48 protein-coding genes and 5 tRNA genes (1 of these 53 running past the window's edge) are annotated in these 56,174 nt (G+C 72.7%); 22 read left to right on the top strand and 31 right to left on the bottom strand.

Going from position 1 to position 56,174, the window contains the following annotated elements; translation table 11 throughout:
• Positions 1-38 carry the start of a DUF485 domain-containing protein gene (locus ABD234_RS04595; protein WP_084148435.1) on the bottom strand. Its footprint begins 319 nt before the window's first position, so 38 of the gene's 357 nt are visible here — the first part of the coding sequence; its start codon is at positions 36-38; its stop codon lies beyond the left edge, outside the window.
• A gap of 170 nt (positions 39-208) precedes the next feature.
• Between ABD234_RS04595 and ABD234_RS04590 the strand changes: the two genes are divergently transcribed.
• The 3 genes from ABD234_RS04590 (at position 209) to ABD234_RS04580 (ending at position 3,061) form a co-directional block, all read left to right on the top strand.
• On the top strand, positions 209-574 hold the full coding sequence (locus ABD234_RS04590) for a PadR family transcriptional regulator (RefSeq protein WP_051486802.1): 366 nt from the start codon (positions 209-211) through the stop codon (positions 572-574).
• The gene (locus ABD234_RS04585; protein ID WP_344354313.1) at positions 571-1,569 is read left to right on the top strand and encodes a permease prefix domain 1-containing protein; all 999 of its coding nucleotides are present in this window, start codon (positions 571-573) and stop codon (positions 1,567-1,569) included. Before ABD234_RS04590 ends, ABD234_RS04585 begins: the two co-directional genes overlap by 4 nt.
• 148 nt (positions 1,570-1,717) lie before the next feature.
• The gene (locus ABD234_RS04580; RefSeq protein ID WP_344354312.1) at positions 1,718-3,061 is read left to right on the top strand and encodes a DUF418 domain-containing protein; all 1,344 of its coding nucleotides are present in this window, start codon (positions 1,718-1,720) and stop codon (positions 3,059-3,061) included.
• A 99-nt stretch (positions 3,062-3,160) separates the two neighbouring features.
• Here ABD234_RS04580 and nrdE read toward each other — a convergent pair whose 3' ends face one another.
• From nrdE to ABD234_RS04560, 4 genes are all read right to left on the bottom strand, one after another.
• The gene (nrdE, locus tag ABD234_RS04575; protein ID WP_344354310.1) at positions 3,161-5,293 is read right to left on the bottom strand and encodes a class 1b ribonucleoside-diphosphate reductase subunit alpha; all 2,133 of its coding nucleotides are present in this window, start codon (positions 5,291-5,293) and stop codon (positions 3,161-3,163) included.
• Positions 5,294-5,298: 5 nt separating this feature from the next.
• On the bottom strand, positions 5,299-5,697 hold the full coding sequence (nrdI, locus tag ABD234_RS04570) for a class Ib ribonucleoside-diphosphate reductase assembly flavoprotein NrdI (RefSeq protein WP_038372313.1): 399 nt from the start codon (positions 5,695-5,697) through the stop codon (positions 5,299-5,301).
• Positions 5,698-5,814: 117 nt separating this feature from the next.
• A complete protein-coding gene (gene nrdH, locus ABD234_RS04565; RefSeq protein ID WP_038372312.1) occupies positions 5,815-6,078 on the bottom strand; it encodes a glutaredoxin-like protein NrdH in 264 nt (87 codons plus the stop codon).
• A 612-nt stretch (positions 6,079-6,690) separates the two neighbouring features.
• Entirely contained in the window at positions 6,691-8,604 is a 1,914-nt protein-coding gene (locus ABD234_RS04560) for a Gfo/Idh/MocA family oxidoreductase (RefSeq protein ID WP_344354308.1), read from the bottom strand.
• A gap of 166 nt (positions 8,605-8,770) precedes the next feature.
• Between ABD234_RS04560 and ABD234_RS04555 the strand changes: the two genes are divergently transcribed.
• Together ABD234_RS04555 and ABD234_RS04550 are read left to right on the top strand one after the other, a co-directional pair.
• A complete protein-coding gene (locus ABD234_RS04555; protein WP_038372311.1) occupies positions 8,771-9,451 on the top strand; it encodes a lysophospholipid acyltransferase family protein in 681 nt (226 codons plus the stop codon).
• Positions 9,452-9,548: 97 nt separating this feature from the next.
• On the top strand, positions 9,549-9,932 hold the full coding sequence (locus ABD234_RS04550) for a universal stress protein (protein ID WP_038372309.1): 384 nt from the start codon (positions 9,549-9,551) through the stop codon (positions 9,930-9,932).
• Between the two features lie 72 nt (positions 9,933-10,004).
• On the opposite strand, the gene ABD234_RS04545 is transcribed toward ABD234_RS04550, so the two are convergent.
• From ABD234_RS04545 to ABD234_RS04535, 3 genes are all read right to left on the bottom strand, one after another.
• Positions 10,005-11,462, bottom strand: coding sequence for a catalase (locus ABD234_RS04545; RefSeq protein WP_038372308.1), 1,458 nt, complete (start codon positions 11,460-11,462; stop codon positions 10,005-10,007).
• Positions 11,463-11,583: 121 nt separating this feature from the next.
• Positions 11,584-12,042 carry a Fur family transcriptional regulator gene (locus ABD234_RS04540; RefSeq protein ID WP_344354305.1) on the bottom strand — a complete coding sequence of 153 codons (459 nt, stop codon included), beginning with the start codon at positions 12,040-12,042 and terminating at the stop codon, positions 11,584-11,586.
• Positions 12,043-12,157: 115 nt separating this feature from the next.
• On the bottom strand, positions 12,158-12,376 hold the full coding sequence (locus ABD234_RS04535; protein WP_038372305.1) for a hypothetical protein: 219 nt from the start codon (positions 12,374-12,376) through the stop codon (positions 12,158-12,160).
• A 73-nt stretch (positions 12,377-12,449) separates the two neighbouring features.
• Here ABD234_RS04535 and ABD234_RS04530 point away from each other — a divergent pair, with 73 nt between their 5' ends.
• Both ABD234_RS04530 and ABD234_RS04525 read left to right on the top strand, forming a co-directional pair.
• Positions 12,450-13,631, top strand: coding sequence for a sensor histidine kinase (locus ABD234_RS04530; protein ID WP_344354304.1), 1,182 nt, complete (start codon positions 12,450-12,452; stop codon positions 13,629-13,631).
• The gene (locus tag ABD234_RS04525) at positions 13,613-14,431 is read left to right on the top strand and encodes a response regulator (RefSeq protein WP_344354302.1); all 819 of its coding nucleotides are present in this window, start codon (positions 13,613-13,615) and stop codon (positions 14,429-14,431) included. The genes ABD234_RS04530 and ABD234_RS04525 overlap by 19 nt, the downstream gene beginning before the upstream one ends.
• Positions 14,432-15,629: 1,198 nt before the next feature.
• On the opposite strand, the gene ABD234_RS04520 is transcribed toward ABD234_RS04525, so the two are convergent.
• Positions 15,630-15,705, bottom strand: a tRNA-Thr gene (locus tag ABD234_RS04520).
• A 134-nt stretch (positions 15,706-15,839) separates the two neighbouring features.
• On the bottom strand, positions 15,840-17,507 hold the full coding sequence (locus ABD234_RS04515; RefSeq protein ID WP_344354301.1) for an alpha/beta hydrolase: 1,668 nt from the start codon (positions 17,505-17,507) through the stop codon (positions 15,840-15,842).
• A 219-nt stretch (positions 17,508-17,726) separates the two neighbouring features.
• Between ABD234_RS04515 and ABD234_RS04510 the strand changes: the two genes are divergently transcribed.
• Positions 17,727-18,842 (top strand): histidine kinase, encoded by a 1,116-nt coding sequence (locus tag ABD234_RS04510; RefSeq protein WP_038372538.1) that lies wholly within the window; start codon positions 17,727-17,729, stop codon positions 18,840-18,842.
• Positions 18,821-19,507, top strand: coding sequence for a response regulator (locus ABD234_RS04505; protein WP_084148432.1), 687 nt, complete (start codon positions 18,821-18,823; stop codon positions 19,505-19,507). Before ABD234_RS04510 ends, ABD234_RS04505 begins: the two co-directional genes overlap by 22 nt.
• 166 nt (positions 19,508-19,673) lie before the next feature.
• Here ABD234_RS04505 and ABD234_RS04500 read toward each other — a convergent pair.
• Positions 19,674-19,747: transfer RNA gene (locus tag ABD234_RS04500), tRNA-Asp, on the bottom strand.
• Between the two features lie 532 nt (positions 19,748-20,279).
• On the opposite strand from ABD234_RS04500, the gene ABD234_RS04495 reads away from it, so the two are divergent.
• From ABD234_RS04495 to ABD234_RS04485, 3 genes are all read left to right on the top strand, one after another.
• A tRNA-Glu gene (locus ABD234_RS04495) sits at positions 20,280-20,352 on the top strand.
• Between the two features lie 250 nt (positions 20,353-20,602).
• Positions 20,603-20,965, top strand: a complete 363-nt coding sequence (locus ABD234_RS04490; RefSeq protein ID WP_038372299.1) for a metallopeptidase family protein — start codon at positions 20,603-20,605, stop codon at positions 20,963-20,965.
• Between the two features lie 120 nt (positions 20,966-21,085).
• A tRNA-Phe gene (locus ABD234_RS04485) sits at positions 21,086-21,161 on the top strand.
• Positions 21,162-21,819: 658 nt separating this feature from the next.
• Here ABD234_RS04485 and ABD234_RS04480 read toward each other — a convergent pair.
• The 5 genes from ABD234_RS04480 to ABD234_RS04460 all read right to left on the bottom strand — a co-directional run bounded on the left by ABD234_RS04480 (position 21,820) and on the right by ABD234_RS04460 (position 26,499).
• Entirely contained in the window at positions 21,820-22,131 is a 312-nt protein-coding gene (locus ABD234_RS04480) for a hypothetical protein (RefSeq protein WP_156954115.1), read from the bottom strand.
• A gap of 76 nt (positions 22,132-22,207) precedes the next feature.
• Entirely contained in the window at positions 22,208-22,471 is a 264-nt protein-coding gene (locus tag ABD234_RS04475) for a hypothetical protein (RefSeq protein WP_156954114.1), read from the bottom strand.
• 719 nt (positions 22,472-23,190) lie between these two features.
• Positions 23,191-24,066 carry a LysR family transcriptional regulator gene (locus ABD234_RS04470; RefSeq protein ID WP_038372296.1) on the bottom strand — a complete coding sequence of 292 codons (876 nt, stop codon included), beginning with the start codon at positions 24,064-24,066 and terminating at the stop codon, positions 23,191-23,193.
• A 106-nt stretch (positions 24,067-24,172) separates the two neighbouring features.
• Positions 24,173-25,507, bottom strand: a complete 1,335-nt coding sequence (locus tag ABD234_RS04465) for an enolase C-terminal domain-like protein (protein WP_344354295.1) — start codon at positions 25,505-25,507, stop codon at positions 24,173-24,175.
• A complete protein-coding gene (locus tag ABD234_RS04460) occupies positions 25,504-26,499 on the bottom strand; it encodes a 5-dehydro-4-deoxyglucarate dehydratase (protein WP_051486801.1) in 996 nt (331 codons plus the stop codon). The genes ABD234_RS04465 and ABD234_RS04460 overlap by 4 nt, the downstream gene beginning before the upstream one ends.
• Before the next feature lie 209 nt (positions 26,500-26,708).
• On the opposite strand from ABD234_RS04460, the gene ABD234_RS04455 reads away from it, so the two are divergent.
• From ABD234_RS04455 to ABD234_RS04440, 4 genes are all read left to right on the top strand, one after another.
• Positions 26,709-27,839, top strand: a complete 1,131-nt coding sequence (locus ABD234_RS04455; RefSeq protein WP_038372294.1) for an L-talarate/galactarate dehydratase — start codon at positions 26,709-26,711, stop codon at positions 27,837-27,839.
• A 58-nt stretch (positions 27,840-27,897) separates the two neighbouring features.
• Positions 27,898-28,593, top strand: a complete 696-nt coding sequence (locus ABD234_RS04450; protein WP_038372293.1) for a FadR/GntR family transcriptional regulator — start codon at positions 27,898-27,900, stop codon at positions 28,591-28,593.
• Between the two features lie 19 nt (positions 28,594-28,612).
• Positions 28,613-29,257, top strand: coding sequence for a hypothetical protein (locus ABD234_RS04445; RefSeq protein WP_038372292.1), 645 nt, complete (start codon positions 28,613-28,615; stop codon positions 29,255-29,257).
• Between the two features lie 143 nt (positions 29,258-29,400).
• Positions 29,401-31,077: a formate--tetrahydrofolate ligase gene (locus ABD234_RS04440; RefSeq protein ID WP_038372291.1), complete on the top strand. Its 1,677-nt coding sequence runs from the start codon at positions 29,401-29,403 to the stop codon at positions 31,075-31,077.
• A 72-nt stretch (positions 31,078-31,149) separates the two neighbouring features.
• Here the strand turns inward: ABD234_RS04440 and mnhG are convergent, their stop codons facing one another.
• From mnhG to ABD234_RS04410, 6 genes are read right to left on the bottom strand one after another with little or no spacing between them, the layout of a single operon-like run.
• Positions 31,150-31,740: a monovalent cation/H(+) antiporter subunit G gene (gene mnhG / locus ABD234_RS04435; RefSeq protein WP_038372290.1), complete on the bottom strand. Its 591-nt coding sequence runs from the start codon at positions 31,738-31,740 to the stop codon at positions 31,150-31,152.
• Positions 31,737-32,372, bottom strand: coding sequence for an MrpF/PhaF family protein (locus tag ABD234_RS04430; RefSeq protein WP_051486800.1), 636 nt, complete (start codon positions 32,370-32,372; stop codon positions 31,737-31,739). Before ABD234_RS04430 ends, mnhG begins: the two co-directional genes overlap by 4 nt.
• Positions 32,369-32,905, bottom strand: coding sequence for a Na+/H+ antiporter subunit E (locus ABD234_RS04425; RefSeq protein WP_051486799.1), 537 nt, complete (start codon positions 32,903-32,905; stop codon positions 32,369-32,371). The genes ABD234_RS04430 and ABD234_RS04425 overlap by 4 nt, the downstream gene beginning before the upstream one ends.
• Complete coding sequence (locus ABD234_RS04420) at positions 32,902-34,482, bottom strand: Na+/H+ antiporter subunit D (protein WP_038372289.1); 1,581 nt, start codon at positions 34,480-34,482, stop codon at positions 32,902-32,904. Before ABD234_RS04420 ends, ABD234_RS04425 begins: the two co-directional genes overlap by 4 nt.
• A complete protein-coding gene (locus ABD234_RS04415) occupies positions 34,479-35,057 on the bottom strand; it encodes a Na(+)/H(+) antiporter subunit C (RefSeq protein ID WP_051486798.1) in 579 nt (192 codons plus the stop codon). The genes ABD234_RS04420 and ABD234_RS04415 overlap by 4 nt, the downstream gene beginning before the upstream one ends.
• Entirely contained in the window at positions 35,047-37,977 is a 2,931-nt protein-coding gene (locus tag ABD234_RS04410; protein WP_038372287.1) for a Na+/H+ antiporter subunit A, read from the bottom strand. The genes ABD234_RS04415 and ABD234_RS04410 overlap by 11 nt, the downstream gene beginning before the upstream one ends.
• A 590-nt stretch (positions 37,978-38,567) precedes the next feature.
• Between ABD234_RS04410 and ABD234_RS04405 the strand changes: the two genes are divergently transcribed.
• On the top strand, positions 38,568-39,926 hold the full coding sequence (locus ABD234_RS04405; protein ID WP_051486796.1) for an MFS transporter: 1,359 nt from the start codon (positions 38,568-38,570) through the stop codon (positions 39,924-39,926).
• Positions 39,927-39,931: 5 nt separating this feature from the next.
• Here the strand turns inward: ABD234_RS04405 and ABD234_RS04400 are convergent, their stop codons facing one another.
• Both ABD234_RS04400 and dcd read right to left on the bottom strand, forming a co-directional pair.
• The gene (locus tag ABD234_RS04400; RefSeq protein WP_232226302.1) at positions 39,932-40,768 is read right to left on the bottom strand and encodes a hypothetical protein; all 837 of its coding nucleotides are present in this window, start codon (positions 40,766-40,768) and stop codon (positions 39,932-39,934) included.
• A gap of 1 nt (position 40,769) precedes the next feature.
• Positions 40,770-41,363, bottom strand: a complete 594-nt coding sequence (dcd, locus tag ABD234_RS04395; protein WP_038372285.1) for a dCTP deaminase — start codon at positions 41,361-41,363, stop codon at positions 40,770-40,772.
• Positions 41,364-41,464: 101 nt separating this feature from the next.
• Here dcd and ABD234_RS04390 point away from each other — a divergent pair.
• Both ABD234_RS04390 and ABD234_RS04385 read left to right on the top strand, forming a co-directional pair.
• A tRNA-Gly gene (locus ABD234_RS04390) sits at positions 41,465-41,538 on the top strand.
• Between the two features lie 99 nt (positions 41,539-41,637).
• The gene (locus tag ABD234_RS04385; protein ID WP_038372284.1) at positions 41,638-42,276 is read left to right on the top strand and encodes a 2'-5' RNA ligase family protein; all 639 of its coding nucleotides are present in this window, start codon (positions 41,638-41,640) and stop codon (positions 42,274-42,276) included.
• Positions 42,277-42,429: 153 nt separating this feature from the next.
• Here the strand turns inward: ABD234_RS04385 and ABD234_RS04380 are convergent, their stop codons facing one another.
• Entirely contained in the window at positions 42,430-44,796 is a 2,367-nt protein-coding gene (locus ABD234_RS04380) for a hypothetical protein (RefSeq protein ID WP_038372283.1), read from the bottom strand.
• Between the two features lie 153 nt (positions 44,797-44,949).
• On the opposite strand from ABD234_RS04380, the gene ABD234_RS04375 reads away from it, so the two are divergent.
• On the top strand, positions 44,950-45,567 hold the full coding sequence (locus ABD234_RS04375) for a TetR/AcrR family transcriptional regulator (RefSeq protein WP_038372525.1): 618 nt from the start codon (positions 44,950-44,952) through the stop codon (positions 45,565-45,567).
• Positions 45,568-45,679: 112 nt separating this feature from the next.
• Here the strand turns inward: ABD234_RS04375 and ABD234_RS04370 are convergent, their stop codons facing one another.
• The 6 genes from ABD234_RS04370 to ABD234_RS04345 all read right to left on the bottom strand — a co-directional run bounded on the left by ABD234_RS04370 (position 45,680) and on the right by ABD234_RS04345 (position 54,742).
• Positions 45,680-48,238: a pyrophosphatase gene (locus ABD234_RS04370; RefSeq protein WP_344354286.1), complete on the bottom strand. Its 2,559-nt coding sequence runs from the start codon at positions 48,236-48,238 to the stop codon at positions 45,680-45,682.
• A gap of 10 nt (positions 48,239-48,248) precedes the next feature.
• Positions 48,249-50,171 carry a thioredoxin-like domain-containing protein gene (locus ABD234_RS04365; protein WP_038372521.1) on the bottom strand — a complete coding sequence of 641 codons (1,923 nt, stop codon included), beginning with the start codon at positions 50,169-50,171 and terminating at the stop codon, positions 48,249-48,251.
• Positions 50,172-50,268: 97 nt separating this feature from the next.
• The gene (locus ABD234_RS04360; protein WP_038372282.1) at positions 50,269-50,961 is read right to left on the bottom strand and encodes an HAD family hydrolase; all 693 of its coding nucleotides are present in this window, start codon (positions 50,959-50,961) and stop codon (positions 50,269-50,271) included.
• On the bottom strand, positions 50,958-51,659 hold the full coding sequence (locus tag ABD234_RS04355) for an HAD family hydrolase (RefSeq protein ID WP_038372281.1): 702 nt from the start codon (positions 51,657-51,659) through the stop codon (positions 50,958-50,960). The genes ABD234_RS04360 and ABD234_RS04355 overlap by 4 nt, the downstream gene beginning before the upstream one ends.
• Before the next feature lie 43 nt (positions 51,660-51,702).
• Positions 51,703-52,989 carry an O-acetylhomoserine aminocarboxypropyltransferase/cysteine synthase family protein gene (locus tag ABD234_RS04350; protein WP_344354283.1) on the bottom strand — a complete coding sequence of 429 codons (1,287 nt, stop codon included), beginning with the start codon at positions 52,987-52,989 and terminating at the stop codon, positions 51,703-51,705.
• 139 nt (positions 52,990-53,128) lie between these two features.
• Positions 53,129-54,742, bottom strand: a complete 1,614-nt coding sequence (locus ABD234_RS04345; RefSeq protein WP_344354282.1) for an ABC-F family ATP-binding cassette domain-containing protein — start codon at positions 54,740-54,742, stop codon at positions 53,129-53,131.
• A gap of 175 nt (positions 54,743-54,917) precedes the next feature.
• On the opposite strand from ABD234_RS04345, the gene ABD234_RS04340 reads away from it, so the two are divergent.
• Positions 54,918-55,907 (top strand): L-lactate dehydrogenase, encoded by a 990-nt coding sequence (locus tag ABD234_RS04340; RefSeq protein WP_344354280.1) that lies wholly within the window; start codon positions 54,918-54,920, stop codon positions 55,905-55,907.
• A partial coding sequence (locus ABD234_RS04335; RefSeq protein WP_344354278.1) for a hypothetical protein occupies positions 55,904-56,174 on the top strand: 271 nt, incomplete at its 3' end. The genes ABD234_RS04340 and ABD234_RS04335, both read left to right, overlap by 4 nt.

The raw sequence follows: 56,174 nt of genomic DNA, 5'->3' as shown, positions 1-56,174 counted from the left end.
GCGACGCTGCGCGCGCCCACGGTTCCGGGGTCGGTCAAGGCTGGCTCCTTTGCCGGGATTCGAGGAGGGGCCGAGCGGGCATCTCGGCGTCGGCCACTGTAGCGCAGGTCACAGCGCGAGCGGGGTCGCCCGGCGTACTGCCCTTGTCGTACTACGCCAGCCGTAGTACGGTGTGCGGAGCATGATCGGCCCGGCGAGAGGAGGACCCATGATCGGTGCCGATGCGATCCGCGGGCACATCGACCTGATCCTGCTCGCGATCCTCGAGACCCGCCCCTCCTACGCGTACGAGCTCTCCCAGACCATCACGGACCGCTCCGGCGGCGAGTACGTCGTCAAGCAGACCACCCTCTACACCGCGGTCAAGCGCCTGGAGTCCCAGGGGCTCCTGGACAGCTTCGAGGACCTCTCCCCCACCGGGAAGCCGCGCACCTACTACCGCATCACCGCGAGCGGCACCGCCCAGCTCGAGCAGAAGCGGGCGGAGTGGATCAGCACGCGCGCCCTCGTCGACCACTTCGCCCTCCCCGACCCCGAGATCCCCTTCGGAAGGACAGGACAGTCCCAGCCATGAACGTCATCGACTCCTACCTCGACACCCTGTTCGATCCCTACCCGCGCAGCACCCGCATGCGAGAGGCCCGCGCCGAGCTGCGCGCCATGATGGAGGACAAGCAGCAGGCCCTGCTCGGCCAGGGGCTCTCCGAGTCCCAGGCCGTGGGGCGCGTGATCGCCGAGTTCGGCAGCCTCGAAGAGGTTGCGCCGGAGCTCGGCATCGGCCCCGAGGTCTCCGGGGCCGCACCGCAGGGCCCGCCGCTGCTGTCCCGGTCGCGGGCCGAGGACTACGTCTCCGCTGTCCGGGCGACCCGCCACCTCCAGGCCCTCGGCGTCAGCCTGTTCGTGCTGTGCCCGGTCCCGCTGCTGGGGCTGCTGGCCCTGGCCAGCAGCTCCACGACCGACCCCTCCCACCTCGCCGTGCTCGTCGGCCTCATCGCGCTGCTGGTGATGGTCACCGCCGGGGTGCTCGTGCTCGTGCTGCGCGGGTCCCGGCTGGGCGACTTCGAGGACATCGAGGAGGGCCGCTTCACCCCGACGCAGGAGATCCGCGATTTCGCCGCAGAGCTGCGCCGCGAGCACCGCTCCCGTGCCGCCGTCGCGCAGGGGATCGCGATCTCGCTGTGGATCCTGTGCGCCGTGCCGATCCTGGTCACCGCGCTCCTGTCCACCGGGGAGGACGACACGATGCCGCTGTACGGCGTCTGCCTGACCCTGATCATGGTCGCGGCGGGCCTGTGGGTGATGATCCGCGGCGCCTGGGGCCCGTCCACGGCGGAGACCCTCGAGAACGAGTGCGACGAGATGCCCGAGTCCAGCAGCAACCCGGTGATCCGCACGATCGCCGCCGTCTACTGGCCGGTGTGCACCGCGATCTACCTCGCCTGGAGCTTCATCTCCGGGGACTGGGGCTCGACCTGGATCGTCTGGCCCGTGGCCGGCGTCCTGTACGGCGCGCTCTGGGCCGTCAACAGCGCCCTGCACGGCTCGCAGCCTCGCAGCCAGGCCCGCTGAGCACTCCGCACCGCCCCCGCATGCCCCGACCACCGGGTCGAGCTCGTAGACCATCGTCGCTCGTCCCGGTGCGCGGCGGCTCCCTAGGCTGAGCGGGCCAGACCGCCTCGACACCCCCTCGACCCCCTCCGTCACGCCGGGAGCCGACATGGAACCGCAGCCCTCGCCCACCCCCGCCTCCGGCCCCTCCGCGGCCCCCGGTCCGGACCCGGCCCCGCCGCCGGGCGCAGGCCCCGACCCAGCCGCAGGCTCCGGCCCGGACGCAGGCCCGGGACCGGGCGCCCGACGTGCCGCCGGGTCACGGTCCCTCGCCCCCGACCTCGCCCGGGGCCTCATGCTCCTGCTGATCGCCCTGGCCAACGTGTCCTGGCATCTGTGGGGCCGCGAGACCGGCATCACCCACGCCCATCTGGTCGAGGGCAGCGCCCTGGACAAGGTCCTGCAGGCGCTGATGATGATCGTCGTGGACGGGCGCAGCTACCCGCTGTTCGCCTTCCTCTTCGGCTACGGGATGGTGCAGTTCTTCCGCTCCCGCACCGACCGGGGCCTGCCCGAGCGGACGGTGCGGCGCATGCTGCGCCGCCGGCACTGGGCGATGATCCTGTTCGGGCTCGTCCACGCCGCGCTGCTGTTCATGGGCGACGTGCTGGGCGCCTACGGCCTGGCCGGCCTGCTGCTGGTGTGGATCTTCTTCCGACGCCGGGACCGCACGCTGCTGGTGTGGGCCGGGGTGATGTGGGCCGTGCTGGCGCTGGTCGCCGCACTCGCCCTGTTCGGCGGCATCATGACGATCCTCTTCCCGGAGGAGAGCGCCTCCGCCCAGTTCGCCGGGCCGTCGGGCATGCAGGACCTCACCTCGGGTGCGCCCGGCTTCCTCGCCTCGGTCCTTCCCCGGCTCGGGATCTGGGCCGTCCTCACCGTCGCCCAGGTCGCGGGCCTGGCGATCCCGATCGCGATCCTGCTGGGCTGGGTCGCGGCGCGCCGCCGCCTGCTGGACGACCCGGGCAGCCATCGCGCGGCCCTGCGCCGCATCGCGGTGATCGGGATCCCGATCGGCTGGGCGGGCGGCCTCCCCTCGGCGCTGTACACCCTGGGGATCCTCGACATCCCGCAGCAGGCGAGCTGGATGTTCTCGGCTCTCTCGTCGACCACCGGCATCGCGGCCGGGATCGGCTACGCCGCCGTGTTCGCATTGATCGCCGCCCGCCTGCAGCAGTCCCGTCCCCCGCTGGTGCGGGCGATCGCCGCCGTGGGCGAGCGCTCCCTGACCTTCTACCTCTGGCAGTCCGTGGTCTTCGCGATCGTCCTGTCGAACTGGGGCTTCGGGGTCGGCGGCTGGGCCGGCACCTCTCTCGCCCTGCTCATCGCCGCGCTCACCTGGGCGGCGTCGATCCCGATGGCGGCGCTGCTCGCCTCCCGCGGCGCCCGCGGACCGGCCGAGCGGGTGCTGCGCCGCCTGACCTACGGACGGGACGACCGCGCCGCCCGGTAGCGTCCGGGTCCCGCACGGGCGCCGGCATCGCCCGGAACGACGCACGGCCCGTCCCGAGGAATCCCTCGGGACGGGCCGTGCGCCGTGCCGGCGGACCGGTCAGAGCATGCAGCTCACGCAGCCCTCGACCTCGGTGCCCTCGATCGCCATCTGCCGCAGGCGGATGTAGTAGAGGGTCTTGATGCCCTTGCGCCAGGCGTAGATCTGCGCCTTGTTGACGTCGCGGGTGGTCGCGGTGTCCGGGAAGAACAGCGTCAGCGACAGGCCCTGGTCCACGTGCTGGGTGGCCTCGGCGTAGGTGTCGATGATCTTCTCGTAGCCGATCTCGTACGCGTCCTGGTAGTACTCCAGGTTGTCGTTGTCCATGAACGGCGCCGGGTAGTAGACGCGGCCGATCTTCCCCTCCTTGCGGATCTCGATCTTGGAGACGATCGGGTGGATCGAGGAGGTGGAGTTGTTGATGTAGCTGATCGAGCCGGTCGGCGGCACCGCCTGGAGGTACGCGTTGTACATGCCGTACGTCTTGACGTCCTCGCGCAGCTGCGCCCAGTCCTGCTGGGTCGGGACGTGCACGGAGGACTTCGCGAACAGCTCGCGGACCTTCTCGGTGCGCGGCTCCCAGACGCGGTCGGTGTACTTGTCGAAGAACTCGCCGGTGCCGTACTTGGAGTTCTCGAAGTCGTAGAAGGACTCGCCGCGCTCCCGGGCGATGTGCATCGACGCCTTGATGGCGTGGTACGTCACCGCATAGAAGTAGATGTTCGTGAAGTCCAGGCCCTCGTCGGAGCCGTAGTGGACCCGCTCGCGGGCGAGGTAGCCGTGCAGGTTCATCTGCCCCAGGCCGATGGCGTGGGACTTGCGGTTGCCCTCGGCGATGGTGGGCACCGAGGAGATGTCCGAGGTGTCCGAGACGGCCGTCAGCGCACGGATCGAGGTCTCGATGGTCTGCGCGAAGTCCGGCGAGTCCATGGCCAGGGCGATGTTCAGCGAGCCCAGGTTGCAGGAGATGTCACGGCCCAGCGTGTCGTAGCTGAGGTCCGCGTTCATCGTCGACGGGGTCGCGACCTGCAGGATCTCGGAGCACAGGTTCGAGTGGGTGACCTTGCCGGGGATGTTGTTGGCCCGGTTCACCGTGTCCTCGAACATGATGTACGGGTAGCCGGACTCGAACTGGATCTCGGCGAGGGTCTGGAAGAACTCGCGCGCCTTGATCTTCTTCTTGGCGATGCGCGGGTTGTCGACCATCTCCCGGTAGACCTCGGAGACGTTCACGTCCGCGAAGGGCTTGCCGTACTCGCGCTCGACGTCGTACGGGGAGAACAGGTACATCGGCTCGTTGTTCTTGGCGAGCTCGAAGGTGATGTCCGGGATCACGACGCCGAGCGAGAGGGTCTTGATGCGGATCTTCTCGTCCGCGTTCTCGCGCTTGGTGTCCAGGAACCGCAGGATGTCGGGGTGGTGCGCGTTGAGGTACACCGCGCCGGCGCCCTGGCGCGCGCCCAGCTGGTTGGCGTAGGAGAAGGAGTCCTCGAGCAGCTTCATCACGGGGATGACGCCGCTGGACTGGTTCTCGATCTGCTTGATCGGCGCGCCGTACTCGCGCAGGTTGCTCAGCAGCAGGGCGACGCCGCCGCCGCGCTTGGACAGCTGCAGGGCCGAGTTGATGCCGCGGCCGATCGACTCCATGTCGTCCTCGATGCGCAGCAGGAAGCACGAGACGAGCTCGCCGCGCTGGGCCTTGCCGGCGTTGAGGAAGGTGGGGGTGGCGGGCTGGAAGCGGCCGTCGAGGATCTCGTCCACGAGGTTGCGGGCGAGGGTCTCGTCCCCGCGGGCCAGGGTCAGGGCGACCATCACGACGCGGTCCTCGAAGCGCTCGAGATAGCGCTTGCCGTCGAACGTCTTGAGCGTGTACGAGGTGTAGTACTTGAAGGCGCCCAGGAAGGTCGGGAAGCGGAACTTCTTGGCGAAGGCCTGCTCCGACAGCGACTTCACGAACTCGAAGTCGTACTGCTCCAGGACCTCGGCCTCGTAGTACTCGTTCTCGACGAGGTAGTCGAGCTTCTCCCGCAGGGAGTGGAAGAAGACGGTGTTGGGGTTCACGTGCTGCAGGAAGTACTCCCGCGCGGCGAGGCGATCCTTCTCGAACTGGATCTTCCCGTCCGTCCCGTACAGGTTCAGCATCGCGTTGAGCGCGTGGTAGTCCTGGGCCTTGTGGTGCTCCACGGAAGGCATCTCCGTCAGTGTCGCCAAAACTCTTCCAATCCTCTGGTGACCTGCTGGACGTCGCGTCGCGTGCCCAGCAGCTCGAATCTGTACATGTGTGGGACGTGGCACTTCGCGGCGACGATGTCCCCGGCGATGCAGTAGGAGTCGCCGAAGTTCGTGTTCCCGCCGCTGATCACGCCCCGGATCAGGCGACGGTTGCGTTCGTCGTTGAGGAACTTGATGACCTGCTTGGGGACCGCGCCGCGCCCGTCTCCCCCGCCGTAGGTGGGGGTCATGAGGATGAACTCCTCGTCCATGACGAGGGGCTCCTCCGTGGGCCGGAGCGGGATCCGATGCGCCGGGACACCCAGCTTCTCGACGAAGCGCTTGGTGTTCTCGGACACGGAGGAGAAGTAGACCAGAGTGCCCATGGCCACCCTTCCTGCGTGCTGCGTCCGTACGGCGGCGTCATGCCGGGCCGTCGTGCGGGTCCCTGCCTGGTGCGGTGCGCCGGGCCGGACGGTCTCCCGCACGGCCCGGCACGGTGGTCAGATCGCGGCGGCGCTGCGGCCCGCGGAGGCCGTGGCGGAGGTCGCCAGCGCCTTGATCTTGTCCGGGCGGAACCCGGACCAGTGGTCGGTGCCGGTGATGACGACGGGCGCCTGGACGTAGCCCAGCGACTTCACGCGGGCCAGGGCCTCGGCGTCCTCGGTGATGTCCACGACGTCGTACGCGATCCCGGCCTTGTTCAGGGCGCGCTTGGTGGCATCGCACTGGACGCACAGGGGCTTCGAGTACACGGTGATATCCATCGGGGACCTCTCTCGGAAGTGCTGCTCTCGGGGAGCGGGACGAACGGTGATGCGGGACGTTCTGGGGGCTCTGTCGTGGTGGGCGATCGCTGCGTCTCCCCTGGTCCGTGGCCGTGCCACCGGTGCTCCGGCGGGCGTGGGGCCTGGGGCGGATCCAGGATCTCGGTGCGATCACCGCGACGTCTCCAACACTACACCTAGGGGTCGACGGGTGGGGGCACCACAAGATGTACTGAACTACACGAATGTTATCCACAGTCGGGCTGGGGACGGCTGTGGAGAACTCGGCCCCGTTGGGGACAGTCGCGCCCCGTCCGCGCGAACGCGGTGGACAGCGGTGTGCACAGCGTCCGCGAGGGGCGGGCCGATGGTGGACGGGCGGGCGCGGGACGCCGTCCGGAAGCGTCGGACACGGCACAGAAAATCTCGGATTCGCCGCGTGTCGTCGGCGTGTCGCCGCCGCGGGACAGGAGCCGGGGCACGGGGGCCGAGGCGGGCCGCCGCCGACAGGGGGCCGGGGCGGGCCGCCGCCGGCACGCGAAGGACCCCGCTCCCCGGTGAGGGGGGCGGGGGCCGGTCGGTCTCGGCGAGAGCGCCGCCGCAGCGGCGGGGTCAGGCTCGCCCGGGGTCGCTCTCCTGCGGGCGGGCGTGCTCCTGCTCGGCGGCCTGATCCTGCTCGGTGCGTCCGTCCGGCGCACCCTCCTGCGCGGACCGGGACGATCCCGCGGGCGGCTCGGTCGGCTCGACGGGGCCGGCGGGATCGGAGGGGTCGACAGGATCGGGGGCAGGGCCGCCGTCCTGGCGCCCGCCGTTCCAGGCGTCCACGTCGTCGACGGCCCGTGCGGGATCCACGGGGTCGGGCCCGGAGGATGCCGGTTCGGACGGCTGCGGATCGGCGGCGGCGATCCAGCGGCCGGCCGGCGGCGCGGCCGTCGGCAGCGACGCGGTCGGCGTGCTCGACTCCCGCAGGTCCGGGAGGACCTCGGTGACCTGATCGCGCACCGGCGGCTCGGCGACCGGGTTCTCGACCGTGTCGGCGTCGGGCTCCTGCTCCCCCGCCGCCCCCGCGACGGGGGCGGCATCGGCCGCGACATCAGCATCAGCATCAGCAGAGGATCCGCCGACGCCGGACGGCTCGGCGGTCTCGGCACCGCGCGGTCCGCCCTCGGCGGCCGCGGGCACGGCCGCCGCGGGTCCGTCGCGCTCGCTCTCGGCGGGCTCGATGCCCGCAGCGGCGGGCTGCTCCGCCCCGGCCCCGTCGGACGCAGCGGCCGCGGGCGCAGCATCGTCGGACGTCGCGTCCTCGGACGCCGCCTCCCCGGCCTCGTTCTCGTCGGCCTCGTTCTCGTCGGCCTCGTTCTCGTCGGCCTCGTTCTCCTCGGCCTCGACCTCCTCGGGCTCGAGGGATCGCCCATCGGCCGTGACGATCCGGTCGAGGATCTCGTGCATCAGCGCGAGCTCCGCGAGAGCCTCGGGGATGCCGGACCCGGGGTCCTCACCCTTGGTGACGAAGGCGTAGAAGTCCTCCCACATCGCCTCGGCCGAGCCGAGGTCGGAGACCACGGTCGTCGCGGTGACGCTCCCGGCGTTCTTCTCCCGCAGGGTCACGGTGGAGCGGCGGTCCGCGAAGGAGGGCGGGGCGAGGTCGACCTCGACGCGGCGCCGCGCCGAGAGCAGCCGCACCCGCTCGGAGTACTCCGGCGCGAAGGGCAGGTAGTGCCAGACCAGGCGGACCGGGGCGCCGGACTCGAGCTCGCCGAGGATCTCGATCGAGCCGGGGATCACGCCGCGGGGCCAGTGGCGCACCGCGAGGATCTCGGTCATCGGCCCGTAGGCCTTCTGGAGGACGGCCATCTGGTGGGCCACGCCCGTGAGCAGACCCTTGACGTACAGATCGCGGTCGCGCTGGGTGGCGCCCTCGCCGGTGCCGGCCACGACCGCCTCCTGCAGCGCGGTGCGACGCTGGGCGCGCACCTCGCTGGGCAGGTCGTAGGCGGAGGTCGTCACGTGGGCATGGGAATAGAGCGGCTGGCTCGCCGGCATCAGCACTTCGTAGTCGATCATCCGCAGGTCCTTGCGGGCGATGTGCCCGGACATCGCGGCGACCGCGTCGTCATGCTGCTGCGGGTAGGCCAGCACCACCAGGCGGCGGCCGGTCATCCGCTCGAAGTCGGCCAGGGTGCGCAGCTCCGCCTCGGAGAACGCCACCGGCGGCTCGACGAGGACGGGGATGCCGCGGCGCACGATCGTGAGCACGTCCTCGACGTGCAGGCCGTCCGTGGCCAGGACGACCATGTCGATCCCGACCGTCTTGGCGCGCACGGCGGCGATCAGATCGCCCACGCTCTCGTAGCGCGCCTCCTCGGGGATGCCCCAGGCCTCGGACGCCTCGCGACGGCGTCGCGGGGAATGGTCCACGAGCGCCTCGACCGAGAACCGGTCCCAGCGGCGGCGCAGCACGGGCAGGTGCACCGCCTGAGCCATCGTCCCGGCACCGATCACGGCGACGCGGAGGACCTTGGGCATGTGTCCACTCCTTCGGCAGAACGGGGTGCGGCCGGCCGATCCTGGCTGCGGCGCTGTTCTACCATACGGCCCTGGCACGACCCGGCGCGGACCGTCCCGCCGCGGTATCCTCGACCGTCCGTCCATCCGTCCCGCGACGCTCAGCGCCCGTCCTCGGAGGTTCTCCTTGGCCACGTCCTTCTACCACCTGGTGCGGGGCTTCGTCGCCCCGGCGACCAAGCTCTACCTGCGACCTCGGGTCACCGGGCTGGAGAACGTCCCGGAGGACGGCGCCTTCCTCATCGCCTCGAACCACCTGGCGCTGCTGGACAGCTTCATCATCCCGGTGGTGTGCCCGCGCGGCATGCGCTTCATCGCCAAGGACGAGTACTGGCATCGCAGGGGCCCCATCGGCTGGATCCAGAAGAGCTTCTTCCAGGCGATCGGCACGGTCCCGGTGGACCGCGACACCCTCGTCTCCAAGCAGGGCGCGCTCAAGGCGGCGCTGGAGATCCTGCAGGGGGGCGACGGCTTCGCCATCTATCCCGAGGGCACGAGGTCGCGGGACGGCCGCCTGTACAAGGGGCGCCAGGGGGCGGCATGGCTGGCGATGGAGGCGGACTGCCCCGTCATCCCCGTGGGGCTCAAGGGCACCGACACCGTCATGCAGAAGGGCCGCCTGCTGCCCGCCCGCCGCACCCTCACGCTGCGCTTCGGCACGCCGATCCGCCCGGCGGACATCGACCCCTCGCTGCCCGGAGGCGTGCGCCGGCGCATGCTCAACGACCGGATCATGGACGAGATCGCCGAGCTCAGCGGCCAGGAACGGGCCGATGAGCTGAACAAGCACTCCTCCCGCGACATCTAGGGCGCGGGCTCGCCCTCCCGCCCCGTGCCCGGGTGGACGAGCATCCCCGCGCAGACCGTAGGATCGGGGCACAGCAGCGCATCAGGAGGAGGTCGCCATGGCCGTCGTGGTCGGATTCATCCCCACCCCCGTGGGCTTCGCGGCCCTGGAGGCCGCCCAGCGGGAGGCGGAGCGCCGCGGCGGACCGCTCATCATCGTCAACGTCGTGCGCGACGGCATGCAGGGGGACCCCCGCCACGCGGACCAGGGCCAGCTCGAACGCGCCCAGGACATGGTGCGCCGCGCCTCCGTGCGCATCGCCGTGCGCCAGGAGCACACCGACGACGACATCTCCGACGTCCTGCTCCAGGTCGTCGAGGAGGAGAAGGCGGAGCTGCTGGTGCTGGGCATCCGCCGCGAGCGGGACATGGCCAGCCACCTGCTGGGCGTCACCGTGCAGAAGCTGCTGACCTCCTCCCCCAGCGACGTCCTCGTCGTCTGATCCCGCACGAGCCCTCACGACGCAGCGCCCCGGTCACGATCGTGACCGGGGCGCTGTCTCGTGCGCGGGGCGTCAGGCCTGCGCGCGGTACGCCTTCTCGATGTTCTCGCCGGTCTCCTGGTCGATGTTCTTCCAGTACTCGAAGACACGGGAGAGCACGGGCTCGACGACGCCGCCGAGGCTGCCGACGACCGTCTGGACGAGGCGGGCGCGCTCGTCCTCACCCATCACCTCGCGCACCAGGGTGTGCGCCTGGCCGAAGTCGTCGTCCTCGGCGTGGAGGGTGTAGGCCGCGCGGACCAGCGCGCCATCGGCCTCCCAGCCGTTGTCGACCGGGCCCTGGGTGTCCTGGTAGGCGCGACCGAAGGAGTTCGGGGCGTACACCGGAGCGTCGCCGCTGTGGGAGAACTCCATCGACCCCTCCTTGCCGTAGGAGTTCGTCGCCACGACCGGACGGTTCACCGGCAGCTGGTTGAAGTTCGTGCCCAGGCGGTTGCGCTGCGCGTCCGGGTAGGAGAACACGCGGGCCAGCAGCATCTTGTCCGGGGAGACCCCGGTGCCGGGCACGGTGTTGGACGGGCTGAACGCGGCCTGCTCGATCTGCGCGAAGTGGTTCACCGGGTTCTGGTTCAGCACGAAGCGGCCCACGGGGATGCGCGGGTAGTCCTTCTTGGACCAGGTCTTCGTGAGATCGAAGGGGTTGAAGCGGTACGCCTTCGCCTCCTCGTACGGCATGACCTGGACCTCGACGCGCCAGGCCGGGAACTCGCCGCGCCGGATCGCCTCGAACAGATCGCGGCGGTGGTACTCGGCGTCGGTGCCCGCCAGCTCGGTGGCCTCCTCGTTGCTGAGGAACTCCATGCCCTGCTCGGTGAGGAAGTGGTACTTCACGAAGAACTTCTCGCCGTCCTCGTTCACCCACATGTAGGTGTGCGAGGAGTAGCCGTTCATGTGGCGCCAGGTCTTGGGCAGGCCGCGGTCGCCCATGAGGTAGGAGACCTGGTGGGCCGACTCCGGCGAGAGGGTCCAGAAGTCCCACTGCATGTTCGCGTCGCGCAGGCCCGAGTCCGGGGTCCGCTTCTGGGAGTGGATGAAGTCGGGGAACTTCATCGGGTCGCGCAGGAAGAAGATCGGCGTGTTGTTGCCGACGATGTCGAAGTTGCCGTCCTCGGTGTAGAACTTCAGCGCGAAGCCGCGCACGTCGCGCCAGGTGTCGGGCGAGCCCAGCTCGCCGGCGACGGTGGAGAAGCGCAGCAGCAGCGGGGTCTTCGCGCCCTTCTGGAACAGCTTCGCCTTGGTGTACTGCGAGACGTCCTCGGTGACCTCGAGCTCGCCGAAGGCGCCGGAGCCCTTGGCGTGCGGGCTGCGCTCCGGGATCCGCTCGCGGTCGAAGCGTGCGAGCTTCTCGACGAGGGCGACGTCATGCAGCATCAGGGGGCCGTCGGCCCCGACGCTCAGCGAATGCGCGTCGGACTCGCGCGGAGCGCCGCTCTCCGTGGTGGACGGGATCGAGGGGTCGAACGTGGTCATGCTTCCTCCTGGATGCGAACGGGGGGTGGAGAACCTGGGGGCCGCCGGCCGGCCGAGGGGACCGCCGGGCGGCAGGGTGCGGGCCGAGGGGACGGCCCGGGTCGGGGCGTACGGATGGGGGTCATGTCCCGGCGGGGACATGGGCCTGCGCCGCGCGGCACTCGGGGCACACGCCCCGGTACAGCACCTCCGCCACCTCGAGCTCGAAGCCGTGCTGCGAGTGCGGGTGGAGGCAGGGAGCCTCGCCCACCGCGCAGGGGACGTCCTCGAGCCGGCCGCAGACGCGGCAGATGAGGTGGTGGTGGTTGTCGTGGCGATGCAGCTCGTAGACGGCGCGACGGCCGTCGGCGTCCACGCGGCGCAGCAGCTCGACCTCGGTCAGAGCGCGCAGCACGTCGTAGACGGCCTGGTGGGACACGGAGCCGAGGCGCTCGCGGACGGCGGAGGCGATGACGTCCGCGTCCGCGTGCTGGTGCTCGGCGACCACCGCGAGCGTCGCGACCCGCGGGGCGGTCACGCGCAGACCCGCGTCGCGCAGCGCGGCGACGGGGTCGAGCGAGGGGTGGTCGTGGTGGCTCACGGGACTCACCCTATCGCGTGTTCTGGAGAAGTTCCAGAAAAGGATCCAGTCAAATCACGGGCGCGCTGCGCCGCCGACATCCCTCCCCGGCGGCGCAGGCGCGGTCACCGGTGGATCACCGGCGGTTGTCCACGCAGATGAAGGGCAGGCGCGGAGCGATCTGGCACCAGCCCTCGATCCGCTGGGTCTCGACGTCCCCCGAACCTCCGAGCCCGGTGTCGGCGACGGCGCCGACCGGGAGCATCGCGAGGCCGAGGACCGCGGCCGCCGCGAAGCCGCGGCCGACGACCCGCCGGAGGGACGGGGTGATGGTGCGTACTGCGGTCCGAGTCATGGCAGTCTCCTGAGAGGTGAGTGGTGGGTGTGCCCGGAGCCACAGCGTACGTCCGCACCGGTACTCTTGGCCCGTGCCCTTCCGGAAGTCGTCGCTGCTCGATCGCCTGGACACAGGAGTCCGGGAGGCGCGGCGCGCCCTTCCCGCCATATCGGTCGCCCTCCTGCTGCTGCTCCTCACCGCCCCGGGCGCCTGGCGTCACCCCGATCCGGGCTCGATGGTCCTGTGGGTGCTCATGAGCACCGCCGGCGGCCTCGCTCTGCTCCACCCCCTCCCGGCGGCCCTCGCCCTGGGCGGCGTGCTCACCCTGGCGGTGTCCGTGCCGACGGTGTACATCGGGCTGGGGGTGTTCGCCTCGATCGTGGCCTTCACCTCCTGCGTGGCCCGCTGCCGCCCGCTGACCAGCATCCTCATCGGCCTCTGGTACGCCGCGATCCTCATCGCGGCGACCGTCTCCCTGGCCCAGAGCGCCGCCGACGTCGCCGTCGGCGCGAGCATCTGGGTGATCCTCCTGCTCGCGGCCGCGACCATCGGGGTGGTGATCCGGACCCTCGGCCTGCGGCTGGGCGAATCCCGCCGCGCCCGGGTGCAGGACCTCGCCGCGCAGCGCCGCGCGCTCTCGCGCGAGCTGCACGACACCGCGATCCGGGCGACGACCGAGGTCGTCATGATCGCCGAGCAGGCCCGCCTGCGGGACCAGCCGGACCCGGCCACCGATCTCGACCTGGGACGCATCAGCGCCGCGGCCCGCGCCGCCACCGAGGACCTGCGCGCCGCCATGGAGGCTCTGCGTCGCAGCGAGGAGGGCGAGGACGCGGGCGAGGTCGCCGGCGACGTCCCCGGCGCCACGCTGCTGGAGTCCGCCCAGAAGCGCCTGACCCAGGCCGGCTTCACCGTCAACACCGACGTCGAGGGCGAGCGCGACGTCCCCGGGCCGCTGGTGCCGGTGCTGTCCCTGTGCCTGGGCGAGCTGGCGGCGAACGTGGTCCGGCACGGCGACCCGCAGCACCCGGTCGCCCTCATGCTCGAGACCTCGGCCGCCGGCGTCGACGTCGTCGTCGTGAACCGGCGCGCCACGACGGCGCCGAACGTCCCCTCGGGCGGCAGCGGGCTGATCGGGGCGCGCGAGAGGCTCGCAGGCGTCGGCGGCACGGTCGAGACCCGCACCGACGGCGGCTCCTTCATGGCGCGCATGACCGCGCCCCATCCGATCCAGTCGAGCACCCAGGGGGGCCGATGGGCATCCAGGTCCTGATCTGCGACGACGACCCGATCGTCCGCGACGCGCTGGCCGGCTACCTGCGCGCGGCCCCGGAGATGGAGGTCGATGCGCACGCCGGCACCGCCGAGGAGGCCCTCGCGGCCCTCGCCGAGCAGGTCCCCGACGTCGTGCTGATGGATCTGGCGATGCCCGGGATGGGCGGCATCGCGGGCGCCCTCGAGATCCGCGCCGCATATCCCCAGGTGGCCGTCCTCCTGCTGACCACCTTCGGGACCGATGATCAGGTGCGCGAGGCGCTCGCGGCGGGCGCCGCGGGCTTCCTGCTGAAGTCCGCCTCCGCCGCGTCGCTCGTCGCGGCCGTGCAGGCCGCCGCCGCCGGCGCCGGGGTCGTCATCACCCCGGAGGTGGCGGCGGCGCTGGCCGGAGGGCGCCGACCGGCCCCGGCCTCGAGCCTGCACACCGGCGATCGGCCGGCGAGCGGCGAGCACGGGGCCGCCGGGGATGCGGAGGACGCGCAGGAGGACCGGGCGGGGATGCCCGCCGCTCCGACGGACGCGGCACCGGCCCCCACCTCGCCGGTCGACGCCGGCTCCGGGCCGGGCGAGGCCGCGGCGCTCTCCCTGGGTCTGACCGACCGCGAGCTGGAGGTGCTGCACCTGCTGTGCCGGGCCGATACGAACACCCAGATCGCGAACCAGCTGGTGCTCTCCGAGTCCACCGTGAAGAAGCACGTCACCTCGTTGATGGCGAAGCTGGGGTGCACCTCCCGGCTGCAGATCGCGGTCCGCGCCTTCGAGCTGGGGCTCGCCGAGCCGCCGGTGCCGCGCAGCTGAGCCCGCATCTGCGCGACCCCTGCCTCCACGTCCCGGCGTCGGCGGGAGGGCGGGACGAGGGGCCCACGGCCGAGGCCTTGGCACCTCGGGAACGGGGCAGGGGTGTACCCAGGTACCAGAGATAGGCCCGAGCGGCCGCCGAGAACGGGACCTGGGGTCGTTCCGCCGATGATCCGGCGCCCGTAAGTTTGTCGTCGTAGAGCTCCCCTGCAGGCGGTCTCCGTCGAGCTGGTCTGGTCCCCAGCCGTTCTCCTCCCGCAGCAGGGGTCGAGCCTCCGGGCTCGTTCGTCTGCTGGACCTGGTGCTCGGTTCTCCCCCACCCCCCTGAACTGAGCACTGGGTCCGGCCTACGATCCTCACCGCGCCGGGCCCTCGAGGCCCGGGCGCGGCGTCGCGGGGGCGCAGCACCGATCCGAGCAAGATCCCCGAAGAACAGGCCGGGCCCGAGAGGGTCCGGCCTGTTCTTGCGTGAGCAGCCGCGCGGCCGCAGGCGCCGCGGCCTAGATGCCCAGAGCCACCTGCCCCGCGATGCCCGGCTGTGCCCCGGGACGGTCCCCCGCGCGACCGGCGCGACCGGGGGCCTCCTCCCCGCGGGCCTGCCGAGCAGGCTCGACGTCCGCCAGAGGGCCGTCGTCGAGAGCGATGGTCTCGTAGATGTCCGGGTCGCAGTCATGGCCTTCAGGGACCGACGGATCGGGGACGTACACCTGTCGGCACGTCCCGCAGCGCAAGGTTCCCCCATCCCCGGATTCCGTCATACCGGCACGCTACGGCGCCCCGAACCGACCTGCCGGTCGAAGACAGATGTCCGTGATGGAGCTGTAACACGCGGTGCGAGGTGCCCCACTGCGGGCGCGGCTCACCCCGGATATAGCGCTGCTGGCGACGCACCTGCACGGCCGCGCAACGATCGCATATCGAAGACGGGCACAGCGCCCTGCGCGGACGCCGACGGGCGGAATACTGCTGGACGGAGGTCTCGCCGGTCCTCGCGTGGCTGCGCACGTGGGGCACACCAACGCGGCGTTCACCCGGGCGAAGTACGGGGACACGAGGACGACGCCCACGGAGGCGGGCAACGTGCTCTCGGAGGTGCGCGCCGGACGCTAAGTCGCCAGGAAAGTCGCCACAACGGGAACAGGCCCCGACCTGCGCCTCGTCCCCAAGGGGGCGTAAGCACTGGTCAGGACCCGTTTTCTGGAGCCGCCTGGGGGAATCGAACCCCCGACCTATTCATTACGAGTGAATCGCTCTGCCGACTGAGCTAAGGCGGCCTGCCCGGACGCTGTGCACCGGACCGGACCACTCTACGAGACCTGCATGTCAGGCGCAAAACCGGGGCGTGAGGAGTAGGTCACCCCGCCTCCCCCGGCCCCCGGGGCGGACCCGGGGCCGGACGGGGCGCACCTCAGGAGCAGGTCAGGCCCTCCTCCGGGGCGGTGCCGCTGAGCAGGTAGGCGTCCACGGCGGCCTCCACGCAGCCGCCGGAGCGGCCGTAGGCGGTGTGCCCCTCGCCCTCGTAGGTGATGAGGGTCGAGTTCTCCAGCTGCTCGTCCAGGCCCACGGCCCAGTCATAGGGCGTCGCGGGGTCGCCCCTCGTGCCGATCACGACGATCAGGTCGCTGCCCGCGGCGGAGATCGGCGCAGGCTCGCGCACCGGCTTCGCCGGCCACAGGTCGCACATGGTCTGGCTGAAGCCGAAGCCGGGGCCCCAGGTCGGGAACTCCTCGGCGACCGCCGCGGCCTCGTCGATCTGCCACTGCTGATCGGCCACGCCCACATGGTCCAGGCAGTTCACGGCGGTGATCGCGAAGGTGCCGTTGCCGCTGTACGTGCCGTCGTCCTCGCGGTCCGCGCTGAGATCGGCGAGGAACAGCAGGGTGGAGCCGTCACCGGTCATCGCCGCGTTCAGGGCCTGCACGCCGAGCGGCCAGTTCTCGTCGTTGTACAGCACGACCAGCAGGCCGCTGCGCGCGAGGGCCCCGGTCAGGGGGCGGTTCGGATCGTCGGTCTGCAGCGGCTGGGCGTCGACGGAGTCGAAGAAGGCCCGCAGCTGCTCCTTGCCGTCCTCGACCGATCCGGTCAGCGGGCAGCCGTCGGAGCCCTGGGACAGGCAGCTCTCGACGAATGCGCTGGTCGCCTCCTCGAACCCTTCGGCCTGGCCGCGGGTGATGTCATCGGCCGTCAGGCGCGGGTCGAGCGCGCCGTCGAGCACGAAGCGCCCGGTGCGCTCGGGGTACATCTCCGCATAGGTCGCGCCGAGGTAGGTGCCGTAGGAGTAGCCCACGTAGTCGAGCTTCTCCGAGCCGACGGCGCTGCGCAGCACGTCGAGGTCGCGCGCGGCGGAGTAGGTGTCGAGGTAGGGCAGGAGGTCCCCGGAGTTCTTCTCGCAGGCGGCGCTGAGCTCGGTGAACGCGTCCTCGGCGGCCTGGAGCCCTTCCGGATCGGCCAGGTCGAAGGTCTCGGCGCGGTAGGCGTCGGTCTCGGCATCGTCCAGGCAGGTGATGCCGGCCGAGCGGGAGACGCCGCGGGGGTCGAAGCCGACGATGTCGTAGGCGCCGCGGACCTCCTCGCTGAACAGGGTCTGCGCAGATCCCGCCACGAAGTCGACGCCGGAACCGCCCGGGCCGCCCGGGTTGGTCAGCAGCGAGCCCTGCTTCTGTCCGGTCGCCGGCAGCCGGGTCACGGCGATCTGCAGGTCACCGGCGCTCGGGTCGTTCCAGACCTTCGGCACCGTGACCGTGCCGCATTCGAGAGAGGCCGGGCCGTCGACGGAGTCGTCGCACGGGGCCCAGGCGACCTGCTGGGAGTAGTAGGCCGCGTAGGCGGCGTCGCCGGCCGGGTCCTGCGGGAGCTCCGCCGCGGCGGAGGTCCCGGTCTCGGCCAGCGGAGGCGTGGCCTCGCCCTCGACATTCGTGCCGTCGCCGGCGGCGGGTGCGGTGGTCTGCTCGTCCCCTCCCCCGCCGATCCCGATCCGATCCAGCGGCCCGCAGCCGGCGACCACGAGCAGCACCGCCGCCGCCGTCGCCAGGTATCGCATCGCGCGGGGCGCCCGTCCGTGTCGCACGTCGTGCATTCCTGCCCTCTCGTCGTCCCTCGGCTCGACTCATCGTACGGGGTGGACCCCTCGCCGAGAGGACGGCAGATGCTCGCCCCAGGGAGGGGGTGCGCGCGTGCGGCCAGGTCTTAGGCTGGGCCGGTGCACGGCGAACGCGAACCCTCCTCATCCCCGGCCCGGCGTCCGCGCGCAGCCGGGGAGGGGGCGACGGCGGCCCTGGTCCCCCGCGGCGGGGTGATGCCCGCGCGCCGCTGGTGGATCGAGGCGCTGATGCTGGTGTGCGGCGCCGCGGAGGGCGTCTTCGGGCTGCTGCTCACGAGCGAGCCCTGGCGGTGGGTGGGCGCGGCCCTGGGGATGGCGCTGGTCGCGACCCTGCTGCTGCGGCATCGGCGCTGGCGCTGGCTGCTGCCGCTGCTGCTGGCCCTGAACGCCCTGGCGACCTCGTTCACCGTGATGGTGGTGGCCGTCTACGGATTCGCCACCCGCAGCTCGTCCCGCGTGCTCATCGCGCTGGTCACGCTGTTGGGCGCGGTCGCCACGGCGCTGCCGCCGCTGGTGCTCAGCCGCGAGCCGGGGACGGTCGTCTTCGTCATCCTGCTGGTGCTGATGACGCTCACCTCGGCGGTGCTGGGCATGTACACCTCGGCACGACGGGAGCTGCTGGACCAGCTGCGCGCCCGTGCCGAGCAGGCCGAGCACGGCCGCGCCGTCGCCGAGGAGCAGGCCCGCCGCGCCGAGCGCACCCGCATCGCCCGGGAGATGCACGACATCGTCGCCCACAAGATCTCGCTGATCGCCCTCCAGGCGGGCGCGCTCGAGGTCAACCAGAACCTGGACCAGGCGCAGGTCGCCGCCGCGGCAGGGCTGATGCGGCGTTCGGCGGCCGATGCCCTCACCGAGCTGCGCCAGGTCCTCGGCGTGCTGCGCGGCACGGAGGAATCCGCGCCGCTGGCGCCGCAGCCCACCTGGGAGGACGTGCGGCGCCTGGTCACCACCAGCCAGGAGGCCGGGATCCGGGTGGAGCTGTACGACTTCATCGACGCCCCCGTGCCGGATCCGCTGGCGCGCACCGCCTACCGGGTGGTGCAGGAGGGGCTGACGAACATCCACAAGCACGCCCGGCACACCAAGGCCCGCGTGGCCCTGATCGGCGAGCCCGGTGACGAGCTGATCGTCGAGGTGAGTAACCTGCTTCCCAGGGGGTTCACCACCGACCTGCCCGGGGCGCGGATGGGGCTGTCCGGGATCGAGACCCGGGTCAGCCATGCGGGAGGGACCATCACCGCAGGCCCCACCTCCGATGGTCGATTCGAAGTGAAGGCGGTTATTCCATGGCCAGCGCAGACTCCGTGACACGGATCGGCCTGATCGACGACGACTCCCTGGTCCGGGCGGGCCTGGCGATGATCCTCGGCGCCGATCCGCAGATCGAGGTCGTCGGGGAGGGATCCGACGGCAGCGATGCGGTGCCGCTGGTGCAGAAGCATCGGCCCGATGTGCTGCTGATGGACGTGCGCATGCCGACGATGGACGGCCTGACCGCCACCCAGGCCGTCACGGCCCTGCCCGGGGCCCCCAAGATCATCATGCTCACCACCTTCGACCTGGACGAGTACGTGTTCCAGGCGCTCGAGGCGGGGGCCAGCGGCTTCCTGCTCAAGGACACGCCACCCCAGGACCTGATCCGTGCGGTGCGGGTGGTGGCCGGCGGGGACGCGATGCTGTCCCCCGGGGTGACGCGCCGCATGCTCTCCCACTTCTCGCACGCGAACCCGGGCGCCCGCCCCGAGCGGCACCCGGGGCTGGAGCTGCTCACCGAGCGGGAGACGGAGGTCCTCGGCGCCGTCGGGGCGGGGCTGTCCAACGCCCAGATCGGGGCGCGGCTCTACATGAGCGAGGCGACGGTGAAGGCGCACGTCTCGAAGATCTTCGCGAAGCTGGACTGCACCAACCGGGTGCAGATCGCGATCATCGCCCATGAGGCGGGGCTCTCGGACATCGACGAGCATCCCGTCTGATCCGTCGGCGGGCGCGCGCCCGGGCAGGGCGCGCGGCGATCGTCGCGGCGGGAGATCCGGCGGGGTGGGGCGGCCTCGCGGGGCTGCGGCCTCGACGGGCCGCCGCGTCGCGCACCCGGGAACGACGAAGGCCCCGGAACGTGTGTTCCGGGGCCTTCGCACTGGGCGACCCTGACCGGGCTTGAACCGGCGACCTCCGCCGTGACAGGGCGGCACTCTAACCAACTGAGCTACAGGGCCATTCTCTTCGTCATCCGCACTTCCGTGCCGCTGACAGAGAAAACTCTACCGGACGTTCGGGGCCGCTCGTGCCACTTTTACTGTGAGCCGCCTCGCATCGCGCGAGGCCACCGCCCTGCACCCCCGGATCCGGGCATCCGACAGGCCCTCTGCCCGCCGGCGCCGTTGCCGCCCCGGCAGGACTCGGCCCATGGGGCCCGCTCCCCCGCACCGGTGGGTCCGGCGCTCCCGGGAGACGGCACGCAGACTCCCCGAGCTCGGCGCGGCGGCTCCCGGGACGCTCCGCGAGGCGACCGCCCTCCGCAGCAGCGGGCCGCCCCCTCCGGCAGGCGCAGTACGGCGCGCACGGTCCGGCGGGCATCGTGCGGCGGGCATCGTGCGGCGGGCATCGTGCGGCAGGCACGGTCCGGCGGGCATCGTGCGGCAGGCACTGCCCCGTGGGCCGGGTCGTGCCGGCACGGAATGTCGCGTGCACCTCAGGGAGCCCGGCGCTGCCGCGGGCGCTGCCCGGTGACCTGTACCATTGCCGTGCGCCCCCATCGTCTAGCGGCCTAGGACACTGGCCTTTCACGCCGGCGACACGGGTTCGAATCCCGTTGGGGGTACCGCTGACCTGCGGGGGCGCTGATCGAGGGCCGGGTCGCCCCGCCTCCGATCGGCGCCCCGCAGGTCCACCCGCGACCAGGCGCTCCGCCCCGCAGCTGCGCAGATCGCCGTCGCACCCAGCACCCCTTTCCCTCGGGACGACTCCCCCGGGCCCCCTGCGCGTGCAGGTCAGGGCCGGAGGCGCATGGTCCTCGCAGCCGCCGCGCGCCGATCCCTGCTGTTCCCTGCCGGGCCTGGTTGGCTGGACCCATGGTGGAGATCAGCCGCGCAGAGTTCGAGGAGGCCGTCGATGACGCCCTCGACTCCCTTCCCGACGAGGTCGCCCGCGCGATCGCCCAGGCCAACGTCGCCATCCTGGTCGAGGAGGAGCCGCGGCATCGCGGCGGCGGCGAGGAGCTGCTGGGTCTGTACGAGGGGATCCCGCTGGACCAGCGCAGCACCTTCGACGGGTTCCGGGAGCCGGATCGGATCTGGATCTTCCGCGGCCCGCTACAGCGCATGTCCGCCAGCCGAGAGCAGCTCGTGGAGGAGATCGCGGTGACCGTGCTGCACGAGCTCGGACACCTCTTCGGCATCGACGACGCCCGGCTGCACGAGCTCGGGTGGGGGTGAACCCCCGCGCGACCGGCGGCTCCGCGGGCGTTCGCGTGTCGTGCCTCTCATCGGCCCGCGCCGATTGGATGCCGGAGCGCAGGCCCTGCTAATCTGATCTCCGGTCACCGCGGTGACCACGGCTCTGTAGCTCAGTTGGTAGAGCGTTCGACTGAAAATCGAAAGGTCACCGGATCGACGCCGGTCGGAGCCACCAAGCGAAACCCCTGCTGACGCGGGGGTTTTTGCGTACTCGGACATGGTGCACGCCACCTGCCGGATACATGGCTTCTCTCGCCATGATCGCGAACGCCCGTCGCCCAGGTGGTGCTGCTGCCGCGGCCCTCACCTGGCCGGTACGCCGTCACGTCGTCACGCCTCTCGGACAGGCCGATGGGTCGGGCGAGGTCCGAGGCATCGAGGGCTCCCCCGCCTGGATCGATGGAGATCGGTTCGGTGCCTGCTCTTCGGTGCATCGCCCGGCTTCGTCACCTCCGCCACGAGGCGTCCATTCCTGTGGGACTGGGAGACCGGGCCACGTCGATCACCCTTTCGTTCAGGATGATGTCGAGGGGCGTGAGAGGGGCAGCTCATCCGAGATGGCGCCCGGTGCAGGCCAACGCCTGGCAGGTCGACCGGCACGGCCCATCAGGCACGTGGGCGGGGTCGACCAGGACGAGCCCGACGTCGACGCGGAGGTGCATGATCCGGTCGAGCGAGGCACGGGTGTCGGTCCTGGTGGACTCGGACCCAGCCCAGCCATTCCGCGTCAGCAGACCTCGAGACCGATGGAGAGCGGCGACGCGTTCGGAGCCGAGAGACCGGTCGAGGTCGCGCGCCCAGGAACGGTCCCTCCCCCGTCAGGTCGCTCTTCTTCAGTGGTCGCGACGCTCGGCGTAGTCGAGGTGTTCTTGCTCGGGCAGGAGGTTCCCGAGACCGGGGTTCTTCGACTGAACGGCGACGCGCCAGAGACGAAGCACCGTGACGTCGTGCAGCGCGGTGTCGAGATCGACGCGCAGGCGTTCGTTCTCGGCCTTGAGCACGTCGATACCGAGCAGACGGTGGATGAGATTCAACATTGCGAGCCTCCATGCAGAATTCGAGAAGCCGAGGTGTTCGGCATATCGACAGGGAATGATGCCGCGGGAGTCGACGACGGCGCGGCCGCCATCGTGGAGTCCGGTCAAGCCCGCCCCTGGCAGCAGAGAGGAAATCGCTCGAAGGGCGCGAGGCCGGTGGGTGGCCATGACCACCGAGCACCGGTCACCCATCCTGGTCGAGGGCGGCGTCGATTCGTTGCGCGATCCTGGCTTCGTGAACGGCGGCGAGAGACTCGTCCCGCTCCCGGATCCGCAGTTCGCCGGGCGTTTCGGCCCGCCCCTGCCACACGCCCTCGCTGCGAGCACGTGCGGCCTCACGACGGATCACTGCATCCAGCAGCTCGGCTCGGAGTCCGAGCACGTGCGCGCTCTCGCCCGCACCGATCCCCTCCCGCAGGGCAGACAGGATGTCCAGCGACTCCCGCATCAACACCAGGACTCCCCACGAACAGGCGCGGCGGGAGTGATGCTCTCGACGTGCCGGAGAAATCGCCCCCGAGCGGCGCGGTCACGGCTCCTCCACGACGCGAGGGTCAGATCCTTGAGGCCAGCCGGCCCCGCGATATCCGGAACGGCGCCTGCAGGGACCGTCGCCGAGTTCAGCCCGCACTGACCGACGGGGCCCTCATGGATCAGATCACCAGTCCGCTGAGGCGCGCCCCCAGCGGTCGCCTTCCGGGGAACTTCAGGGTCGACGCCGTCACCCTTCGCGATGCTCGGGACGACCTTGCATATGTCGGGATCGACGTTCGTTGCGAGCCTGGGTGCCATCTCCGTAAACCTTCCTTCTTTCGGCGACATCGACGCCACCGACCTTTCTCAAGATATGCCACTGCGCGACACTTGTAAAGCCCTGAGCCGACTGCATCCATTTGTTTTCCACTCGCAAGTGTGTTATTGTAGAATAGAATGCTGACGGAAATCCTTGCATCGCAGGGAACCAGAGAGAGGGCTGCGCAGACCGCAACGTGCACGCCGCCATTCCCCTCGGAACTCGCCGCAGAGTCGGCGGAGAATGTTGCGCGCCAGGCAGACACCGCGCCCGCTGCTGCGGACGTCCTGTGGTGGCTCCGATCGGCATCGATCCGGTGACCGTTCAGGATCGGACCGGGCCGCTCCGGTGCTCGGCCCGGGAGCCCCGGCGGCTCACGGCGCGATCACGGCCAGCACCCGGTGCAGCGCGGGGTGCGACGCGTCGCGACGCCACAGGGCCTGGAGCTCGACGACCTCCTCCTGGAGATCCTCGACGGGGCGGAACACCACGCCGGGCACGGCGATGGACCGTGCGGACTCCGGGACGAAGGCGATGCCGTGACCGGCCGCGACGAGGTGGATCATCGTCATGATCTGGCTCAGCGAGTGCTGGACGAGCTGGTGGTCGATGTCGAAGTGCTTGACGACGACGTCGTAGAAGTACTGCGCGGTGGTCGCCGAGTGCAGGATCAGCTTCTGCCCGGCGATGTCCGCACGGACCGGGCGGTGCTCCGGATCGGCCAGCGGGTGCGTGGACGGCAGGGCCAGCACCAGCCGCTCGCTGAGGAGGAGACGCCGGGCGATCCCCTCGGGAGCCGTCCGCGTCCGCCCCAGTCCGAGGTCGATGCGCTCCTCCTCGAGCGCCTGCAGCTGCTGGGAGGTCACCATCTCGACGAGCTCGATCGAGATCTCGGGCTCTGCGTCGCGGATCCGCGACAGCAGGGGGCCCAGCAGGGACAACCCGCTGGCCGCGGTGAAGCCGATCGTGACCGTGCCGCGGGTGCCCGCGGCCGCCTGCCGGGCCCCCTCGGGCGCGCGCTCGGCCAGGGCCAGGAGCTTGCGCGACTCCCCCAGGAACTGCTGCCCCGCCGGGGTGAGACGGACCCGCCGGTTGTCGCGGGCGAGGAGCTCGGCCCCGACCGCGCGCTCGAGCTTCTGGATCTGGCGGCTCAGCGGCGGCTGGGTCATGTTCAGCTCCGCGGCGGCGCGACCGAAGTGCAGGTGCTCGGCGACGGCGACGAAGCACCGCACCTGGTCGAGGGTGTACACGGCGGCTCCATGCAGTCGGAGTATCGATGCTGTCCGGTGAGTGCCGTGAGACTATCACCGGCTGCGGAGCGCCCCCGTGGCGGGCCGCGGCGACCCCTCGGGCCGCTCAGCGGACCATCGCGGGGCGCTTGGGGTCGAAGCTCCAGCCCTCGATGAGGTACTGCATGGCGATCGCGTCGTCGCGACGGCCCAGCCCGTGCTCGAGGTAGAGCGCATGGGCGGCGGCCAGCCGGTCCCGGTCCAGCTCGATGCCGAGGCCGGGCGCGGTCGGCACGGCGATCTCGGAGTCGACGATCTGCAGCGGCGCGGTCGTGATCCCCTGCCCGTCCTGCCAGATCCAGTGGGTGTCCAGGGCGGTGATCTCCCCCGGCGCGGCCGCGCCGACGTGGGTGAACATCGCCAGCGACACGTCGAGGTGGTTGTTGGAGTGCGAGCCCCAGGTGAGGCCGAACTCGTGGCACAGCTGGGCGACGCGGACGGAGCCGGCCATCGTCCAGAAGTGCGGATCGGCCAGCGGGATGTCGACGGAGGCCTCGCGCACCGCGTGCGCCATCTCCCGCCAGTCGGTCGCGACCATGTTGGTGGCGGTGCGCAGGCCGGTGGCGCGGCGGAACTCCGCCATCACCTCGCGCCCGGAGAAACGGCCCTCGGCCCCGCAGGGATCCTCGGCGTAGGCGATCGCTCCCGACATGGCCCGGCCGCGGCGGATCGCGTCCGCCAGCAGCCAGCCGCCGTTGGGGTCCAGGGTGATCCGGGCCTGCGGGAAGCGCCGTTTCAGCAGGATGACCGTCTCGACCTCGACCTCGCCCGGCAGCACGCCGCCCTTGAGCTTGAAGTCGCGGAAGCCGTACTGCTCCAGGGCGGCCTCGGCGAGCGCGACGACGGACTCCGGGGTCATCGCCTCCTCGCGCCGCCGCGACCACCAGCCGCCGGCCTCCCCCTCGCGCCGATAGGGCAGGTCCGTCAGGTCGGGGTTCCCGACGTAGAAGAGGTAGCCGAGCATCGGCACGCTCTCGCGCTGCTGGCCCTGCCCCAGCAGCTCCGCGACGCTGACGCCGAGGTGCTGGCCGTGCAGGTCCAGCAGGGCGGATTCGAGGGCGGTGACGGCGTGGATCGCGATCCGCTGGTCGAAGGTCTGGTCCCCGCGCCCGCCCGCATCGCGCGCGGCGAAGCGCGCGTGGACCTCCCGCAGCAGGGAGCGGAAGCGGGCGACCGGCTTCCCCAGCAGCAGGGGCGCGGCGTCCTCGAGGGTGGCCCGGATGGCCTCGCCGCCGGGCACCTCCCCGAGGCCCGTGCGGCCGTCGCTGTCGGTGAGGATCGCGATGGTGCGGGTGAAGACGGGGGCGTGGGCGCCGGAGAGGTTCAGGAGCATCGAGTCGTGCCCGGCCACGGGCACCACCTCGATCGCCGCGATCCGGGGTCCGGCGGCCGGCGCGCTCATGCGCGGCCCTCCGCCGGGCCCGGGAGCACCGATGCGGGGGCGGCCGAGGGCGAGGCATCGGCCGCGACGCCCGGGACGAGCCCGGCGGACTCGATCAGGGCGGCGAGATCGGCCTGGTCCCGGGCGCTCAGATCCTGCAGGGGCGGACGGACGGGCCCGCAGTCCCGGCCGACGGCGCGCAGCCCGGCCTTGATGATGGAGACGCCGTAGCCCTTCGCCCGGTCGCGGATGGTGATGTACGGCAGCACGAAGCGGGTGAGCTTCTCGGTCACCGCGGCGCGGTCCTGGGCGCGCACATCGGCGTAGAAGGCCAGCGCGAACTCGGGCGCGAAGTTGAACATCGCCGAGGAGTACGTGCTCATGCCCAGCTGCAGCAGCGGCAGGGCGAAGGTCTCGGCGGTGGGCAGGCCGCCCAGCAGGAACAGGCGCTCCCCCATCAGCGCGTGCACCCGGGCGAGCTGCTCGATGTCGCCGATCCCGTCCTTGAAGCCGATGAGGTTCTCGTGGGCCTCGGCGAGGCGGGCGAGGGTCTCCGGGGCGTAGACCGCGGTGCCGCGGTTGTAGACGATCACGCCGATGTCCGTCGCGGAGCAGATCGCGGAGACGTGCGCGAACAGCCCGTCCTGATCGCAGGCAGTGAGATACGGCGGCAGCACCAGCACCCCGGCGGCGCCGGCGGCCCGGGCATCGGCGGCGTTCCGGATCGCCTGCCAGGTCGCGCCGCCGGCGGAGGCGAGCACGGGCACCCCGGGCCGTGCCGATTCCACGGCCATGCGGACCACGCGGGCCGTCTCCTCGGGGGCGAGGGAGAAGCCCTCCCCCGTCCCGCCGGCGGCGAACAGGCCGGCCACGTCGTAGCTCGACTGCCAGGCGATGTGCTCGCGGCAGGCGTCCTCGTCCACCGAGAGATCGGGCCGGAAGGCGGTGACGGGGAAGGAGAGCAGGCCCTGCGCGAGGTGCGCGGCGAGGTCCCGGGGCGCGAGCTGGTTCATGGGGAGGCTGCTCCTGTGCGGTCAGGGGGAGGCGCCGGGCCTCCCGAGGGCGTCCCCGACCCTAGGAACGGCCGCTGATGCCTGTCCAAGCCCCTTTCGGACTCACGCGATACCCGCCCGGCATTGGACAGACGGCCCCGCAGAGCTGTCAGACTGCTTCCGAGAGTTGTCCGACACAGCCTGCCGCCCCGCGGCCGAGAGGCGCCGACATGACCCGCGCAGCCGATGCGATCACCGCGATCACCCTGTCCTCCGTGACCCTGCCGCTGGCGGTCCCGATCTCCGATGCGAAGGTCTTCACCGGCCGGCAGAGGCCGATGACCGAGGTCGTCCTGCTGTTCGCGGAGATCACCACCGCGCAGGGCTTCGAGGGAATCGGCTTCAGCTACTCCAAGCGGGCCGGCGGCCCCGCCCAGTACGCCCACGCGAAGGAGGTCGCCGGCCTCGCCCTCGGCGAGGATCCCAGCGACATCGGCAAGCTGATCACGAAGCTGCTGTGGGCGGGGGCGTCGGTCGGCCGCTCCGGCCTCGCGCCGCAGGCGCTCGCGGCGATCGACGTGGCGCTGTACGACCTCAAGGCCCGCCGCGCCGGCCTGCCCCTGGCGAAGCTGCTGGGCTCCCACCGCGACGCCGTGCGCACCTACAACACCTCCGGCGGGTTCCTGAACGCCGACATCGGGGCGGTCACCGAGGCCGCGCAGCGCTCCCTCGCCGCGGGCATCGGCGGGATCAAGATCAAGGTGGGCCTGCCCGACGACCGGGAGGACATCCGCCGCGCGAGCGCGGTGCGCGAGCACATCGGCGATGCGCCGCTGATGGTCGACGCCAACCAGCAATGGGACCGGTCCACGGCGCTGCGCATGGGCCGCATCCTGTCCGAGCTGGACCTGGTGTGGATCGAGGAGCCGCTGGACGCTTACGACCACGCCGGCCACGCGCGGCTGACCTCCGCCCTGGACACCCCCATCGCCACCGGCGAGATGCTGGCCTCCGTCGCCGAGCACACGGAGCTGATCCGCCACCGGGCCTGCGACATCATCCAGCCCGATGCCCCGCGCATCGGCGGGATCACCGCCTTCCTGCGCCTGATGGCCCTGGCCGACGAGGCGGGGCTGGACCTCGCCCCGCACTTCGCGATGGAGATCCACCTGCACCTGGCCGCCTGCTACCCGCGAGAGACCTGGGTCGAGCACTTCGACTGGCTGGACCCGCTGTTCGAGGAGCGCCTGGAGACCCGCGACGGCCGCATGATCGTGCCCGACCGTCCCGGCCTGGGCATCACCCTCAGCGAGCAGGCCCGTGCCTGGACCACCGACACCGTGACGATCGGGACCCGATGACCGCGGACGGACGTCGCCGGACCCCGGTCCGGCGGGACCGGCGGACCGGGCGGCGATCATGACCGCGCTGTCCGCTCGGGTGGCCGATGCGCTGCGCGGCAGGATCCTCACCGGGGAGCTCGCGCCCGGGTCCCGGTTGCCGAGCGAGGCGCATCTGATCCGCGAGCACGCGGTGAGCCGGGCGGTGGTCCGCGAGGCCCTCGAGCGGCTGCGGGCCGAAGGGCTGGTGCGCTCGGTGCGCGGCAGCGGCAGCTACGTGCTCACGGCGCCCCGGGACCCGGGCGCATCGGCCGCATCGGTCAGGTCCGGGCAGTCCGCCCCGGCGGACCAGGCGGCGCTGCTGGAGTTCCGCGGCGCGCTCGAGGCGGAGACGGCGGCCCTCGCCGCCCGGCGCCGCACCGCGGAGGATCTCGAGGAGCTCGAGGCCGCCCGCGCGCTCGTCGGCGCCGCGGGCACCACGGCCGCCGACTCCCTGCAGGCCGACGTCGCCTTCCACGGTCTCATCGCCCGCGCCTCCCGCAACCCCTACCTGTATGCGGCGCTGCGGGACCTGGGTCCGACCATGGTGCCCATGCCCCCGGCCCGCATCGCCGGCGGCCGGGAGCACGCCGCACGGGTGGACGCCGAGCACGCCGCGATCCTCGCCGCGATCCGCGAGGAGGACCCCGTCGCGGCGGCGGCCGCGATGCGCGCGCACCTGAGCGCCTCGCGGCGCCGGCTGCCCGGGCCCGATGCCTCCGGCCGGCACGGCTGAGGGACCGTATTCTTCGACCATGAGCACCTGGCAGATCGACCTGCTCGAGCACCTCAGGGCCCGGCTCCCCGATGCCGAGGTCACCGCGTACGGGTCGGCCACGGATCCGAAGCTTCTGGATCGATGGAGCGATCTCGATGTCGCGATGTCGCTCCACGACTCCATCGAGCTCGAGGCTCTGATCGATACGCCTCTCTGGGCTTTCCAGGAGACGTCAGAGGGAGCGACGCAGATCGTGCGGGCGGTGCTCGCCGATGGTCGGCGCGTCGACCTCACGGTCCAGGGAGCATCAGCGGAACTCCCCCGAGCACCGATCGACAACGCCATCAGGTTCGACGCCGCGCTCGCGGCCGTACGTTTCGGGCGCGGCAACGACCTCATCGGGCTGCACCTGACACTTGGGATCCTGCGGGAAGCTCTCGTGCAAAGCATGATCAGTGCAGATCGAGAACACGGTCGCAGCCATCATCGCTACGCGACGATCTTCGACCCCCGCGCAGAGGAGGCTCTCGCTGTTCTGAGACCGCCCTCGGGTCCGCGCACAGCGTTGTCGGCATATGCGGTGTACGCACGGTGGAGGCAGGAGCTCGAACCCGATTACGAGCCGGCACCGGAAGGGCTCGAAGCACTCATCGAATCAGGCGAAGGCAGGCGTCTGCTCTGACCGCACCCCTGCGACGTCGCCCTCCCCTGCGGTTCACGCAGCGCTGTGCGCGAACGCTCGTCGGGCACCAGGTCGGTCCCCTATCCTGTCCGGACCGCGCGGGCACCGTCGCCCGCTGCTCGCAGTCGAAGGAGACACCCCCGATGACCGCAGAGAACCCGGATCTCCGGATCGCCCAGGCAGCGACCCTGCAGCCGATCACCGAGATCGCCCGCCGCGCCGGGATCCCCGAGGCGGCGCTCATCCCCTACGGCACCGACAAGGCCAAGATCGACATCGCCGCCGTCCCGCCCGGCGACGGGCCCGGCCGACTGGTGCTGGTGACCGCCATGTCCCCCACCCCCGCCGGAGAGGGGAAGTCCACCACGACCGTCGGCCTCGCCGATGCCTTCCGCCTGCTGGGGCACCGGACGATGGTCGCCCTGCGCGAGCCGTCGCTGGGCCCGATCATGGGCATCAAGGGCGGCGCCACCGGCGGCGGCCACGCCCAGGTGGTGCCGATGGAGGACATCAACCTCCACTTCACCGGCGACTTCCACGCCATCCAGATCGCGAACAACACCCTCGCCGCCCTGGTCGACAACCACATCCAGCAGGGCAACGCCCTGGACATCGACCCGCGCCGCATCCAATGGAAGCGGGTGCTGGACGTCAACGACCGCGCGCTGCGGGAGGTGGTGATCGGCCTGGGCGGGCCCGGCCAGGGCGTCCCCCGCGAGGACGGCTTCGACATCGTCGTCGCCTCCGAGGTGATGGCCATCCTGTGCCTGGCCACGGACCTCGCCGACCTCCAGCGGCGCATCGGCGACGTGGTCGTGGGCCTGACCCGCTCCCGCGAACCGGTCACCGTGCGGGACCTGCAGGTCGACGGCGCCATCACGATGCTGCTCAAGGACGCGATCCGTCCGAACCTGGTCCAGACCCTCGGCGGGACGCCGGCCCTCGTCCACGGCGGGCCGTTCGCGAACATCGCCCACGGCTGCAACTCCCTCGTCGCCACCCGGCTGGCGACCTCCCTCGCCGAGGTCACGGTCACCGAGGCGGGGTTCGGATCCGACCTCGGGGCCGAGAAGTTCCTGGACATCAAGGCCCGCACCGGGGGCCTGCGCCCCGACGCCGTGGTGCTCGTCGCGACCGTCCGGGCGCTGAAGATGCACGGCGGCGTCGCCCAGGGCGATCTCGCCGCCGAGGACGTCGAGGCCGCCCTGCGCGGCGCCGAGAACCTGGCTCGCCATGCCGAGAACATCCGCCGCTTCGGCCTCGAGCCGGTGATCGCCCTGAACCGCTTCCCCACAGACACCGAGGCCGAGCTCGACGCGATGCTCGGCTGGGCCCGCGAGCAGGGGCTGCGCGCCGCGCTCAGCGAGGTCTGGGCCGAGGGCGGCAGCGGCGGCGTCGCCGTCGCCGAGCAGGTCCTCGAGGTCATCGCCGCCGGGGGCGGCCGCGACTTCCATCCGCTGTACGACCCGGCCGAGGGCATCGAGGCGTCCCTGCGCACCATCGCCACCGAGATCTACGGCGCCGCCGAGGTGCAGTACGTCGATGCCGCCCCGGCGGCCCTGCGGCGGCTCCAGCGCAACGGCTGGGACACCCTGCCGGTCTGCGTCGCCAAGACCCAGTACTCCTTCTCCGACGATGCGTCCCGGCTCGGCGCTCCGCGCGGGCACACCCTGCACGTGCGGGACCTCGTGCCGAAGATCGGCGCGGGCTTCGTGGTGGCGCTGACCGGGTCGATCATGACCATGCCCGGGCTGCCGCGGGAGCCGGCCGCCCTGCGGATGGGCGTGGACGCGCAGGGTCGGGCCGTCGGCCTGTTCTGAGCGCAGGTCCCGACAGGCCGCGGGCAGGTCCCGGCAGGCCGCGGCCAGGTCCCGACAGGCCGCGGGCCGGGCTCAGCGGTCCTGCTCGGCGAGCTGCTCGGCCTCGAGCTCCGTCTCGTCGTCGATGTCGACGTCCAGGGCGTCCTCGCCGGCGGCGAGCTCCTCGGGCTCGGGCTCCGCCCAGTTGCGGATCGTGGTGAGGTCCGCGGCGGACGTCTCGGAGGCGACGACGTTCTCCGGGAAGCGGTCCTGATCGGCGGCGGAGCCCTCCTCGACGGCGGGCACGTACTCGTCCAGGAAGCCGTCCTCGTCGTCGTCCACGTCATCGGCCGTGGCCAGGCGCGGGGTCAGCTCGTCGATCGCGTACTGCCCGCCGCGCACGAACCCGCGGCGGAAGGCCGCGCGGCCGACCATGGTGCTCGCCACGGGGACGGTCACCATCTGGGCGAGCAGGACCAGCAGCATCATGCCGGCCCCGGCCCAGGACCGGCCCATCAGCGCGGCCCCGGCGAGGACCAGCATGAGCCCGAGGGTCTGCGGCTTCGAGGTCGCGTGCATCCGCGTGAGCGGATCGTCGAAGCGGTGCAGGCCGATCGCGGCGATCACCGCGAGCACCACGCCCAGGCCGATCAGCACGAGCGCCACCAGATCCCCGGCGGTCATCGGCGATCACCGCCCTGCTGCTCGTCCGAGGCGGCGTCGGGACCATCCGCTCCGGAGGAGCCGCCGCCGGCGCCGTCCCTGTCGAGGGCATCGGCCAGCGCATCCGCCGACGGGGACTCGTCCTCCGCGTCGATCCCGGCCGGGTGGGCGCGCGCAGCGGACCAGTCCGCGTGGTCCTGGTCCCACAGGGTCGTGTCCCGGCCGTCGCCGGGAGAGCCCGGCTCCTCCGGATCGGCGGGCGCCGAGCCCTCGCGTCCCTCCGCCGTCTCCGCGATCTCCGCGATCTCCGGATGGATCGCATCGTGCTGCGCGGTCATCGTCCCGCCCCGCCCCGCGGGATGCAGGGCGCGGGCGCGGGCGCCGCGCGGCTCCTCGCGGGCGACGAACCGGGCGACCGCGACCGTGGCGACGAAGGCGAAGGCGGTCAGGGCGAGCATCGAGGTCACCGCCCAGGTCGTGCCGGTCGCCGCGGAGTACAGGGCCAGGCCCAGCACCACGAGCACCACTAGCATGTCTGTGGCGACGGTGCGGTCCAGGATGGTGGGGCCGACGATCATGCGATGCACGGTCGGCAGGGCGGCGAGCACCAGCAGCGCCGCCAGGACGGTCAGGGTCAGGTCCACGGCGCTCATGCCAGTCCCGCCTCCTCGAGGATGTCGCGGCGAGCCAGGGCCCGCAGCAGTCGGCGCTCCTGGGCGAGCACGCGCCGGCGCGCCCGCTCCGCGTCCTCGGCGGTGCGGGCCCCGATCACGTGCAGGAACAGGGTGCCGGTGGAGCGCTGCGCCTCGACGATCACGGACCCGGGGATCAGGGTGGCGAGCATGGCCGTCCCGGTGAGGAACAGGTCCGAGCGCGAGGCCAGCGGGACGGCGATCACCGCGCTGGGCGGCTGCGGCCCCGGGCGCACCGCGTACCAGGCCACCTGCACCGAGGAGACCACGATGTCCGCCAGGAACCGGCCGAGGCAGATGATCAGCGCGAGCGGGCGCACCGTGATCTCGCGGCCGGTCGGCGGCATCGGGAACAGGACGAACACGAGCAGGGCGACCGCCAGCCCGCCGAGGACGTTCTTGGCATCCACCCCGCCCCAGAGCAGGCACCAGAACCCGATCGAGGCGGTCAGGCCCAGCCAGTTCAGCGGGAGGTCCCGCAGGCGCCGGTTCACCGCTGCACCTCCTCGTCGCCGTCGCCGATCTTCTCGCCCTCGTCGCCGATGCGGTAGACGAGCTCGGCGGCGGCCTCGTCCCCGAGCACCGCGCTCACGTACGGGGTGCGCTCGAGGACCGCGCGGCCGGCGTCGTCGGCGAAGTCGATGAGGGGGCCGGCGAACACGGTCAGCAGCAGCGAGGCGCCGACCAGGGCGGCGGTCGCCCCCGTCATCACCCGCGGCACCGGGGCGAGGCCCTGGACGAAGTCCTCCTCGGGCTCCTGCCAGAAGGCGCGGTTCCAGATCTTCGCGATCGCGTACAGCGTGAGCAGGCTCGTGATCGCGCTGATCGCGACCAGGGTCCAGGAGGCGGGGGTGTCCACGCGGATGCCCGCCTCGATCAGGCCGACCTTGCCGATGAACCCCGACAGCGGAGGGATCCCGGAGAGGTTCATGGCCGGGATGAAGAACAGCACCGCGATGACGGGGGCGAGCTTCGCCAGGCCTCCCAGGCGCCCCAGGTTGGTGGTGCCGCCGCGCTGCTCGATCAGCCCCGCGGCGAGGAACAGGGTGGACTGCACGGTGATGTGGTGGGCGACGTAGTAGATGGTCGTGCCCATCGACAGGCGGGTGCTCATGCCGATGCCGAAGAGCATGAACCCCATGTGCGAGACCAGGGTGAAGGACAGCACGCGCTTGAGGTCCGTCTGCGCGACCGCGCCGAGGATCCCCACCACGAGGCTCAGGCCCGCCGCCACCAGCAGCAGCGTCGAGGTCTGGGAGGCGGGGAACAGCAGCGTCTCCAGGCGGATGATCGCGTAGATGCCGACCTTCGTGAGCAGTCCCGCGAAGACGGCGGTGACCGGGGCGGGCGCGGTCGGGTAGGAGTCCGGCAGCCAGGCGCTCAGCGGGAAGATCGCCGCCTTGATCGCGAAGGCCACCAGCAGCACCAGCTCGAGCGTCATGCGGGTGCCGGGGGCCAGGCCGTCCAGCCGCACGGCGAGCTCGGCGAGGTTCACGGTGCCCACGGCGGCGTACACCGCGGCGATGCCGGCCAGGAAGATCACCGAGCTGAGCAGGGAGACGATCACGTAGGTCGTCGCCGCGCGGATCCGCGAGGCGGAGCCGCCCAGGGTCAGCAGCACATAGCTCGAGGCCAGCAGCACCTCGAAGCCGACGTACAGGTTGAACAGGTCCCCGGCCAGGAAGGCGTTGCAGACCCCGGCCACCAGCACCAGGTAGGTCGGGTGGTAGATGGCCACCGGCGTCTTCTCCGCGGATTCGGAGACCGTCTGCGCGCTGGAGTAGACCAGCACCGCCAGGGTGACGACGCTGGAGACCACCAGCATGATCACCGTCAGCCGGTCCGCGACCAGCACGATGCCCAGCTGCGGCGTCCAGCGGCCGATCTGCAGCACGAGGATCCCCACCTCGAGCACGCTGCGCGCCATCACCAGCGCCGAGGCGAGGATCGCGACCAGGGTGAGGATGGAGACCCACATCTGCAGTCGCGCATGGTGGCGCAGCAGGAGCGCCATCGCGGCGCCCATCAGGGGCAGCATGACGGGCAGGGCCAGGAGCATGTCCGCGCTCATCGGCCACCTGCTTCCGTCTCGCGGCCGCGGCGCACGTCCTCGCGCTCGTCGGCCTCGGTGTAGTCCTGGGGGGCGTCCTCGGCGCCGGAGAGGTCGGTGCCGAGGGGGTCGCGGCGGGCCCGGTGGCCCTGGGAGTGCAGCAGGGCTCCGCGCCGGCTCTCCTCCGACAGGCCCTGCGAGCCGGGATCCTCGGGGTCCTCGTCCATGCCGCTGCGGCGCTGGCTGCGGCGCAGCACCCGGCGGTCCTCGACGTCGTCGGGGACCTCGTCGTGGCCGAACAGCTGCCAGGCCCGGTAGGACAGGGCGACCCCGAAGGCGGTGATCCCCAGCGTGATGACGATGGCCGTGAGCACCATGGCGAAGGGCAGCGGGTCGGTCATGTCCTCGGCCGGGGCCGTGCCCTCGAAGGGCGGCTTCCCGGGGCGGCCGGCCGCGACGATGAACAGCAGGTTCACGCCGTTGCCGGCGAGCACGATGCCGAGGATGATCCGCGTGAGCGTGCGCTCGAGGATCAGGTACACCCCGCAGGCGATGAGCACGCCGGCGGTCAGCAGGAGCATGAGGCTAACGGGCATCGGACTCGGCCTCCTGCTGGCGGTCGATCTGCGAGCCGAGGCTGCGCAGGATGTCGAGGACGACCCCGAGCACGACGAGGTACACGCCGATGTCGAAGATGAGGGCGCTGGGGAAGTGCAGCTCCCCCAGCACGGGCACGTGGACCACCGGGGTGGCGGTGGCGAAGAAGGTGCCGCCCAGCAGCAGCGGCAGGACCCCGGCCCCGACCGCGACCGCCATCCCGACCCCCAGCACCAGGCCGGCCTGGACGGGCACCGCCTCCGACAGCTCGTAGCGGCCGCCGGCGAGATAGCGCATCGTGATCGCGAGGCCCGCGACGAGACCGCCGGCGAAACCGCCGCCGGGCAGGTTGTGCCCGGCCATCAGCAGGTACACGGAGAACATCATCATCAGCGGAAAGCTGATGCGGGTGATCACCTCGACGACCACCAGGCGTCGCTCCGGGGCGAGGGTGCGCCCGGCCGAGAGCCACGTGCGCCACCGGTTGCCGGTCTCCTCCTGCTCCCCCGCGTAGAAGCGCAGCACGTTGCGCGGCAGGTCGGAGTCGCTGCGCCGCCGCCAGATGGTCAGGTGCTCGTCCTCCTCGCGGATGCGCGTGATGCGCTGCTCGCGCCGGGTGATGAAGATGAGCGAGGCGACGCCGGTGGCGACCACCAGGAGCACCGAGATCTCCCCCATCGTGTCCCAGACGCGGGCGTCGACGAGGGTCACGTTGACGACGTTGTGCCCGCCGCCGATGGTGTACGCCGTCTCGATGAGGCCCGGCCCCAGCGGGTCGAGGTAGCGAGCATCGGCCGCGTACAGGGTGACGCCGCACAGCACGACGGCGGTGCCGATGGCGATGCCCCATCGGCCCCACTGGTCCAGGCGCAGCGGGCGGCGCGAGAAGTGGATCGGCAGGCGGCGCAGCACCAGCACGAGCACCACCGTCATGATCGTCTCGACCAGGATCTGGGTGGTGGCCACGTCCGGGGCGCCGGCGAGCAGGAAGTACACGGCCGCGACGTACCCGGTGACCGAGATGAGGAAGACGGCCCGCAGGCGACGGCGGGCGCGGGCCGCGCCGATGGCCGCGACCACGGCGAGCACCAGCAGGCCGACCTCGATCGGGTGGTGGAACACCACCAGGTTGTCCGGCAGCGGGGCGCGCAGCATCGCGACCGGCGCGGCGACGGCGATGAGCACGAGCAGCATGGTGCCCAGCGTCATCGGCAGGGAGCCTCGCTGGAACAGCGGGGTCACGGCGACGGCCAGGGCGTCCACCCCGCGCATCAGCCGCCGGAAGCCGCGCTCGGCATCGACGAGATCGGCGGCCCGGCCCGTCCCCCAGCGCTGCGGCGAGATCGCGTGCTGGAGGTTCTCGACCGGGCGGGCGAGCCCGGCCAGCAGGGCTCCGGCGCCCAGGGTCACGGCGCTGGCCAGCAGCGGGACGCCCAGGTGCGGCACGACGGCGAGGTGGACGGCGGCCCCGGCCTCCGGCAGGGCGTCCGAGAATCCGCGCAGGATCCCCTCGAGCGGATGGGCCAGGACGGTCAGGCCGATGCTGAGCACGGCGATCACGGCCGGCGGGAGCCAGAACAGCACGGGGACGGCAGGGCGGGCGACCGGGGGCGCCCCGGGGGCACGGCCGAAGGCGCCCTGCACGAAGCGCCAGGAGTACGCGACGGTGAGGATCGAGCCGGCGACCAGGGCCAGCAGCAGCATGCGCGGACCGGTGCCGCCCTCCCACAGCGCCGTGTACAGGGCCTCCTTGGCGACGAACCCGAACAGCGGCGGGACGGCGGCCATCGACGCGGCCGAGACGGTGCCGATCACCGCGACGACGGGGGCCGCCCTCCCGACCCCGGACAGGACCCGCAGGTCCCGGGTGCCGCACTTCTTGTCGATGATGCCCACGACCATGAACAGGGGCGCCTTGAACACGGCGTGGGCGACCATCATGGCCAGCGCCGCCAGCACCGCCTCACGGGTCGCCAGCGCCGCGACGGCGCAGAGGAAGCCCAGCTGGGAGACGGTCCCGTAGGCGAGCAGCAGCTTGATGTCGTGCTGGCGCAGGGCGCGCCAGCCGCCGACGACCATGGTGATCGCGCCGAGCGCCGCGACGAGCGCGCCGACCGCCTCGACCTGGCCGAGCGCCGGGGCCAGGCGCAGGATCAGGTACACCCCTGCCTTCACCATCGCCGCGGCGTGGAGGTACGCCGAGACGGGAGTCGGCGCGGCCATCGCCCCGGGGAGCCAGAAATGCGTCGGCACCAGCGCCGACTTCGACGCCGCCCCGGCCACCACCAGCAGCAGGGCGGTCACCACGAGAGGGCCGGGGCTCGCCCACATGTCGTCGGCGAGGATGCCCCCGATGCTCAGCGTGCCCGCCTCGGCGCCCAGCATCAGCAGGCCCACCAGCATGGCCAGCCCGCCGAGGGTGGTGGAGATCAGCGCGTTCATGGCGGCGCGGCGCGAGGCCTGCTTGTCGGCGTAATGGCCGATGAGCAGGTAGGAGAAGACCGTGGTCAGCTCCCAGAAGATGTAGAGGACCATGACGTCGTCCGCGAGCACCAGGCCCACCATCGCCCCGGCGAAGGCGGTCAGCAGTCCCGCGAAGCGTCCCAGTCCCGGTTCCGTGTCCTTGAAGTAGCGCGCGCAGTAGACGAGAACGAGCGCCCCGATCCCCGAGGCGATCAGCAGCATCACCCAGCCCAGCACGTCGAGGGTGAAGGAGACGTTCATGCCCAGCTGCGGGATCCAGGGGATCTCGACGGTGCGCGGGGCGTCCGCCAGCGCGCGGGGGTCGAGGGTCGCGGCCCACGCCGCCGACCCCGCCGGCACGAGGGCCAGGGGGTAGAAGGCGTTCCGGCCGAGCCTCCGCACCAGCAACGGGCCGAGCAGGGCCGCGACCAGGTGCGCGAGAAGGATCGGGATCACGCGTCTTCCGTCCATGTCCAGGGGGCAAGGGAAGGGGCACGACGATCTTATCGGCCCGCTCCTCCGCGCCACCTGGGGACCCGTCGCCGCGACATCTCCGTGACCTCCGGTCCTGCCAGCCCCGCCCGGTCTCGCGACCCGCCGCGCGTCACCGGCATCGCGCCCCGGACCGTGAAGTTTCCCGACCCGCCCCGCGCAGTCTCCCGACCCGCCCCGTCTCCCGATCCGCGGAAACGATCGGAGTGAAGTCGTCGCTACGCAAACGCTCGGAGTGATCGCGTCGCTTCCCCGCGAGGTAGCGACGGAATCACTCCGACGGATCGCGCAGGGACGCTGCACCGGGGCTCGGTGCCGAGCAGGCCGTCCCGCCTCCCCTGCGCCGGCCCCGCAGCGCCGCCGACACGAAGCAGCTCCGGAACGCAGCGGCACCGGCACGCAGCGACGACGACTCGGCGCCGACTTGCAGCGACGACCCCTCGGCAACGACTCCCCGCGATGGCGACCCGGGCGCCGACTCCCCGCGGCGACGACTCGGCGACGACCTCGCCGTGGCGGCGCGGCGGACTCCCGGGCTTCCGTAGAGTGGGCGCATGTCCCCGTCCGCGGCCGATCCTGCCGCTCCCGACGTGTCCCGGCCCTCGCTGCGCCGTTCGCTGATCTCCTTCGCCCTGTGGGACGGCGGCATGTCCGCGTTCAGCTCGGTGATCCTCACCTTCGTCTTCGCCACGTACGTGACCAGCGCCGTCGCGGCGGAGGGCGCGGTGGGCGAGCAGGCGATCACCGCCGCGCAGGACCACGGTTCGCAGGTCCTCACGGCCTGGCAGGCCGCCGGGGCGGTCGCCGTGGCGCTGCTGGCCCCGCTGCTGGGCAACCTCGCCGATGCCGGCGGCGCCCGCAACGCCCTGCTGCGCATCACCACGATCCTCACCGTGGTCACCGTGGCCCTGATGCCGCTGGTCGCCCTGGATGCCGACTACCTGACCCTCGGTGCCGTGCTCATCGCCCTGGCGGTGGTGTTCTCCGAGCTCGCCGGCGTGTTCGTGAACTCGGTGCTGCCGGAGGTCTCGACCCCCGCCACGCGCGGGCGCGTCTCGGGCACGGCATGGGCCATCGGCTACTGGGGGTCGATCGTGTGCCTGGGGCTGGTGCTCGTGCTGTTCGTGATGCCGGGCACCGGGCTGCTGGGCATCACCGACGAGGCCGGCTGGAACCTGCGGGCCATCCCGCTGTTCGTCGCCGCCTGGATCCTGGTGGGCACGCTGCCGCTGATGCTGTGGGCGCCGCGGCATCCGGCGCGGGCGGCCGGTCAGCGGTGGACCCCCTGGCAGGGCTACGCCTCCATCATCACGCGGGTGGTTCGGGCGTTCCGCGACGAACCGGTGATGCTGCAGTACCTGGTGGCCTCGGCCGTCTACCGCGACGGGCTGGGGGCGGTGTTCTCCGTCGCCGGGGTGCTCGCCGCGATCGCCTACGGCTTCTCGACGGTCGAGGTGATCATCTTCGGGATCTCCGCGAACCTCGTCGCCGGGTTCGGCGTGTACCTCGGCGGCAAGCTCGACGACCGCTTCGGGCCGCGGCCCGTGATCATCGCCGGCTGCCTGGGCGTGATCTCGCTGGGCGTGGTGGTCCTGGCCTTCGACGCCAAGGCCGCGTTCTGGGCCGCGGGGCTGGCGATCAGCCTGTTCGTGGGACCGGTGCAGTCCGCCTCGCGGAACCTGCTGACCCGGCTGTCGCTGCCCGGTCGGGAGACGGAGAACTTCGGCCTGTACGCGACCACGGGGCGGGCCCTCGGATTCCTGGGCACCGGCGCGTTCTCGCTCTCCGTGGCCGTGCTCGGCCAGACGCGGCTGGGGATCCTCGGGATCATCGTCGTGATGGCGCTGGGGCTGCTGGCCTTCCTCCCGATCCGGCTGGGCGCGGCCGGCCGGCCCGCGCCCCGGGCCGCCTGAGCGGGTCAGGCCAGGTCGGAGGGGGCCACCAGGAAGCCCTCGCGGTCGATCACATAGCCGCCGACGTTCTCGACGAGCACCGCGGCGATGCGCCCGATCCGGGCGTAGGCCTCCGCCCACCGCGCCTGCGTCGCCGCATCGGGAGCGGCGATGGCGTCCTCCTCGGGATCCGCCGTGACGTGCACGATCTCGTAGTCCGAGGACGTCGCGATCCATCGCTGCTCGCGCAGGGCGACCGGTCGCGACCGCTCCCCCACCCGGACCTGGATCTCGTCGTCGCCCAGCGGGACCGTGAGCGCGTAGCGCGGCGCGGTCTTCTCCGGCGAGCCGACGACGGAGATCTCCTTCTCGATGTTCGCGAGCAGCTCGGCCAGGGAGACGTTGTCCACCCGGTGCGGGCTCACCACGATCAGATCGCGCACCTGATGGGGATGCGGTTCCAGACGCACCCCGGAATCGGTGACGACCGCGCCGAACAGCCGCCGGCCCAGGGACCAGCACAGGTCCAGCACCTCGCGCTCCACGCCGAAGGGCATCCCGTCCGGGAACGCGGCGGCGTACCCGTGGGAGTCGGTCATGCCGGCCGGCAGCGGATCCTCGCGGACCCGCGGGACCTCGATGCTCCATCGGCCGCCGCGCCGCGGGTCGGTGTCCTGGACGAGGCGGGCTCCCTCGCCGAGGTCGAGGACGCCGTCGCTCAGCTCGGCTTCCGGGCGCACGTTGCGCACCATCGCGAGGATGTCCTGCGGGTTCGTCGAGCGCGGCAGCTGCAGACGGTGGGCCGTCATGCGGAGCTCGGCCTCGCGCTGCGGGGTCTCGGTGCTCTCCGGAAGAGAGGTCATGTCAGAGCTCCTCGTCCAGGGGGATCCGGGTGCGGTGGAAGTTCTGCCAGGAGCGTGAGGCCGTCGGGCCGCGCTGCCCCAGGTAGCGGTTGAGGTTCCCCTCGGATCCGTACGGCCGCTCGGACGGGCTCGAGAGGCGGAAGAAGCACAGCTGGCCGATCTTCATGCCCGGCCACAGGGCCACGGGCAGGGTCGCCATGTTCGACAGCTCCAGCGTGATGTGGCCGCTGAACCCCGGGTCGATGAAGCCGGCGGTCGAGTGCGTCAGCAGCCCCAGGCGGCCCAGCGAGCTCTTGCCCTCGAGCCGGGCCGCGATGTCCTCCGGCAGGGTGACCTGCTCGTATGTGGAGGCGAGGACGAACTCCCCCGGGTGCAGCATGTACGGCTCGTCGGGATCGACGGCGACCACGCGGGTCAGGGACTCCTGGTGCTCCGCCGGGTCGATCATGGCGTACCGGTGGTTGTCGAAGAGCCGGAAGTAGCGGTCGATGCGCACGTCCACCGAGGCGGGCTGGATCATCGCCTCGTCATAGGGATCGAGGCGCACGCGGTCCCCGTCGATCTCGGCCCGGATGTCACGATCGCTCAACAGCACCCGCCCAGCCTAGCCTCACCGCGCTGGGCGAGTCATCGGTCTCACGCGGCGGCCGCCCGATTTCCACTCCGGCCTCGGCTCGCGCTACAGTGGGCGAGTTCGCGGGTGTAGTTCAATGGTAGAACTTCAGCTTCCCAAGCTGACAGCGCGGGTTCGATTCCCGTCACCCGCTCCAGCTGCGAGCAGCACCGAAGGCCCCGACCGGCAGACGCCGGATCCGGGGCCTTCGTCGTCACGGGGCGCATCCCGTCGACGCCCCGAGGAAGGACGGCCGATGACCGCGCAGTACCCCCGTCACACCACCATGGCCGACCACTGGTGGTGGCGGCCCGGCTGGCAGGTCGGCACCCGCTTCTACGCGTGGCACCTCACCCAGGAGGACCAGCCGGCGCTGGTCTCCCTGGCCGGGACGCTCCGGGGCGCCGTGCGCGCCTTCTCCACCCTCGACCCGATCCCGGATCCGTGGCTGCACATGACCCTGCACGGGGTCGGGCACGTGCAGGACGTGGAACCGGCCGACCGGGATCAGGTGGTCGACAAGGTCACGCGGCGCCTTCGCCGACTCGCCCCGATCTCCGCGGCGTTCGGCCCCTCCTACGTCGGACGGGAGGGGGTGATGCTCCTGCCCGAGGATCCGGCCCCCTTCGCCGCCCTCGTCCAGGAGCTGCGCGCCGGGACGGCAGAGGCCCTCGGCGTCCCGGAGGACGAGGCGCCTCCCTTCCGGCCGCACGTCTCGATCGCCTACAGCAACGCTCCGGCGGACGCGGCCCCGATCCGCGCCGCGTGCGAGGCGGCGGAGCCCGATGAGCCGGCCCCCGCGACCTATCGCAGCGTCTCGCTGATCCGGATGCACCGTGATCGCCGCATGTACGAATGGGAGACGGTCGCCGAGGTCCCGCTCGGAGCAGTCTGAGCGGACAAGTCCGAACGGACAGGTCCCGAGCAGATAGGTCCCAGCGGACAGGCCCCAGCAGACAGGTCCCAGCAGACAGGTCGGAGCGGACAGGTTCGCGCGGAAGGGCCGGGCGGGCGACCTCGGGCGCCGGGATCGGCAGGCCCGACGAGGTCATGCGCCGCCCTCGAGGACGTCCGCGCGGGCCGCGGGGATGCGATATCCGCGCGGACCGTCGGGATCGTCCAGCAAGACGATGACGTCCTCCTCCCCCTCCTGCATCAGATGCACCGCGGGGAAGCGGCCGGCCTGGCGCGGCAGCAGGGTGGCGCCCCAGGTGGCGCCCGCATCCCGGCTCGCCCAGATGCAGGCCCCGATGCCGTGCTGCTGCCCGTCCTCGGCCTCGCTCGCGGCCACGTCGATCCAGCCGCCGGCCAGGAGGACGCCGTCCCCGAGGTCGAGGACGGGCCCGCGCGACGCGCGATCGGTCGCCCGGTAGGACTCCGCCGCCGAACCGTCGGCGGCCACGGCCCAGACCACCGCCCCGTCGTCCCCGGCCTTCCAGGCGACGGCCTCCCCGCCGACCCGGGTCAGATGGTCCAGCATCCCGGTCGGGGCATCGGGGAGGATCGACGCCGCCCAGCCGTCCCCGTCGTGGATCGCGACGATGGGACGGTTCACCTCGTCCTCGTCGACCACGGCGCCGATCCCCACGACGGCGTCGCCGAGGGCGGCCACGCAGCTGATCCCCCCGCCCCGTGAGGCCCGCTCCTCCTCGGCGACGCGCACCGGCCCCTCGAGGGCGGGTGCCCAGCCGATCCCGTCCTCGGAGGCGAAGATCCGCGGCGCCCAGGAGATCGACCCGCCCTCGCGCTCCTCGCCGGTGACGACGGCGAGATGGAGCCTGCCGTCGAGCGTCGTGAGCGGGCCCACCCAGCCGACCGCATCGGCGTCCAGCCCCGTCACCGCCCGCCACTGCCCGTCCGCATGGACCCGCGCCTGCACCGATGCGTCCTCGGGGGCGCTGTGACCGGTCACCATGCAGAGCTCCGGCGCGAGGGCGTGCAGCATCGGCCGCTCCCAGGCCTCGACCTCCGCAGGCAGATCGGGCACCGCCTCGATCCGCTCCCCCGCGATGCGCAGGGCGAGGCAGCGGTACCGGCCCTCCTCGTACCATCCGTCGCCGCTGTCCACGAGGCCGTCCTCCTTCCAGGCCACGACGCCGGCGGCCGCCGCATCGGCACGGCCGCGCGTCCCCGTCGTCTCCCGTCGCGGGGCGACGGGCGATCCGCCGCGCAGGGGCCTGCCGTCCGTCCCCCGCGCCTGGACGCTGCCGGCGGCGAGCAGGATGCGCCCGTCGCCGTCGGCGATCGACGTCTGCACGACGCCCCGGGCCCGGAGCATCCCCCCGTCCAGGTGCCAGGAGCCGTCCGCGTCCCGCGTCGCGACCCAGGCCTCGTCGAGGACGTTCATCGTCTGATGGAGCCGGCCCCCGTCGGCATCGACGGCAGGGAGGTCCGCGCCGATGCGTCGGAAGTCGATGGGACGGCCGCGCTCCAGCTCGCCGATGTCGTCGTGCGTCCACCCGTCCCGCTGCCACAGGGGCAGGGGCACCTCCTCCTGTCGGAAGTCCGTGCCGTCCTGCGAGGACCATGCCGTGGGGCGGGAGAATCCCTCCGTGCTCCACGACGGGGTCACCCGGTGCACGCCCGTGACGACGAACCCTCCGGTCAGCGCACGGACGTGCCGTGCCCCGGTGCGCTCCCCGGTGACGGGCAGCGGCACCGGGTCGCCCCAGGACCGCCCGGCGTCGTGCGAGGTGACCGTTGCCGGGGACGAGGATCCCTGGGTCGTCATGTCCAGCACGGCGACGATCGTCTCCGCGCTCCGCGCGACGGACCGGATGCTCGCCGTCGCGCCGTCCGGGACGGGGACCGGTGCGAGCGCCGCCACGGTGCCGTCGTCATCGATCCGCCACCCGTGGGCCTGGGTGCCGCGAGGGTCGCCCATCACGAGGCCGCCGCCGGCGACGAGGGCCCATCGGCCGATCGGGGCCGAGAGCTCGACCGTGCTCCACTCCACCAGGTCGCGGGAGAGGTGCATCGTATGGACCATCTCCCCGTCCCGGACCGTGCCGACGAGCACGCGGACGAGCGCTCCCTCGCCGTCCACGGCCACGGTGGAGGCGGCCGGGTCGATCGGGACGTCCCGGCCCTCGGGGTCCTGGTCGGTGAGGACGCGCAGCGTGGCCTCGTACGATCGCGCCCGCCGCTGCAGCAGGCCCAGCGGGCGGTCGGCGGTGCGGGAGAGGGGCCACTCGCGCACCCGGACGGGATGCTCGGGCATCAGCTCCGCGGCGGTGGTCAGCGGAGCGAGCGTGAGCCGGGCCGGCGGCGGGGCCGGCGCGGCGGACGGGGGCGGCTCCTCCTCCGCTCCCTCCTCGCACGCCGTCAGCGCGAGAGGCCCCAGGAGCATCCCTGCGGCGAGGAGGGAGCGGCGGGGCAGGAGCGGAGGCGGCGTCGGGACCGTCGAGGCAGGCATGACGTCATCGAAGCATCTCGGGTGACGACCACCCCCGACTCATCCACATCCTGCAGGTCACAGCGGCTTTCGGGCGGGATTCAGGGGCGCGGGGACGGCACGATCCCGCGAGTGCCGCTGGACGGATGCTGACACGGTGCAACAATGTGCGACATGCCCAAGATCATCGGCGGCTCCCTGGAGGAGCATCGCGAGCGCACGCGCGAGAAGATCTTCAGCGCTCTCGAGGAGCTGCTGGAGCGCGACGCGTTCGAGCGCATCACGTTCTCCCGCATCGCCACGGCGGCGCAGGTCGGTCGCACCGCCATGTACAACCACTTCCCCGACAAGGAAGCGCTGCTGGTGGAGTACGCCATGCACCAGACGGCCGGTTTCGTGGACGCCCTGCGCGACGATCTCTCCCGGATCGACTCGCCGCCGGAGGCGATCCGCGTCTACGTGCGCCGGCAGCTGGAGCTGCACATCACCTTCCACATGCCCCGCCAGGGCAAGGGCGCGACGCTGGATCCGGACACCGCCAAGCGGCTGCGGGAGCACGTGGTGGTGATCGAGAACGTGCTGCGCACCATCCTGCGCGACGGCATGGACCGCGGTGACTTCCGCGGCGATCTCGACATCGACGCGACCGTGCGGATCCTCAACTCCCTGCTGGTGAGCCAGGCCGGCGCCCGACGCCTCGACGACAGCGCGCTCGAGGACTTCATCCTCTCGGGCCTCGGCGCCGTCCCCGGGGCCGCGGGCCTCGCGGAGCCCCAGGACCGCAGCGCCTGATCGGCGCCCGGCCCGATCCCCCGGTCGCGCCCCGCCGCACCCTGCACTGACGAGGACCCGCCTGCACGATGCCGTGCGGACGGGTCCTCGGTCCGGTCGGGGCGCCGCCCGATCAGCGGCGCCGGCGGAGGCGCGCGCGCTTCGGCTTCGCCGGCGGCGGCCCGTCCTCGACGTCCTCGGCGTCCTCCGGATCCTCCGTGGCGTCCTCGTCGTCGGCGTCCTCGGCGTCCTCATCCGGCTCGGCCAGCGCGACGGCGGCGCGCCGGGGCGTGCGGGCCTTCGCGGTCTCGTCCTCGTCCTCGTCGTCCCAGCTCATCTCGAGCAGGCCGCCCTCGGGATCCTCGTCCACCTGGGTGGCGAACAGGGGGCGGGCCAAGGTGGCCTCGCCGTCCTCGAGATCGGGCTCGGGCGCGGTGCGGGCGAACAGCCAGCAGCACAGGCCCACCAGGGCCGCGACCAGGGCGATCCCGACCCGCAGGTACACCGAGACGCCCTCGGCGACGGTCCCCACCATCATGGTGATGACGATGTAGGAGGTCAGGCTCGCGGCGAGCAGCGCCGGGACGAGCAGCTCGCCGAGCGCGGCGCGCAGGCTCACGCCGAGCACCGCGCCGTTGAGCGCCCCTCCGTGCGCCCAGGAGCCGCGGCCGCCGTAGCGGCCCGCCTCGATGAGGTCGACGGCGCCCGCGAGCGGACCGGCGGCCGCGTGGGCCCACAGCGACAGGCCCAGGCCCACCATGATCAGCGCGGCGAGGTAGGCGGGCACCGCGGCCGGACCGAGGGCGAACCCTGCGACGATCGGCATCAGCACGGCGGCCGCGAGGACCACCAGGCCGGCGCGGCGGGCGTCCAGGCCGAGCCCGTCGAAGGAGACGTCGGGACGCTCCTCGAGGTGGGCGGTGCGGGCCTCGAGGACGGCGGCCGCCGAGAGCCGGCGCTGGCCGTCCAGCACGAAGGACGCGATCATCAGCACGGTGACCACGCCCAGCCCGGCGCCGGCGACGACGCTGAGGGAGGTGGGGGTCATCGCGTGCAGCAGGCGGTCCTCCCACAGGGTGGCGGCGCGCGGCGCGGCCTGGACGGCGGCGACGATCGGGGCGATCAGGGCGATCGCCCCGAGCGCGGCGACGATGCCGAGGCCCGTCGCCCCCTCGTCGGAGCGGCCGCGCACCAGGGTGCGCCAGTCCTCCTCGACCCCGGGGCGGTCCACGAGCACGGGAGCGGCGTGGGAGGCGGCCTGCGCCGTCACCGCGAGCAGCCCGCCGAGCGCGGCGAAGGCGGACAGGGCCAGGGCCAGCAGCGGGATCCCTGCGGCGAGCACGCCGAGGGCGGCGATCACGAGGGCGAGGATGCTCAGCACCAGGCCGGCCCACAGGGCGGCGCCGCCCAGGGCGGCGAGGATGCCGATGCTCGCGCCCGTCCGGGCGGTGCGGGCGGCACGGCGGGCGGCGGGACCGCCCGGCGCGGCGTGCGCGGCGATCAGCAGCTGGCCGCACATGGCGGCCGCCGCGCCCAGCGCGATGGACACCGCCACCAGCGTGTTGGGGTGGGTGGTGTAGGCGGCGAGGACGTCGAGGAAGGCGCTCGCGCCGCGGGACTCGTCGGTCTGGGACACGTAGGTGCCCAGATCCGCGCCGGCGGTCACGAGCTGATCGGCGATGTCGGCGCGCGGCTGCGGGGTGCTGGTCACCGCAGGATCGGTGAAGCTGCCCATGCCCACGCCGTCGAAGCGGAGGTTCCGGTACTGCCCCGGCAGCCACAGCGCCGCCGCGGCGACGGTGCCGGCCGCCGCGATCAGGGCGGGGATCAGCCCGGCCATCCGGTAGGCGGCGACCTCCCGGCCGGGCGCCCCGACCTGCGGGATCACCATGGCCAGCAGCGGGGCCGCCATCGCGACGCCCAGGCCCAGCATCGCCACGACGATGCCCTCGGTCGCGATCACCGGGACGCCCACGGTCAGGCCCGCGCCGACCGCGATCGCGGTGACCGCGCTGATCTGGGCGCTGCGGCCGGCGCCGTGGCGCAGCATCTCCGCGTCGGAGAGGACGGTCGCGGAGCGGTTGGCCTCGTCCTCGCGGGCCAGCTCGAGCTCATGGCCGCCGGCGAGCAGCGTCGCGGCCGAGGCCGCGGGCTCCGCGAGGGCCGCCACCACGCGCAGGCCGAGGGCCGTGAGCGCGGCGCCGAGGGCCAGGGCCAGGAGCATCTCCCCCGCACCCTGGCGCAGCAGCCACACCGTCACGGCGGCGGGCAGCGCCACCACGGCCACCGCGGAGGAGGCGAGCAGGCCGCCGGTGCGCACCGAGGCGGCGGGCGCATCGGCCGGATCGATCGTGCTGCGCGCCGCGAGCAGCAGGCGCTGTCCGAGCCACGCGGAGACGCCGCCCAGCGCCAGGCCCAGCAGGATCATGGCGGCGCGCAGCAGACGGCCCGGCATGGCGTCGACGACCAGCAGCGACAGCGCCAGCGCGGGCACGCCCGCCCACAGCGCGAGGCTCACCCCGGAGGTCAGAAGGGAGCCGAGCCAGGGCGAGGGCGCGACGGCGTCCTCGAGGGCCGACCACCTCCGCATCAGCACCACGGAGGCCACGAGGGCCCCCACGGCGATCGCCACGACGGCGAGCAGGAGGATGGCGACGTCGTCGCCGAGGGCGAACGCGGTGATGAGTTCCACTGCGGCTCCTTCAGCCCAGGAGGGCCAGGTCCAGGGTGGTCGGTGCGCCGTCGACGACGCGGAGGGGGACTCCCCAGTCCTGCTGATGCATGTGGCAGGCGGGGAACTCGACGGCCGGATCGGCGTCGCAGGAGGCGGCGCGCGCGCTCACGTGCAGCACCCCCTCGGTGTAGGCGGGGTCCAGCTCGATGCGGCGCTCCAGGTCGGTGCCGGTGCCCGCGCCGTCGGTGATCATCGCGCTGGGGGTGGTGCTGACGCTGAGCTGCGTCGAGGGACCGAGGGAGTTGTCGAGCTTGTGGCCCTCGGGCGGGGTGAACAGCACCCGGACGGTGAGCGGGCCGGGGCCGACCTCCGTCGCGGGACGCTCGGAGCGCTGCGCCCCGGAGTCGATCACCCGTTCGGCGGCCTTCGCGACGGGGACCCAGGTCACGCGGTGCGCCCCCGACTCCACCACCAGCAGCTGGCCGATGCCGTCGACCGGCGGGCCGACGATCAGGCCCGAGGGCTCGGACAGGTCCGTCGCTACGGTGACGACGGTGGCCGTGCCGTCGGTCGCGCCCTCGCGGTCGATGAGGCGGATCGCGCCGTTGTACGTGTCCGCCACGGCGATGCGGCCGTCCGGCAGCACGGTCGCGGCCAGCGGATGCTGGAGGCGGGCCGAGGCGGCCGGACCGTCGACGTGGCCGAAGTCGAACAGGCCCTCGCCGACGATGGTGGACACCGTCATGCTGAACGGGTCGATCGCCCGGATCGCGGAGCTCTCCGAGTCCGCGACGAGGATCACGCCGTCGGCGGCCTCGGTCACGCCGGAGGGCTGCGCCCACCAGGAGGTGACGACGGGGCCGTCGACCAGGCCCTCGTTCGTGGTGCCGGCGAGGACGGCGAGCGCCCCGGTGACGGGATCGAAGGTCCAAATCTGGTGGATGCCGGCCATGGCGATCACCGCGCGGTGCAGCGCATGGGACCAGGTGATGTCCCACGGCGTGGACAGGGCGTAGCCGCGGGCCTCCCCCTCGCCGCGCGGCAGGTCCCAGCCCTGCATCCACTGCTCCCCGGTGCCGGCGACGGTGGTGACCACGCTCGCGGTGCGGCCGCGCAGCAGACGGTCCGCGCCCAGCTGCACGCCGCGCAGGGCGTGGTTGGCGCTGTCGGCGACCAGGAGGTCGTAGCCGACCTGCTCGGCGATCTCCGGCGGCAGCGCGAGGACCCCGTTGGGCTCGGCGAACCGGGCGTGCTCGTTCTCGCCGTCGACCAGGCCGCGCAGGCCGGAGCCGATGATCTCGTCGACGGTGGCGCCGTCGGGCCCGAAGACGACCAGGCGGTGCTGGCCGGCGTCGCTGACCACGAGGCGGCCGTCGGGCAGGGCGGCGAGCTTGGAGGGGTAGCGCAGGGTCTGCGGGGTCCGCTCGGCCAGCACCGTCGGCGCGGGGCCGCGGCGCAGGGAGCCGTCGGCCTCGCCCTCGGCGACGAGGCGCCCGATCAGCTGGTCGAGGTTCTGGGCGTGCCCCTCGCCGGAGAGGTTCCCGGCGATCCGCCCGTGCGTGTCCAGGACCATGAGGGTAGGCCAGGCCTTCGCCCCGTACTCCGACCAGGTCAGCAGCTCCGGGTCGTCGATCACGGGATGCTCGACCTCGTAGCGCTCGATGTTCGCCACCAGCGCGTCGCGGTCCTTCTCGAACTCGAACTTCGGCGAGTGCACGCCGATCACGACGAGCTCCTCGGACCACTTCTGCTCCAGGGGGCGCAGCTCGTCCAGCACGTGCAGGCAGTTGACGCAGCAGAAGGTCCAGAAGTCCAGCAGCACGATCTTGCCGCGCAGGTCCTCCAGGCCGAGCTCCGCGCCGCCGGTGTTCAGCCAGCCGCGGCCGCGCAGGGCGCTCCCGCGCACGCGCGCATCCAGAGTGCCGTCGCTGGGGTCCGAGTTCGAGGTCATGCGCACCAGTGAACACCGCCGGGATGCCGACGCGCCAACTCGTCGCGACATGTGCGACGTCCGGCGGGGCCCGACGGGAGTCCGGTCGGCGACGGCATCAGGCCTCGCGCGCGGGCCGCGCGGGCCAGCTCGCGATCCAGTCCAGCAGCTGCGGATCCTCGAGGTCCTCGAGGTGCAGCGCGGCCCCGGGCAGGGCGACGCCCGCCGGCGGCACGCCGATCAGGCGCAGCCCTCCGGCCACGGCCGCCCGGCCGCCCGTCGCCGAGTCCTCGAAGGCGAGGGTCCGTCCCGGGTCGGCGCCGAGGGCCCGGGCGGCGGCCACGTACATGTCGGGGGCGGGCTTGGGGCGGGCCACCGTGTCGGCCGCCTCGACGGCGCGGAACAGCGGGCGCAGGCCGCTGCGCTCGAGCTTGTCCTCGAGCGCCTCGAGCCACGAGTTCGAGGCGCAGGCGATCGGCACCCGCGCCGCGGTCGCCTCGAGCACCGCCCGCGCCCCCGGCATCACCCGGATCTCCCCGCCGAGATGCTCGAGGAACAGGTCCCGGGTCTCGACGAGGACCGCCGCCTCCTCCCTCCCGGCGGCGCGGGCGATGGCCGCCGCGGCCTCCTCGAGGGTCGAGCCGACCAGCGCGTCGAGGTCGGTGTCCTCCTCGGCGACGCCGTAGCGCGCGAGCATCACGGACTGCGTGCGCTCCCACACCGACTCGGTGTCCAGCAGCAGGCCGTCGCAGTCGAAGACCACGGCCTCCGGGGTCCAGTCCCCGAACGCGTCGCGGAACCGGTCCGTCATCGCACGCTCTCCCAGCCGGCGATCCACGTCTGCAGCTGCGGATCCTCCAGGCTGTCCAGGCGCAGGTGGGCCTGGGGATCCTGCCCGGGCAGCGACGGCACGGCGATGAGGTTCAGCCCTGCGGCCATGGCGGCCTGCGCCCCGGCCTCGGAGTCCTCCACCGCCAGGCAGTCCCGGGGGGCGGCGCCCAGCAGCTGCGCGGCGCGGAGGTACATGTCCGGGGCCGGCTTGGGCAGGGCGACGTCCTCGATCGCCAGGTGCGCGTCGACCACGGCGTCCAGCCCGGTCGCCGCGAGCTTGTGGTCCAGCATGTCCCGCGGCGAGTTCGAGGCGATCGCGACCGGCACCTTCGCGGCGATGGCGCGCACCGTCTCCAGCGCCCCGGGCAGCGTCGCGAAGCCGTCCTTGCCGCGCATGCCCTCCCGGTGCGCGTCCACGAGCTCGCGCCCGACCACGTGCGGGTCCTTCCCCACGGCCGCGGCGATCGCGAGCACCACGACCTCCGCGGCCCGCCCGGTGATGTCGCGCCGCTCCTGCTCGGTGATCCGCGCGCCGTGCCCGGCCAGGTACCGGTCCTGCACCGCGACCCACTCCGCCTCGGTGTTCACGAGCGTCCCGTCCAGGTCGAAGACCACGGCCTGCGGGGTCCAGGCGGTCGGCCACGCGGACAGGGGCACGGATTCGAGGAGATCGCTCATGCCCCCAGGGTATCCGCGCCGCCCGGAGCCCGGAGGCCGGTGATCAGGCGATGGCGGCGAAGCCCCGGCGGAGGTCCTCGAGGATGTCGTCGATGTGCTCGATGCCCACGCTCAGGCGCACGAAGCCGGGCTCGACGCCGGCGGCGCGCTGCTCCTCCTCGCCGAGCTGGGCGTGGGTGGTGGTCGCCGGGTGGATGACCAGGCTGCGCACGTCCCCGATGTTGGCGACGTGGGAGTGCAGCTCGAGCGCGTCGACGAAGCGGCGGCCGGCCTCCGCCCCGCCTTCGAGGACGAAGCCGAGCACCGACCCGGCGCCGCGCGGGAGGTAGCGGTCCGCGACCTCCTTGTACGGCGAGTCGGGATCGGAGGCCCAGCGCACGGAGGTCAGGGCCGGCTGCTCGCGCAGGAAGGCGGCGACGGCGTGGGTGTTCTCCAGGTGCCGGTCGATCCGCAGCGGGAGGGTCTCCAGGCCCTGGCCGATGAGGAAGGCGTTGAACGGGGAGATCGCCGGGCCGATGTCGCGCAGCAGCTGGACCCGGGCGCGGATCGCGAAGGGGGCGGGCAGATCCGCGTAGACCACGCCGCCGTAGGACTCGTCGGGCTCGACGAAGTTCGCGAAGCGGTCCCCGTGGGCGGAGAAGTCGAAGCTGGCCCCGTCGACGATCACGCCCGCGATCGAGGTGCCGTGCCCGCCCAGGAACTTCGTCGCCGAGTGGACGACGACGTCCGCGCCGTGCTCGAGGGGGCGCAGCAGGTACGGGGTGGCGATCGTGTTGTCGACGATCAGCGGCACGCCGACCTCGTGGGCGACGTCCGCGACCGCCCGGATGTCCAGGACGTCCTGGCGGGGGTTGGGGATCGTCTCGGCGAAGAAGGCGACGGTGCTCTCGGTCGCGGCCGCGCGCCAGGACTCGGGATCGGTCGGGTCCTGCACCCACAGCGGCTCGATCCCGAGCCGGGACAGGGTGTGCTTGAACAGGTTGAAGGTGCCGCCGTAGAGGCTGGGCGAGACCACGACGCTGTCCCCGCTGCGGGCCACGTTGAGGATCGACAGGGTGATGGCGCTCTGCCCGGAGGCCAGCAGCAGCCCGGCCGCGCCGCCCTCGAGCGCGGCGATCCGGTCCTCGATGGCTCCCTGCGTCGGGTTGGTGATGCGGGTGTAGATGTTCCCGGCCTCGGCGAGGGCGAAGCGGTCGGCGGCGGATTCCGCGCTGGGGAAGACGAAGCTCGTGGTCTGCTGGATGGGCAGCGCGCGAGCGCCCGTCCCGGGGTCGGGCTCCTGGCCGGCGTGGATCGTCAGCGTCTCGAACTTCTGCGTGCTCTGCGACATCGGGGCTCCTGAGGTGAGGACGGCATGTGCTCGTCCGTGCAGTCTTGCGGGGTTCGTGACGGCCGTCCACGACTGTGAACGGCTGTGACCGCGGGCCCCCCCGGGGGCGGCGCCGGGCGTCGTCGCGCCCGGCCCGCGCTCAGCCCAGCTCGAGGACGCGTCCTTCCCAGCGCCGGCGCAGCCAGCGGTCGTGGGAGGCGATGACCACCGTCCCGTCCCAGCGGCCGATGGCGTCCTCGAGCTGGGTGGCGATCTCCAGGGCCAGATGGTTGGTGGGCTCGTCGAGGATCAGCAGCTCGGGCGGGTCGGCGAGCAGGGCGGCGAGCTCGACGCGACGCTGCTGCCCGCGGGACAGCTCGGCGACCGGGCGCACCAGGTCCCGCGGGTGGACCAGGCCGAACAGCTCGGGCTCGTGATCGGCCTCCGGCACCCCGGCGGCCCGGGCGAGCACCTGGCGGACGGTCCCCTCGGGCACCGGGGTGTCCTGCTCGAGCAGCGCGACCCGGGCGCCGCGCGGCCGGGACACGCTGCCGCCGGTGGGCTCCAGCCGCCCGGCCAGGGTGTGCAGGAAGGTCGACTTCCCTCCCCCGTTCGGACCGGTGACCAGGAGCTTCTCCCCAGAGGAGAGCGCCACCGAGGTGGGAGCCAGGCGCCCTCGCACCGCGACCTCGGACGCCGCCAGCAGCACGCCGCCGCGACGGCCCTCGGCCGCGGGCAGGTGGGACAGCGCCAGCGGCGCCGGAGGCCTGCGGATCTGGGTGCGCTCGAGCTCCTCGAGGCGGCGCTGCGCATCGCGCACCCGCCGGGAGACGACGGCGGCGTTGCGGTCCGCGTAGAACTTCTTGGAGGCGCGGGCCTCGGTCCGGGGCCCGCGGCCCTCGTGTCCGACGCTGTGGGACTCCCGCACCTGCACCCGCAGACGGTCCAGCTCCTCCTGCTCGTCCCGGTGCTGGCGGGCCCAGCGGTCGCGGGCGTCGTAGCGGGCCAGCAGGTAGTCGCTGAAGCCGCCCTCGTACGCGGTGACGCCGCCGGGCTCGGCGTCCAGGGGGCTGGGCGCCGGGTCGAGGTCCAGCTGGACCCGGGTCGCGTCGTCGAGGAAGGCGCGGTCGTGGCTGGCGACGAGGACGGGGCCGGGATGCTCGGCGAGCATGCCGGTGAGGAAGGCGGCGCCGTCGTCGTCGAGGTGGTTGGTCGGCTCGTCCAGCAGCAGGGTGGTGGGCCGGGCGATGAGCAGGCGGGCCAGGGCCAGGCGTCCGCGCTGGCCGCCGGAGACCTCGTCCAGGCGGCGGGAGCGGTCCACGTCCTGCAGGGCCAGGCCCGTCATCACCTGCTCGGCGCGGGCGGGCGCTCCCCAGACGTCGGCCAGGACGGCCCGGGCCAGGACGTCGTCGTAGACGGCCGCCGCGGCGGCGTCCCCGTCGACGAGGGCGTCGCCGGCGGCCTGCAGCTCCCGCTCGAGCCGTCGGGCGCTCTCGAGGGCATCGGCGATGACCTGCGCGACGGTGGTCTCCGGCGGGAAGGGGATCTCCTGGTCCAGCAGGCCGATGGGCCCGGGAACCGCGACGGACCCGGCATCGGGCCGCAGCCGTCCGGCGAGGACCCGCAGCAGCGTCGACTTGCCGCTGCCGTTCTCGCCGAGCAGACCGGTGGGTCTCTGCGCGGGGACCGACAGCGTGATGTCGGTGAGGACGCGGCGGTCGCCGAAGGACACGGACACGCCGTCGGCGCGCAGATGCAGAGGGGTCTGGGGCATGGATCAGCTCCTGGAGGTTCGCGGGATGCGGGCAGCGGGAGGCTGATCAGATCGTCATGGACGCCACTGTAGGGCGCCCCGCGCGGGGACGTCACGCGATTTTCCGGCCTCCCCGCGACGCAGGCCCGCGGACGCGTCGCGTGCTCCGCGCGCCGGGATCCGCGAGACTGGGGCCATGAGCATCGACCAGCCCGCCGCCGCCCCCGCCCGGACCTCCACGCTCGCCGTCGTGGGCGCCGGGAGCGTGGGCGCCTCCGTCGCCTATGCCGCCATGCTCCGCGGCAGCGCCCGCACCATCGCCCTGTACGACGTGGCGACCGCCAAGGTCGAGGCCGAGGTGCTGGACCTCGCCCACGGCTCCTCCCTCGCCGCGCCGTCCACCTCCCCCGCCCGGATCATCGGCGGCGACGACGTGGCCTGCGTGGCCGGGGCGGATGTCGTGGTCATCACCGCGGGCGCCCGCCAGAAGCCCGGGCAGACCCGCCTGGAGCTGGCCGGGACGAACGTCGACATCCTCCGGGACCTGCTGCCCCGCCTGCTCGAGCAGGCACCGGACGCGGTGTACGTGCTGGTCACCAACCCGGCCGATGTCCTCGCCCTGGCGGCGGCTCGCATCGCCGGCCTCCCCGACGGCCGGGTGATGTCCTCGGGGACGGTGCTGGACACCTCCCGGCTGCGCTGGCGCCTGGCGGAGCGGCTGGGGGTCTCCTCCCGCTCGGTGCACGCGACGATCATCGGCGAGCACGGGGACAGCGAGTTCGCGCTGTGGTCCTCCGCGTCGATCGGCGAGGTCCCGCTGCGGCAGTGGACGGACCCGGACGGCGCCCGCGCCCTGTCCGACGCCGAGCTCGGCGATCTCGAGCGGGAGGTCGCCGGGGCCGCGTACACGGTCATCGCCGGCAAGGGCGCCACGAACCTGGCGATCGGCGTGGCGGGGGCGCGGATCGTCGAGGCGATCCTGTCCGACGAGCAGGCGGTGCTGCCGGTGTCCACGCCGCTGTCGGACTACCGCGGCATCTCCGGGGTCGCGATGAGCGTGCCGAGCGTGGTGGGGCGCGGCGGGGTCCTGCGCCGCCTCGAGGTGCCGATGGACGATGCGGAGCAGGCGCGCCTGGAGGCATCGGCCGCGGCGCTGCGCAGCGCCCAGAGGAGCCTGGGCCTGTGACGGCGCCGCCGCCGCACGCCCCGCGGTCCGAGCCGGAGCCGGACGCCCGCGGGGCCGCGGCGCAGGAGCGCCGGCCCGAGCAGGAGCCGCACGAGCAGGAGCAGCGCGAGCAGGAGCTGCGCGAGCAGGAGCAGCGGGCGCAGGACCAGCGGGCGCAGGAGGAGCGCGAGCTCCGGCGCCGGGAGCAGGAGCGGCGGAACCAGGAGCAGCGCGAGGCCCGGCGCCGGGAGCGCGCCCGCCGCGCGGCCCGGCGCGAGGACGCCCGCC

It is taken from the genome of Brachybacterium phenoliresistens (genome assembly GCF_039530785.1).
GTDB lineage: Bacteria > Actinomycetota > Actinomycetes > Actinomycetales > Dermabacteraceae > Brachybacterium > Brachybacterium phenoliresistens.
Note: the sequence above shows the minus strand (reverse complement) of the source record. Positions and strands in the feature narration are given on the sequence as shown.

Excerpts from the sequence above, each read along its gene's own strand:
- ABD234_RS04590 (WP_051486802.1), top strand. The coding sequence starts at position 209 with ATGATCGGTGCCGATGCGATCCGCGGGCACATCGACCTGATCCTGCTC.
- ABD234_RS04585 (WP_344354313.1), top strand. The coding sequence starts at position 571 with ATGAACGTCATCGACTCCTACCTCGACACCCTGTTCGATCCCTACCCG.
- ABD234_RS04580 (WP_344354312.1), top strand. The coding sequence starts at position 1,718 with ATGGAACCGCAGCCCTCGCCCACCCCCGCCTCCGGCCCCTCCGCGGCC.
- nrdE (WP_344354310.1), bottom strand. The coding sequence starts at position 5,293 with ATGCCTTCCGTGGAGCACCACAAGGCCCAGGACTACCACGCGCTCAAC.
- nrdI (WP_038372313.1), bottom strand. The coding sequence starts at position 5,697 with ATGGGCACTCTGGTCTACTTCTCCTCCGTGTCCGAGAACACCAAGCGC.
- nrdH (WP_038372312.1), bottom strand. The coding sequence starts at position 6,078 with ATGGATATCACCGTGTACTCGAAGCCCCTGTGCGTCCAGTGCGATGCC.
- ABD234_RS04560 (WP_344354308.1), bottom strand. The coding sequence starts at position 8,604 with ATGCCCAAGGTCCTCCGCGTCGCCGTGATCGGTGCCGGGACGATGGCT.
- ABD234_RS04550 (WP_038372309.1), top strand. The coding sequence starts at position 9,549 with ATGGCCGTCGTGGTCGGATTCATCCCCACCCCCGTGGGCTTCGCGGCC.
- ABD234_RS04545 (WP_038372308.1), bottom strand. The coding sequence starts at position 11,462 with ATGACCACGTTCGACCCCTCGATCCCGTCCACCACGGAGAGCGGCGCT.
- ABD234_RS04535 (WP_038372305.1), bottom strand. The coding sequence starts at position 12,376 with ATGACTCGGACCGCAGTACGCACCATCACCCCGTCCCTCCGGCGGGTC.
- ABD234_RS04525 (WP_344354302.1), top strand. The coding sequence starts at position 13,613 with ATGGGCATCCAGGTCCTGATCTGCGACGACGACCCGATCGTCCGCGAC.
- ABD234_RS04515 (WP_344354301.1), bottom strand. The coding sequence starts at position 17,507 with ATGCACGACGTGCGACACGGACGGGCGCCCCGCGCGATGCGATACCTG.
- ABD234_RS04510 (WP_038372538.1), top strand. The coding sequence starts at position 17,727 with ATGCCCGCGCGCCGCTGGTGGATCGAGGCGCTGATGCTGGTGTGCGGC.
- ABD234_RS04505 (WP_084148432.1), top strand. The coding sequence starts at position 18,821 with ATGGCCAGCGCAGACTCCGTGACACGGATCGGCCTGATCGACGACGAC.
- ABD234_RS04490 (WP_038372299.1), top strand. The coding sequence starts at position 20,603 with ATGGTGGAGATCAGCCGCGCAGAGTTCGAGGAGGCCGTCGATGACGCC.
- ABD234_RS04475 (WP_156954114.1), bottom strand. The coding sequence starts at position 22,471 with ATGCGGGAGTCGCTGGACATCCTGTCTGCCCTGCGGGAGGGGATCGGT.
- ABD234_RS04465 (WP_344354295.1), bottom strand. The coding sequence starts at position 25,507 with ATGAGCGCGCCGGCCGCCGGACCCCGGATCGCGGCGATCGAGGTGGTG.
- ABD234_RS04460 (WP_051486801.1), bottom strand. The coding sequence starts at position 26,499 with ATGAACCAGCTCGCGCCCCGGGACCTCGCCGCGCACCTCGCGCAGGGC.
- ABD234_RS04455 (WP_038372294.1), top strand. The coding sequence starts at position 26,709 with ATGACCCGCGCAGCCGATGCGATCACCGCGATCACCCTGTCCTCCGTG.
- ABD234_RS04450 (WP_038372293.1), top strand. The coding sequence starts at position 27,898 with ATGACCGCGCTGTCCGCTCGGGTGGCCGATGCGCTGCGCGGCAGGATC.
- ABD234_RS04445 (WP_038372292.1), top strand. The coding sequence starts at position 28,613 with ATGAGCACCTGGCAGATCGACCTGCTCGAGCACCTCAGGGCCCGGCTC.
- ABD234_RS04440 (WP_038372291.1), top strand. The coding sequence starts at position 29,401 with ATGACCGCAGAGAACCCGGATCTCCGGATCGCCCAGGCAGCGACCCTG.
- mnhG (WP_038372290.1), bottom strand. The coding sequence starts at position 31,740 with ATGACCGCCGGGGATCTGGTGGCGCTCGTGCTGATCGGCCTGGGCGTG.
- ABD234_RS04430 (WP_051486800.1), bottom strand. The coding sequence starts at position 32,372 with ATGAGCGCCGTGGACCTGACCCTGACCGTCCTGGCGGCGCTGCTGGTG.
- ABD234_RS04420 (WP_038372289.1), bottom strand. The coding sequence starts at position 34,482 with ATGAGCGCGGACATGCTCCTGGCCCTGCCCGTCATGCTGCCCCTGATG.
- ABD234_RS04415 (WP_051486798.1), bottom strand. The coding sequence starts at position 35,057 with ATGCCCGTTAGCCTCATGCTCCTGCTGACCGCCGGCGTGCTCATCGCC.
- ABD234_RS04405 (WP_051486796.1), top strand. The coding sequence starts at position 38,568 with ATGTCCCCGTCCGCGGCCGATCCTGCCGCTCCCGACGTGTCCCGGCCC.
- ABD234_RS04400 (WP_232226302.1), bottom strand. The coding sequence starts at position 40,768 with ATGACCTCTCTTCCGGAGAGCACCGAGACCCCGCAGCGCGAGGCCGAG.
- ABD234_RS04385 (WP_038372284.1), top strand. The coding sequence starts at position 41,638 with ATGACCGCGCAGTACCCCCGTCACACCACCATGGCCGACCACTGGTGG.
- ABD234_RS04380 (WP_038372283.1), bottom strand. The coding sequence starts at position 44,796 with ATGCCTGCCTCGACGGTCCCGACGCCGCCTCCGCTCCTGCCCCGCCGC.
- ABD234_RS04375 (WP_038372525.1), top strand. The coding sequence starts at position 44,950 with ATGCCCAAGATCATCGGCGGCTCCCTGGAGGAGCATCGCGAGCGCACG.
- ABD234_RS04365 (WP_038372521.1), bottom strand. The coding sequence starts at position 50,171 with ATGACCTCGAACTCGGACCCCAGCGACGGCACTCTGGATGCGCGCGTG.
- ABD234_RS04360 (WP_038372282.1), bottom strand. The coding sequence starts at position 50,961 with ATGACGGACCGGTTCCGCGACGCGTTCGGGGACTGGACCCCGGAGGCC.
- ABD234_RS04355 (WP_038372281.1), bottom strand. The coding sequence starts at position 51,659 with ATGAGCGATCTCCTCGAATCCGTGCCCCTGTCCGCGTGGCCGACCGCC.
- ABD234_RS04350 (WP_344354283.1), bottom strand. The coding sequence starts at position 52,989 with ATGTCGCAGAGCACGCAGAAGTTCGAGACGCTGACGATCCACGCCGGC.
- ABD234_RS04345 (WP_344354282.1), bottom strand. The coding sequence starts at position 54,742 with ATGCCCCAGACCCCTCTGCATCTGCGCGCCGACGGCGTGTCCGTGTCC.
- ABD234_RS04340 (WP_344354280.1), top strand. The coding sequence starts at position 54,918 with ATGAGCATCGACCAGCCCGCCGCCGCCCCCGCCCGGACCTCCACGCTC.